The 57,671-nt window shown below is 58.7% G+C and carries 38 protein-coding genes (1 of these 38 running past the window's edge); 16 read left to right on the top strand and 22 right to left on the bottom strand.

The window, feature by feature from the left end; genetic code table 11:
* The 5 genes from H8F23_RS21050 to H8F23_RS21030 form a co-directional block, all read left to right on the top strand.
* Window positions 1–178, top strand: the 3' portion of a protein-coding gene (locus H8F23_RS21050; protein WP_194935656.1) for a Tc toxin subunit A. Its footprint begins 3,407 nt before the window's first position; the window shows 178 of its 3,585 coding nt (coding positions 3,408–3,585); the start codon falls outside the window, past its left edge; its stop codon occupies window positions 176–178.
* 9 nt (window positions 179–187) lie between these two features.
* On the top strand, window positions 188–5,032 hold the full coding sequence (locus H8F23_RS21045) for a Tc toxin subunit A-related protein (RefSeq protein ID WP_194935655.1): 4,845 nt from the start codon (window positions 188–190) through the stop codon (window positions 5,030–5,032).
* Window positions 5,029–9,651 carry a SpvB/TcaC N-terminal domain-containing protein gene (locus tag H8F23_RS21040; RefSeq protein WP_194935654.1) on the top strand — a complete coding sequence of 1,541 codons (4,623 nt, stop codon included), beginning with the start codon at window positions 5,029–5,031 and terminating at the stop codon, window positions 9,649–9,651. Before H8F23_RS21045 ends, H8F23_RS21040 begins: the two co-directional genes overlap by 4 nt.
* Window positions 9,648–12,431, top strand: coding sequence for an RHS repeat domain-containing protein (locus H8F23_RS21035; protein ID WP_228759318.1), 2,784 nt, complete (start codon window positions 9,648–9,650; stop codon window positions 12,429–12,431). Before H8F23_RS21040 ends, H8F23_RS21035 begins: the two co-directional genes overlap by 4 nt.
* A 283-nt stretch (window positions 12,432–12,714) precedes the next feature.
* Window positions 12,715–14,040, top strand: coding sequence for an OprD family porin (locus tag H8F23_RS21030; RefSeq protein ID WP_194935653.1), 1,326 nt, complete (start codon window positions 12,715–12,717; stop codon window positions 14,038–14,040).
* Window positions 14,041–14,252: 212 nt separating this feature from the next.
* Here H8F23_RS21030 and H8F23_RS21025 read toward each other — a convergent pair whose 3' ends face one another.
* The 8 genes from H8F23_RS21025 to H8F23_RS20990 form a co-directional block, all read right to left on the bottom strand.
* Window positions 14,253–14,633, bottom strand: a complete 381-nt coding sequence (locus H8F23_RS21025) for a DUF6124 family protein (RefSeq protein WP_194935652.1) — start codon at window positions 14,631–14,633, stop codon at window positions 14,253–14,255.
* A 471-nt stretch (window positions 14,634–15,104) separates the two neighbouring features.
* On the bottom strand, window positions 15,105–15,437 hold the full coding sequence (locus H8F23_RS21020) for a DUF2790 domain-containing protein (protein ID WP_194935651.1): 333 nt from the start codon (window positions 15,435–15,437) through the stop codon (window positions 15,105–15,107).
* A 78-nt stretch (window positions 15,438–15,515) separates the two neighbouring features.
* Window positions 15,516–15,719 carry a co-regulatory protein PtrA N-terminal domain-containing protein gene (locus H8F23_RS21015; protein WP_194935650.1) on the bottom strand — a complete coding sequence of 68 codons (204 nt, stop codon included), beginning with the start codon at window positions 15,717–15,719 and terminating at the stop codon, window positions 15,516–15,518.
* A 260-nt stretch (window positions 15,720–15,979) separates the two neighbouring features.
* Entirely contained in the window at window positions 15,980–18,718 is a 2,739-nt protein-coding gene (locus H8F23_RS21010; protein WP_194935649.1) for an RHS repeat domain-containing protein, read from the bottom strand.
* Window positions 18,719–18,826: 108 nt separating this feature from the next.
* The gene (locus tag H8F23_RS21005) at window positions 18,827–21,730 is read right to left on the bottom strand and encodes an RHS repeat-associated core domain-containing protein (protein WP_194935648.1); all 2,904 of its coding nucleotides are present in this window, start codon (window positions 21,728–21,730) and stop codon (window positions 18,827–18,829) included.
* 199 nt (window positions 21,731–21,929) lie between these two features.
* Window positions 21,930–25,082 (bottom strand): CusA/CzcA family heavy metal efflux RND transporter, encoded by a 3,153-nt coding sequence (locus H8F23_RS21000; RefSeq protein ID WP_194935647.1) that lies wholly within the window; start codon window positions 25,080–25,082, stop codon window positions 21,930–21,932.
* Window positions 25,083–25,097: 15 nt separating this feature from the next.
* Window positions 25,098–26,285 carry an efflux RND transporter periplasmic adaptor subunit gene (locus tag H8F23_RS20995; RefSeq protein ID WP_194935646.1) on the bottom strand — a complete coding sequence of 396 codons (1,188 nt, stop codon included), beginning with the start codon at window positions 26,283–26,285 and terminating at the stop codon, window positions 25,098–25,100.
* Between the two features lie 49 nt (window positions 26,286–26,334).
* Window positions 26,335–27,582, bottom strand: coding sequence for a TolC family protein (locus tag H8F23_RS20990; protein WP_194935645.1), 1,248 nt, complete (start codon window positions 27,580–27,582; stop codon window positions 26,335–26,337).
* 535 nt (window positions 27,583–28,117) lie between these two features.
* Between H8F23_RS20990 and H8F23_RS20985 the strand changes: the two genes are divergently transcribed.
* The 4 genes from H8F23_RS20985 to H8F23_RS20970 all read left to right on the top strand — a co-directional run bounded on the left by H8F23_RS20985 (window position 28,118) and on the right by H8F23_RS20970 (window position 31,152).
* Window positions 28,118–28,792, top strand: a complete 675-nt coding sequence (locus H8F23_RS20985; RefSeq protein WP_095048087.1) for a heavy metal response regulator transcription factor — start codon at window positions 28,118–28,120, stop codon at window positions 28,790–28,792.
* The gene (locus H8F23_RS20980; RefSeq protein ID WP_194935644.1) at window positions 28,789–30,207 is read left to right on the top strand and encodes a heavy metal sensor histidine kinase; all 1,419 of its coding nucleotides are present in this window, start codon (window positions 28,789–28,791) and stop codon (window positions 30,205–30,207) included. Before H8F23_RS20985 ends, H8F23_RS20980 begins: the two co-directional genes overlap by 4 nt.
* Before the next feature lie 232 nt (window positions 30,208–30,439).
* Window positions 30,440–30,778, top strand: coding sequence for a type II toxin-antitoxin system Phd/YefM family antitoxin (locus tag H8F23_RS20975; protein WP_224790125.1), 339 nt, complete (start codon window positions 30,440–30,442; stop codon window positions 30,776–30,778).
* Window positions 30,775–31,152: a type II toxin-antitoxin system VapC family toxin gene (locus H8F23_RS20970; RefSeq protein ID WP_194935643.1), complete on the top strand. Its 378-nt coding sequence runs from the start codon at window positions 30,775–30,777 to the stop codon at window positions 31,150–31,152. The genes H8F23_RS20975 and H8F23_RS20970 overlap by 4 nt, the downstream gene beginning before the upstream one ends.
* Before the next feature lie 230 nt (window positions 31,153–31,382).
* Here H8F23_RS20970 and H8F23_RS20965 read toward each other — a convergent pair whose 3' ends face one another.
* Genes H8F23_RS20965 through H8F23_RS20940 form a run of 6 tightly spaced genes read right to left on the bottom strand, consistent with a single transcriptional unit; the run spans window position 31,383 to window position 37,332 of the window.
* Window positions 31,383–33,125, bottom strand: a complete 1,743-nt coding sequence (locus tag H8F23_RS20965; protein WP_016986564.1) for an ABC transporter substrate-binding protein — start codon at window positions 33,123–33,125, stop codon at window positions 31,383–31,385.
* Window positions 33,126–33,172: 47 nt separating this feature from the next.
* Window positions 33,173–33,445 carry a DUF2160 domain-containing protein gene (locus H8F23_RS20960; RefSeq protein WP_007912485.1) on the bottom strand — a complete coding sequence of 91 codons (273 nt, stop codon included), beginning with the start codon at window positions 33,443–33,445 and terminating at the stop codon, window positions 33,173–33,175.
* 10 nt (window positions 33,446–33,455) lie between these two features.
* Window positions 33,456–34,256 (bottom strand): carbohydrate ABC transporter permease, encoded by an 801-nt coding sequence (locus H8F23_RS20955; RefSeq protein WP_123450806.1) that lies wholly within the window; start codon window positions 34,254–34,256, stop codon window positions 33,456–33,458.
* 9 nt (window positions 34,257–34,265) lie between these two features.
* A complete protein-coding gene (locus H8F23_RS20950) occupies window positions 34,266–35,132 on the bottom strand; it encodes a carbohydrate ABC transporter permease (protein ID WP_007912484.1) in 867 nt (288 codons plus the stop codon).
* Window positions 35,129–36,238: an ABC transporter ATP-binding protein gene (locus tag H8F23_RS20945; protein WP_194935642.1), complete on the bottom strand. Its 1,110-nt coding sequence runs from the start codon at window positions 36,236–36,238 to the stop codon at window positions 35,129–35,131. The genes H8F23_RS20950 and H8F23_RS20945 overlap by 4 nt, the downstream gene beginning before the upstream one ends.
* Window positions 36,238–37,332 carry an ABC transporter ATP-binding protein gene (locus H8F23_RS20940; RefSeq protein ID WP_194935641.1) on the bottom strand — a complete coding sequence of 365 codons (1,095 nt, stop codon included), beginning with the start codon at window positions 37,330–37,332 and terminating at the stop codon, window positions 36,238–36,240. The genes H8F23_RS20945 and H8F23_RS20940 overlap by 1 nt, the downstream gene beginning before the upstream one ends.
* Before the next feature lie 382 nt (window positions 37,333–37,714).
* Here H8F23_RS20940 and H8F23_RS20935 point away from each other — a divergent pair, with 382 nt between their 5' ends.
* A complete protein-coding gene (locus H8F23_RS20935) occupies window positions 37,715–39,553 on the top strand; it encodes a sigma-54-dependent Fis family transcriptional regulator (protein WP_194935640.1) in 1,839 nt (612 codons plus the stop codon).
* Between the two features lie 174 nt (window positions 39,554–39,727).
* Here H8F23_RS20935 and H8F23_RS20930 read toward each other — a convergent pair whose 3' ends face one another.
* From H8F23_RS20930 to H8F23_RS20920, 3 genes are all read right to left on the bottom strand, one after another.
* A complete protein-coding gene (locus tag H8F23_RS20930; protein ID WP_194935639.1) occupies window positions 39,728–40,945 on the bottom strand; it encodes an MFS transporter in 1,218 nt (405 codons plus the stop codon).
* Between the two features lie 320 nt (window positions 40,946–41,265).
* Window positions 41,266–42,648 (bottom strand): cysteine--tRNA ligase, encoded by a 1,383-nt coding sequence (gene cysS, locus H8F23_RS20925; RefSeq protein WP_194935638.1) that lies wholly within the window; start codon window positions 42,646–42,648, stop codon window positions 41,266–41,268.
* Between the two features lie 22 nt (window positions 42,649–42,670).
* On the bottom strand, window positions 42,671–44,368 hold the full coding sequence (locus H8F23_RS20920; RefSeq protein ID WP_194935637.1) for a glutamine--tRNA ligase/YqeY domain fusion protein: 1,698 nt from the start codon (window positions 44,366–44,368) through the stop codon (window positions 42,671–42,673).
* Between the two features lie 250 nt (window positions 44,369–44,618).
* On the opposite strand from H8F23_RS20920, the gene H8F23_RS20915 reads away from it, so the two are divergent.
* Together H8F23_RS20915 and lpxH are read left to right on the top strand one after the other, a co-directional pair.
* Window positions 44,619–45,125: a peptidylprolyl isomerase gene (locus H8F23_RS20915; RefSeq protein ID WP_093434208.1), complete on the top strand. Its 507-nt coding sequence runs from the start codon at window positions 44,619–44,621 to the stop codon at window positions 45,123–45,125.
* Window positions 45,122–45,868, top strand: a complete 747-nt coding sequence (gene lpxH, locus H8F23_RS20910; RefSeq protein ID WP_194935636.1) for a UDP-2,3-diacylglucosamine diphosphatase — start codon at window positions 45,122–45,124, stop codon at window positions 45,866–45,868. Before H8F23_RS20915 ends, lpxH begins: the two co-directional genes overlap by 4 nt.
* A 178-nt stretch (window positions 45,869–46,046) precedes the next feature.
* Here lpxH and H8F23_RS20905 read toward each other — a convergent pair whose 3' ends face one another.
* The 5 genes from H8F23_RS20905 to H8F23_RS20885 form a co-directional block, all read right to left on the bottom strand.
* Window positions 46,047–47,576, bottom strand: coding sequence for a DHA2 family efflux MFS transporter permease subunit (locus tag H8F23_RS20905; RefSeq protein ID WP_016986555.1), 1,530 nt, complete (start codon window positions 47,574–47,576; stop codon window positions 46,047–46,049).
* 140 nt (window positions 47,577–47,716) lie between these two features.
* Window positions 47,717–48,919, bottom strand: coding sequence for an HlyD family secretion protein (locus H8F23_RS20900; RefSeq protein ID WP_008082123.1), 1,203 nt, complete (start codon window positions 48,917–48,919; stop codon window positions 47,717–47,719).
* Between the two features lie 15 nt (window positions 48,920–48,934).
* Window positions 48,935–50,404: an efflux transporter outer membrane subunit gene (locus H8F23_RS20895; protein WP_194935635.1), complete on the bottom strand. Its 1,470-nt coding sequence runs from the start codon at window positions 50,402–50,404 to the stop codon at window positions 48,935–48,937.
* A complete protein-coding gene (locus H8F23_RS20890; RefSeq protein ID WP_095189882.1) occupies window positions 50,394–50,876 on the bottom strand; it encodes a MarR family winged helix-turn-helix transcriptional regulator in 483 nt (160 codons plus the stop codon). Before H8F23_RS20890 ends, H8F23_RS20895 begins: the two co-directional genes overlap by 11 nt.
* Window positions 50,877–51,105: 229 nt before the next feature.
* Complete coding sequence (locus tag H8F23_RS20885) at window positions 51,106–52,425, bottom strand: hypothetical protein (RefSeq protein ID WP_194935634.1); 1,320 nt, start codon at window positions 52,423–52,425, stop codon at window positions 51,106–51,108.
* Between the two features lie 178 nt (window positions 52,426–52,603).
* Here H8F23_RS20885 and H8F23_RS28945 point away from each other — a divergent pair, with 178 nt between their 5' ends.
* Genes H8F23_RS28945 through H8F23_RS20870 form a run of 4 tightly spaced genes read left to right on the top strand, consistent with a single transcriptional unit; the run spans window position 52,604 to window position 57,609 of the window.
* Complete coding sequence (locus H8F23_RS28945; RefSeq protein WP_228759316.1) at window positions 52,604–53,206, top strand: hypothetical protein; 603 nt, start codon at window positions 52,604–52,606, stop codon at window positions 53,204–53,206.
* A complete protein-coding gene (locus tag H8F23_RS28940; protein ID WP_228759315.1) occupies window positions 53,196–53,579 on the top strand; it encodes a fimbrial protein in 384 nt (127 codons plus the stop codon). Before H8F23_RS28945 ends, H8F23_RS28940 begins: the two co-directional genes overlap by 11 nt.
* A 54-nt stretch (window positions 53,580–53,633) precedes the next feature.
* Entirely contained in the window at window positions 53,634–56,435 is a 2,802-nt protein-coding gene (locus tag H8F23_RS20875; protein WP_194935633.1) for an ATP-binding protein, read from the top strand.
* Window positions 56,422–57,609 (top strand): EAL domain-containing response regulator, encoded by a 1,188-nt coding sequence (locus tag H8F23_RS20870; protein ID WP_194935632.1) that lies wholly within the window; start codon window positions 56,422–56,424, stop codon window positions 57,607–57,609. Before H8F23_RS20875 ends, H8F23_RS20870 begins: the two co-directional genes overlap by 14 nt.
* Window positions 57,610–57,671: the final 62 nt, after the last annotated feature.

Below are 57,671 nucleotides of genomic sequence, written 5' to 3'. Positions count from 1 at the left end.
ACGCGCCAGCTCGATGGCCGAGGTCGACTGGGTACGTCGTTGCCAGGCCAGCGGACTGTCAGCCAAGGCACTGCTGCAAGCCACAGGGCTGACAGATGCAAGCGCGCTGGACGACTGGAAAACCGTTGGAGACGCGGTGATGGCCGCCAGCTCTGACTCAACGCTGGCAAAGGGTTAAGGAACGATCATGACGACTGCCTTCGACGCCCCCCTCAATGAAGCATTTCGTGACGCGATGCTCGCCCTGTATCTGCATGAGGCCGTGCCCAACGATCCGTACCTGATCAAGCAGGGGCTGACTCAACATATCAAGACCGCCAACGACCTCTACGAGTTCTGGTTGCTGGACGTGCTGGTCAGCCAGGATGTGCCGACCAGCCCGGTGGCCTGTGCCATTGCCAGTTACCAACAACAGATCAACAGCATGATGCTGAACATGGAGCCGGGGTACAGCGACGACAGCTTCACCCCCCAGCAGATCAAGACCTGGCGCGACGGTCTGAATCGCTTCCCGATCTGGTCCGCCATCCAGCAATTGCATTACTTCCCGGATATCTACCTCGACCGCAAGCTGCGTTTGACCAAGACCGACAGTTTCGAACAACTGGAAAACGACCTCAATCAGGCACAGATTCAGCCCGAAACCGTACAGACTGCGGTGCTCTCTTACCTGGCCAGGTTCGAAGAAATCGCCAATCTGAAGATCTGCAACGGTTACATCGATGGCGAAGATTTCGCCAACAGCACCTACTACTTCATCGGCAAATCCCCCGCCGAAAATGCCTACTACTGGCGCTCACTGGACATGCGCCAACGCCCGGTCAAAGAACCCGCCGCCGGCCCCGGCATTGTTCCATACAAATTCGACAAGCCTCTGCCCAATGCCTGGTCGGACTGGCAAAGAGCCAATGTGCCGATTTCGGAAAAAGCCCTGGAACACACGATTCGGCCATGCTGGTTCAACAACCGTTTGTTTGTGATCTGGGCCGAGCTGGAACTTCAGGATGCCGACGCCACGCAGCTCCCTGTAGAAGGGAGAGCCGATGACAGCGTCAAGGTCAATCCGCGGTTCCGCTTGTATGCCAGCTACAAGAAATACGACGACAGCTGGAGCACGCCCCGGATCTACATCGAGAATTACTGCCAGACCAAGGCGCTGATCGAAAAGCCCCTGGAACAGATTGCAGAGGAAACCCAGACCATTGCGGTGTATGACCATTCGACGTCGCCGGAGTCGATGGTGATCATGTTGTATTCGAACTATGAGGCGAGAACATCCGAAATTCCCGGCAATAGCGACAAATACGACTTTCTGCGAACGGTGCGGATCGACAAGAACTTCAATGTCACGCCGCTGTTTCCATCACATGGAGTAGTGCCCAATGACAAACCAGGCACGCCTCCATCCGCCACAGCGTTTCAGGATGACTCGGGGCATGTGCTGCTGATCGGCCACATCTTCGCTAACAGAAACGCTGGCCGTTTTCAGTACTGGTTACCCGCCAGCACTCCAGTGTTTGGCGCTCTCGAACACGAAACACCAAAAACGGAAGAGAACACATGGAACTTCAACAATTGGCAGTCGCGCATCAAAACCTGGGAAGAACGTTCCGAGCTTGTCTACCATCCCGGCAGCTCAGGTATCGAATTGATCTTGAGGCTGGATGAAGGCTTCGCGGACGTCACCACGATCAAATTTTCTGTTAGTACTGCAACAGGAGTCGAACTCTTCAACTTGACACTCGTGTTCAGTCATACAGACAAAAGTGAATGGCTCACGCTGCTCGAAGGCTCGGAGATCAAGTCCTTCACCGGGTTCATGGATAACCCTGATACGGTGTATTGCTTCAGAGGCTTCCCAGACAGTATCAGAAGTCTGATTTCCGATCCTGACAGCAACAACCGAACTGAATTCTCCGTTCCTCGCCTGGCACCGAGTGAAACCGCCTCTCTCAAGGGGAAATTGGCGGGTTCGCACATACTCGACCTGTTGCGGGATCACCCCGATCAAATTGCGATATTTGATTTCTGGCGTTTTCCCAGAGGCGGAGAGAGTTCTTCGATGATTGTCTTTCCGGGTATTAAACATCATGTCGTCGAGTCTTATGGTTACCAGCTTTTCATAGGCCACCCTCTGGACGTTATGGCCACTGAGTTTCCTGCAACTCTTGAAGATATACGTCCCCTGTATCGCTCCGGAATCGTCGAAAAACTGCCCGAATACTCAGGCGGTGGCGGAATTACAGTCCCCGTCGACAAGATTAGCTACCAACCCGTTGGCTGGCCGGTTGAGTGGCCCGACAATCCGGCCGAAATGAAAATTCCACTCGTGTATGGCGTCTTGATCCACAACAAGAATCGCTTCGGCTATTCACTGGTGGGCGGTGCCCTGAAAGCGATATCCATCACTTGGGGGGAGGCGCTGGCAACAGAACAACAAATAGCGGCGCGCATCAACGACCATGACAGCCCCTCTCTTGGCAACGCCCAGTACATCGACTTTGCTGGATCAAGCATCGAGTTCAGTGACGGATGTAAACCTGATGGAGATTCTCGAGCGCCCATCCGCATGAACACCACCTTCGCCCGGGAGTTGATCCAGCTCGCCGAGAGCGGTATGGATCCGCTACTGAGTTGGGAAACCCAGACACAACAAACGGAGCCGCCTATCCCCAACGGTCTCGGCGCGCAAGCCATGGACTTCTCCGGCGCGTACTACCTGTATTTCCTCGAACTGTTCCTGTACTTGCCGTGGCTTGTTGCCGATGTCTTGAACGAGCAACAGCAATACGAGGAAGCCAAACACTGGCTGGCTTACCTCTTCGCCCCTTCACGGCAAAGCGCCGATCCGGGACATCCCGGCTATTGGCAGGCTGTGCCTCTGGAAACACCCGTCTGGCCCGGTGCGCCAGACCCCAGCCAGGCCATTGTGTACCCGGACGATCCGCATCAGATTGCACTCAGTTTTCCCGTGCACTTTCGCAAGGCGTTGTACGGACTTTATCTCGATATCGAGAGCAATCAGGCTGATCAGGCCTACCGAGAACTGACACCGGACGGTTTGGCAGAAGCCAAGTTGCGCTATGTCCATATTCTCGCTTTGCTCGGGCCGCCCCCTCATGCGCGGCAAGTAGACGTTTGGTCACCGATCACGCTGGATAAGTTGAGTGCTGCGAGCAACAAAGACCTGCGTGCCTTCGAACAACAACTGATTGCCACTCAACGCCAACTGCAGGACAAGCCGCCGCTACGCATCGGCAAGGCCCCGCAATCGCAGGACGCGCCATTGCTGTGTCTGCGGCCGTACCGCGAGGACTCATCGTTAGCCACCGTGGACAATCCGTATTTGCGCCGGCCGTTCAATCCGGAATTGATCAAGCGCTGGGACCGGGCCGAAAGCCGCTTGTACAACCTGCGCCACAACCTCGACATGGCGGGCAATCCCTTGAACCTGCCGTTGTTCGCAGCACCGCTGGATCCGCGCGCCCTGCTCGCTGCCTGGGGCCAGGGCCTGTCCGGGGCGGCGCTGAGTCGGTTGTTGAGTCCGCAGATTCCCCATTACCGCTTCAGCTTCATGTTCGCTCTGGCGCAGAACGCGGTGGACAGCGTGATCCAGTTCGGCTCGACGCTGTTGTCGCTGATCGAGCGCAAGGAACAGGCGCAGTACCTTGAATTGCAGCAGCAACAGGCGTGGAATCTGGCGAAAATGGCGGTGGATATTCAAACGCAAGCCATGGAGATTGATGAGAAAAACAGAGAGGCGTTGCAGGCCAGTCAGGCAGTGGTCGCATCAAGGATCAGCCATTACGCAAAACTCATCAACGATGGCGTCAGTCCGCTGGAAATCGCAGCGGGGGCTGTACATTATCTGAGTGGCGCAGCCCAGGTCGGGGCCTCGCTCATCCAGATTCCCGGCGAAATGGCAAAAATAGTTCCTAACATCTTCGGCCTGGCAGCAGGAGGTCAACGTTATGAAGGTACTTTTTTTGCGGCCACGGGGTTGCTACAAGCCACTGCGACAGGGTTGAGCACAGATGGCCAACTCATGGACCGCATCGAACAATACCGTCGCCGCGCCCAAGAATGGACTCTGGCCCACAACCAGGCAACACTCGAAGCCGAACAAATCAAAGCCCAGCTCGCCGTCCAGGAAGCGCAACACCACGCCACCCAACTACAACTGCGTCAGGCGCAAACCGCACTCAATCAAGCCAAGGCCACCCACGATTTCCTGCTGAGCAGCAATCGCTTCAGCCGATCGCAGACCTACGACTGGCTCAACAGCAAGTTCGCCGGTTTCTACCACACCGCCTACACCACCGCGCAATCCCTGTGTCAGGCCGCCGAAGCCTGCTGGCAATACGAGATGGGCGACTTCACCCGGACCTTCATCCGCCCCGGTGGGTGGAACGCCAGCTACCGTGGCCTCGGTGCCGGCGAAGAACTGAAAATGAGCCTGCAACAGATGCACAGCCAGTATCTGCAGAACAACCGGCGCGATCTGGAAATCAGGAAAACCGTGTCGCTGAAGGATTTGAAAGACCAGGATCCAGGCCCAAGCCTCAATAAAACATGGGCTGAGATCAAAAAATCGCTGGTCAACAACGGCACCTGTGAATTCGAACTGACCCAGGCCATGTTCGACGATGATTACGCCGCTGAAAATCACTACCTGCGTCGAATCAAGACCATCAGCGTGACCCTGCCGGCCTGCCTTGGCCCCTATCAGGATATTCGTGCCATCCTCAGACAGACCTACAGCAAGGTGGAAATGGCCGCCACGGCCGGTAACGTCAAGGAAAACCTGCGCGCCAGTCAGCAGATTGCGCTTTCCACCTCGCTGGAAGACAACGGTATGTTTCAGCTCAACTTTCAGGACGATCGTTACCTGCCCTTCGAGTACACCGGCGCCGTCTCACGCTGGAACCTGATCTTTCCCAACCACGAAAAACAGAGGGCCATGCTCCAATCCCTCCCGAATATCATCGTGCACGTCAGCTACACGGCCAGACGCGAAGGCGGTTCGCAATGAGCGAACAACAGCAATCGCAGCAACAGTCGACGATGCAGATCAACACCCCCGCCCTGCCGAAAATGGGCGGCGCCATCCAGAGCATCGGCAAGGGCTGGGGCGGCATCGGCACCAAAGGAACGGCGTCGCTGACAGTGCCCCTGCCGATTTCTCCCGGACGCGGCTTTGCCCCATCCGTGGCGTTGAATTACAGCAACGACACCGGCAACAGCCCCTGCGGGATCGGCTGGCAGTTCACCGTCAATGCCATCACCCTGCGCACCGCCAAAGGCGTGCCGGCCTATGACGGCACCGACCAGGTTGTCGGGCCGAGTGGCGATGTATGGATGCCCCAGCGCGATGACAATGGTGAGCTGATCTCTCGCAAAACGAGTACCTACAACGGTCTGCCGCTGGGCAGTGAATACCAGGTGGTGCGTCACTGGCCACGGGCCGAGGGTGAATTTGCCCTGATCGAACATTGGTCAAACGGTGCCGACAAACCCGGTTTCTGGCTGATCCATGGTGCCGACGGTAGCCTGCATGTGTACGGCACCAGCATTGATTCGCGCCGCGCCGACCCAGGCGACCCGCAACGCGTCGGCGTGTGGATGATCGACGAAAGCCTCAACACCCGGGGCGAGCATATTGTCTACCGATACAAAGCTGATACAGGTGTCCCCGTTGCGCCGCAGTTTCGCGACTACAGTGCTCAGCGTTATCTCGAACGCATCTGCTACGGCAACGAAAAGGCCCATCCACACTTGTACACGTGGGTTCCCGGCAGCTGGAAAAACCAGTTGTGGCACTTTCAACTGGTGTTCGATTATGGCGAACGCAGCACTGATCTGACTAAAGTACCGACCTTCGCAGAACAACAGCCGTGGCCCCCACGCAGTGACCCGTTCTGGACCTACGCCTACGGTTTCGAACTGGGCACCCGGCGCCTGTGTCGGCAGGTGTTGATGTTTCATCATTTCCCCAAGGAACCGGAAGATGACCCCGTACTGGTCCAGCGCCTGCTGCTGGACCATCGAACCAGCCCATTGGGCTACAAACAGCTGACGGCCGTACACTCGCAGGCTTACGACAGCCTGAGGCAGACAGAAAACCGGCCGCCGATGGAGTTCAGTTACAACGCCTTTGAGCTGGACGCCAAATCTCAGGGCTGGGTCCGCTTTCCCGACATGCCCGGCCTCAACGACGGCCAGCGCTATCAATTCGTGGACCTGTACGGTGAAGGCATGGCAGGTGTGCTGTGTCGGTATGACCAAGCCTGGTATTACCGCGAGCCATTACGTGCGGCGGCCGGCGGTGACGACGTCAGCTACAGCGACTGGAAACGCCTTGACCACCAGCCAACGGCCGACAGCAGCAAACCGGTTCATCAGTCCCTCACCGACCTGACCGGCGATGGCAAGCTCGACTGGGTGGTCGCCACGCCGGGCCTGTGTGGCTTCTTTACCCTCGACCCGGATCGCAACTGGTCCGGGTTCGTCACCTTCGACGCGTTCCCCGGCGAATTTTTCCACCCGATGGCGAAGATGACCGATCTGGTGGGAAATGGACTGAGCGATCTGGCCCTGATCGGCCCTCGCAGCGTGCGCCTGTACGCCAACCAGCGCACGGCGGGATTTGCCGACGCCGTCGACGTATCTCACTCGTGTAAAACCGACGAGGGGGATGACGATGAGTTACCTGTGCTGAGCAATACTCCGGCAGAACTGGTGGTGTTCGCGGATGTGCTCGGCAGCGGCCAGCAACATCTGGTGCGTATCCGTCATTACGAAGTCAAATGCTGGCCGAATCTGGGGCGTGGACGTTTCGGCAAAGGCTTTGTGCTGTGCGCCCTGCCCTTTGCCTACCACCAATTCAATGCCGCACAGGTTTTGCTGGCTGACCTTGACGGCTCGGGGGCGGTGGATCTGATTTATCTGCAGCCCGATAACCTGCAGGTGTTCATGAACCACTGCGGCCAAGGTTATGAGCAGACTCCAATCCCCCTGCCATGGCCGGAAGGTGTGACTTACGATCCACTTTGCCAGGTCAGCGCCGCCGACCTGCAAGGGCTGGGATGCTCCAGCCTGATCCTCACCGTGCCGCACATGACGCCACAGCACTGGCGCTGTGATTTCGTCAAGGCCAAGCCTTACCTGATGAACCGCACCTGCAACAACATGGGCGCTATCAGCAGCGTGAGCTACCGCAGTTCCGCACAGGAATGGCTGGACGAGAAACACGAGCAGCACGCCGCCGGCATCGAGAACCCGGTGTGCAAGCTGCCACTGGCCCTGCATCTGGTAAGCCGGCAGACCCAGTGCGATGAAATCAGCGGCAACCTGCTGACGCAAACCTTCAGTTACCGAGGCGGTTATTACAACCGCTTCGAGCGCGAATTCAGCGGTTTTCGCCTGCTCCTGCAAAGCGATACCGAAGCGTCGGCCGCCGAGCGCGCGCGTGCCGGTTTTACTGCGCCGATTCTGAGTAAAACCTGGTTCCACACCGGCGAGTCCATCGACCCGCCAAGAGACGGTTATTACACTCGCGACAAGGAAGCTGCAGACCTGCTACCCACGCTGCTGCAGGACTACCACCTCAACGACCGCGCGACACAGCCGCTCGGCACATTCGACGAAGACACCGCCCGAGAAATAGCCCGCGTCTTGAGCGGGACCACGCTGCGCTCGGAAATCTACGCAGCGGATGATGCTCCAGCGACCGCCGTGCCTTACACCGTTCAGGAAAACCGTTACGCGGTGCGCAGGCTGCGCCCGAAAAGCAAACACCAGCCTTACCCGGTGCTTCAGGTCCTGGATCTGGAGTCCATCAGCTACCAGTACGAGACCGCTGTCGCGGACGATCCGTTGTGCCAGCATCACCTCAACCTTGAGTGGGACGAATACGGTACGAGTCTGCATGGGTTTACCGTGCACTACGCGCGACGCCGAACCGTCGATGATCCGCCGCCGTTCACTGATGAGCACCATCAGAAATGGTGGAAAGATGCCCATGACCTTGCGCAACAGAAGTGGTACCTGACGCAAAGCCGAGCGCAGCCCATTCACCTGGCGAATGAAGAGGCCTGGCGCCTTGGGCTGCCATATCAGCAACGCAGCAATGCCCTGGTGCTGGAAAAGCCTGAACTGACCGCCACCCAGATCCATCATGATTACTTTCTGCAAATGAGCGCGGATGACGGGCCATGGGCGAAACAAGCGGTGTTGTCCGGCCTGTCCTTGCAGCGCTACATAAACCCCGAGAACGGCCAGACGCTCGCACCCGGCGAAGCGACCTTCGAAGGCTTGCCCGCTTATGTGGAAACGGCGGAACTGGACGCCATCGCCCTCGCCGCCTACGACAAACTCAAAAACGAGCAGGGCAACATGCCCTTCAACCTCAAGGAAAAACTGCAGTCGGCCGAAGTCGGCTACCACATCATGGATCTGTTTTTACCCGACGTTGAAAAGACGCCGCCGGCAGATCCCGAAGACGCGAAAAATTACCTGTGGTCGGTGCACCGGGGCTTCCCCACGTATCACAAGCTGGACGGTTTCTATAACGTGCAGAAATACCGCGAGACGCAAAGTCACGGTGAAACCCTCATCACCTACGACACCTACTGGTGCCTGACCACTGCGGTGACCTTGCCCGACGGTTGCACCACCCGCAGCCTCGATGTCGATTACCGTACCTTCCTGCCAGCGGCAATCGAAGACGCCAACCGCAATATCCAGGAGTCACGTTACAACGCCTTCGGTGAACCGCTGGTGACTGGTTTCCGCGGTACCGAACTGGGCGAACCGGTAGGGTTCGACGCACTGGAGACCTATGAGCCGCCTCCAGACCGCGACCCGGCCATCGCCATCGCCGATCCGAAAAAAGCCATCGGCAATTTCGCCAGCGTCAGTTTCTGGGACACCTTCAGCTGGATGGGACGTATCAGCCGCACGTCCGCACCCTCCCCTGACTGGTTGGCGTGGGCCAAGGCTGAAGGCTTCATCTTGCCCAGCGGGCACCTGTGCGACCGCGCCCGCCAGCGTGTGGCGGGCCTGAAAGATCCCGACGCAAACGAAACCGAGTTGAAGAAGCAAATCGACGCTTCACAACGTGAGCCCGTGTACGCCGTCGCCCTGTTGGCCGATCGCTATCCCGGCGACCCCGAAATGCAAGTACGGGTCAGCATCACTTGTCTGGATGGCTTTGGCCGCACCTTGCAGACCAAACAGGAAGTCGAGCCGGGCAGATCCTGGCAGGTCGATGAGAACGGCGAGCTGCGCCTCGACGCCGAAGGTCGTCCGCTGGAAGCCGACGTGCCCCGCCGCTGGCGCGTCAGTGAACCGGTGGAATACAACAACAAAGGCGAAAAAGTGCGGATCTACCGGCCCTACTTCGCCGATCAACCGCGCTACATCAACGACCGCTCGATGCGCCAGTACGCCTTCCACGACCAGCAGTTCTATGACGCGGCGGGCCGCCCGACCGAAACCGTACTGGCGAAAAAAATGCCGCAAGGCCCCTCGGCGGAACCGAAACCCTTGCGCCGGGAAATCTGGTACTGGATCTGGTGCAACGTGGCCTTCGATGAGAACGACCTGTTTGAACCGCCGCCGGAACAACGGCGGCGGAACTGGTGGTCATGAATATGGGCATCCATGCACAGACGCCGAACCTGAGCGTCATCGATAACCGTGGCTTAGCGGTGCGGCAGATAGCGTATTGGCGCGAGGACGCTGGCACACCTGAGGCACGCATCACTGCCCGTTGCCATGACGCTGCCGGGCGGTTGGTGGCGCAGCGAGATCCACGCTTGTTCGCTGACGCTTCCGCGCCCGCCAACCTCGCCACGGTGTACTCACTGAGCGGTCAGGTGCTTTCTACGCTTAGCGTCGACGCCGGATGGCGCGTCAATCTGTGTGGCGAAACGCGTCAACCGCTGCACGGTTGGGATGGTCGGTACAGCCAACGCAGGATCGAATACGACCAACAGCTACGACCACTGGCAGTGTTCGAACACGCCCGCGACGGCGAGCCTTTGTGTACGGAGCGATATGGTTATGGCGGCAGCGATCCGACGTTCGCCACGCGCAACCAGTGCGGGCAACTCATCCGCCACGACGATCCGGCCGGCACGCAGTTGTTCGAACAGTTCGGATTGACGGGTGGGGTTGTGCAGCAGACTCGGCATTTTCTGCATTCTCTCGATGTTCCCGACTGGCCCGGACCGCTGCCCGACCGCGACGCGTTGCTCGAACCCGGCGCCGGGGCTACGAGCCGTTCGGTTTTCAATACCTTGGGCGAAACCATCGAACAGACTGACGCCAAAGGACACCGCCAGTTCTTCGCACAGAACCTCGCCGGACAGCTGCGCGAAGTACGCCTGCAACTGGATAAACAACCCCAGTCGAAAACTCTGGTCAATGCCATCCAGTACAACGCCCAAGGCCAGGCCGAGCAGGAAACCGCCGGCAACGACGTGATCACCGCGTTGCACTATGCGCCCGAGGATGGTCGCCTGACCCGACTGCACGCCAGACGCAACAACGATATCTTGCAAGACCTGCGCTATGCCTATGACCCGGTCGGCAATGTAATCAGCATCGAAGACGCCGCCCTGCCGATTCGCTATTTCGCCAACCAGCGCATCGAGCCGATCAACCGTTATGGGTATGACAGCCTCTATCAGTTGGTCAAAGCAACGGGATGGGAGGCCGGCAGCACCAGTCAAGGCCCGCTATGGTCTTCTTTTAACGATCCGGCCGCAGTCACCCGATACACCCAGACCTACCACTATGATCGCGGTGGCAATCTCCTGGAACTGAGTCACGAAGGCGCGCAACAACACGGCCATCGCCTGCTCGCTGCCGCCCGAAGCAACCGCTGTCTGCCCGTGTTGAATGGCGTGGAGCCGGACGAAGAAGATTTTCGCAACGGCTTCGATGCCAACGGCAATCTGCTCGCTCTGCAGCCGGGGCAATCTTTGCATTGGGATCTGCGCAACCAGTTGCGCGAAGTCCGGCCGGTTGAACGTGACGACGCGGCTGACGATAACGAGCGCTATGTTTACGGCGCCGACGACATGCGCCTGCGCAAACTTTGCCAGACGCAGGCCAACGCCCGGATGCTGATCGCTGAAGTGCGTTACCTGCCGAACCTGCAAATCCGCACCCACATCGGCACGGGCGAAACGTTGCAGGTCATCAGTGTTCAGGCCGGACGCAGCAGCGTGCAAGTGTTGCACTGGGAATCCGAGCCGCCCAACGACATCGACAACGATCAACTGCGTTACAGCCTCAGCGACCATTTGGGTTCCTGCACGCTGGAGCTCGACAGCGCGGGCCAGGTGATCAGTCATGAGCGTTATCACCCTTTCGGCACCACCGCTTGGTTCGCCGGGCGCGGGGAAGTCGAAGCGAGTTATAAAACGCTGCGCTATTCGGGCAAAGAGCGCGATGCCACGGGGCTTTATTACTATGGGTTCAGGTATTACGTGGCGTGGTTGCAGCGGTGGTTGAATCCGGATCCAGCGAAGGACATTGATGGCCTGAACCATTATCGGTTTGTCCGCAATAACCCGATCCTGTGGGTAGATGCCGAAGGCTTGGCGCCGGTGACGCTCTTATATGGGTTTGAACATGTCAGGTCACGAGTCCTGAATGGCCTTGCCACAGCGTCGCCACAGCAAAGCTTCGTTCGTATCGATGAAATCAATGACGCTCTCCAAATCAATATGGAAAACGCTTCTTCAGACTTTGAAGGGTTCAATGAAATGATCCGCGAAGGCATTGAAGTAGAGGACGACAATGTCGATTACTTTATGCAGGCCACCCCCAGTTACCAAGGGACGCCTGCCCAGGCCCGCAACTTGCTGCAAGGGTGGTCAGATTATTTAAAGAGTCACTCCGCGGCATTTGATATCACCCGAAAAATCCAGAGTTATGAAAAAACATCGACCAAAGAGGTCGAGCAATTCTGGAAAAAAAATCTGCGCGAGCCGCTGTCCGAGCACGAGGTCCAGAATGCTACGTTGGCATTACAAGACAGTAGTGAGGCGTTGTTTTCCCTGCGAACTGCAAGTTCGATAAAAGCGGGAGATGCCGTGATCAATTGGCAGTTCCGTCAATTTTCAAAACTGGCATTGGACTGGATGGCAGGCACTTCCGAAACAGGGGACGACTCGGGCGTGGTGTTTTTGGATGTCATTGCCCGATCCCCCGATTTCGTATTCAAGGAATTTGCACAAGAAACGTTTACAACCAAACCTTACAAGGAGGCTGGGGCGGTCTATGGAAAATCCTATAACCCGATTACGCATTCCGAGCGCCGGCATCTACAGACCCATATGGCAGTATCCGACTCAAGCTATGTCAAGAGAGTGCATATGATCGGTCTTGATCAGGCCAGGCACTTGTCGAACGCATAGCCGTCTACGAGCCAGATAAAACATCCGACCGCTAGCAGCCCCTTCGCTGTTCCAGCACAGTTCCAGGCAAAACACGAACATCGCCAAGGCCATCTTACGATCGCGAACACCTCTGCCGCAGGATTCCTGTTACGTGACGAAATTGTAATTCCCCCATCACCCTGGCGTTATCCGCAGCTTGCAACGATGTCACCCGGCGACCATGCCGGCGGGCCCTGCCCCGCCGAACAATAAAACCCACGCCGATGCACGTTCCCGTTCTGCCGAACCCAAGGAGTGTTTGATGGTTAACAATTCAAAAATATCGATGGCCGCTTTAGCGGTGGTGGTCGGCGCCGGGCCGTCCGTGGTGTCTGCAGAGGACAAGCCCGAAGGCTTTGTCGAAGGCAGCAGCCTGACGGTGCTCAACCGTAACTTCTACTTCAATCGTGATCATCGCAACGGCCAGTCCAGCCCGACCGGCAACGGTTATTCCGAGGCTTGGGCGCATGCCGTGATCAGCAAGTTCGAATCCGGTTTTACCCAAGGTACCGTCGGCCTTGGTGTCGATGCGTTTGCCATGATTGGTCTGAAACTCGACAGTGGTGACGGCCGTAATGGCGGGCGCAGTTCGTTTGATGTGTTGCCGGTCAACAGTGATGGCGAGGCGCGGGACGAATACACCAAGGTCGGTGGCGCCGCGAAAATTCGGGCGTTCGATACGGTGGTCAGGGTCGGTGATGTGTTCCCGGCCAACCCGGTGGTCGCGGCGGGTGACTCGCGCTTGTTGCCGGAAAGCTTTCGCGGCGTGACGGCGAGCAACACCAGCATTGAAGGTCTATCGGTTCAGGGTGGTCGGTTGCATGCGATGAGCCAACCGGTGTCCAGCGACATGCGCGAGAACTTCGCCACTTTCTACGCTGGCCCGGTCAATTCGCCGTGGATTGCTTACGGTGGCGGCGATTACGCGTTGAACAAGAACCTCAGTTTCAGTCTGTATTCCAGCCGTCTCAAGGATGCGTGGAATCAGTATTACGCCGGTACGGCCTGGACGTATCCGCTGTCCGATGACCTCTCACTGTTCGGTGGCCTGAACTATTACAAGGCCGTCGACGAGGGCAAACAACTGCTCGGCGAATTCGACAACAACATCTGGAGTGGCCGCGTTGGCGTCAAGCTTGGTGCCCACTCCGTCGCCCTCTCCCACCAGCGCAACAACGGCAATGACGACTTCGATTACCTGCGCCAGTCCGACTCGATCTTCCTCGACAACTCGATCCAGTACAGCGACTTCAACTCGCCGAAAGAACGTTCGTGGATGGTGCGTTATGACCTCGACATGAGCACTTACGGCGTGCCGGGTTTGTCGTTCATGACCCGTTACGCGCGCGGCACCGACGCTGATTATTCCAACGCCAACGCCGTGTACATGCGCCGCGATGCCGAGGGCAATCCGCTGACCGATCAGAAGCGATGGGAGCGCGATATCGAAGTCAAATACGTGGTGCAAAGCGGTTCGATGAAAGACCTGTCACTGCGCTTGCGCCAAGCCACCACCCGCGCCACGGCGTTTGAGTCGGATCTGGATGAAGTGCGGGTGATTGTCGAGTATCCGCTGGCAATTCTCTGATTACGCGGTTGATGCAAATTCACCTTTAGAAGCTCCTTGCTCCTTTGGTAAGAGGTGAATCTTTTGGCGTCCTTCGGGGCGCTTTTTTTATGTCCGGACTTCAATTCACCCCGAACACCTGTGGGAGCGAGCTTGCTCGCGAAGGCGTCGGCACAGACAACATCATCATCGACTGATCCACCGCTTTCGCGAGCAAGCTCGCTCCCACAAGGTCAAGCGTCTGGTTCGACGTTATCCAGTGCCTTGTTCACCGCCAGTTCGCCGAGCATGACGACCTGCGCGATACCCAGCAGGGTCTTGCGATGGGTGCCGCCCAGCAGCGCGGCGAAGTCGCCGAGCATCACCGTGGCCGAGGCCAGGGATTCGCTGGCGTTGGCCAGTAATGATTCGGTATCGGCTTTGGGATTGACGAGGAACATCTGGTTGGGGATGTACGGTGCGGACATGATCGCGGCTGAGGGTTTGAGGTAGAAATCGAGGGCGCGGTCGGCGGCTTCGTGGAGTTTTCGGGTGTCGACGGAGGCGTACGGGGATGTTGAGTTGGCGTCGGGGATGGCGTCTGTTTCGGGGGGATTGGGTGTTGGCTTTTTCATAAGGTTCATCTTCTGTTCTGATAGTGGAGCTGGCCCATTCGGTTCCAATCGAAAGGGTGGCAGCTGTACGCAGGTTGGAACCCGGGGAACAGAAAACCCGACAGACTCGAAGTCTCCCGCGCACAGCTGCCATAACGAACTGCATACCATCAAAGGTGTGCAAGCATACGTCATGAAAAGTGCTTTCGCTTTCTGTAAAGCCACGGGGTTCCAATCCCGATCGCTGAATTGGCAGCGACCCACACAGGCTAGAGCGCGGTCGTCCGACGGACAACCTGAAAACATTGTGGGAAGGTTCCGCGATTCCCACACAACCTTTAAACATCACGAATTGAAATACGCAGCGTGATATTGCAATTTGGCCCCTGTAGGAGCTGCCGAAGGCTGCGATCTTTTGATTTTAAAGATCAAGATCAAAAGATCGCAGCCTTCGGCAGCTCCTACACGGGACCGCGATTAGACGTTACAGATTCAGCTCCCGCCGTTTCGACACACTCCCATCACGTTGTACTTGATGGTGTTGAGCTGACCTGTGGAATCCTCATAAGTCATGGCCGTCGGCACCACTTTGCACGCAGCCTGCGGCTTCACCACGCTCACCACTTTGGCCACATCCAGCTTCATTCCGTATTGGTAATCCTTCACCACCGGCGGCGCTTTGCCCTGGTTGGCGGCGTACTGTTCCATGGCTTTGCTGTTGGCGCTGAGCGCACGTTCAAAGGTGCGGTCACCACCGCCTTCAGCCAGCACATTCACAGACATCGCCATGACTGCTGTGAATGCAATCAACTTGAGTACTTTCATATCGTTTTCCTTCACATCCGGGCGTAAAAAAAGCCCGGCATCGATGCGCGATAACGGGCTTGTTCAGGTGCAGCAGACTTACAGATCGCGGGTTTTGTCGTCTTTCTTGTCAGTGACGACAACCGGGTTGCCGGCGGTCTTTTCCTTGGCGACGAACAGCTCCATGGAACGGTCGTTGTTGGTCATCATCCGCTCGAATGTGCGGTCACCACCGCCTTCGGCCAACGCCACGGAAGAGATCGTCAAAGCGGCTGCGAAAGCACTGAGTCGGGCAAGTTTCATCGTTGATTCCTCGTTTAAGTAGCTGACGGGATCAAGGTAACAATCCGAACCTTGCGTGACGGTGGCGGGGAAATTACATATCCGTTATGTGCCGGGCACTCTTTCGAAGCCGGACATGAAACCAACTGTGGGAGCCAGTCTGCTGGCGATGAGCGGGAGCGCTCGCTTTTATTGAGCATCCTTTTTCGGCCCGCGAATCTTGTAACAGGCCTCGTACAACGCCGACAGGAACAGCGGCGTCAACTTGTTTACCTGCAGCGCTACCCAAATTTCTTAGCTCGGCTGTCTACCAGTCGATCGCTGAGTTCGGAAGCTGCCCCCCTGATACTGTCCGCATTTTCAGATGCCATTCGCGTCCTGATGCCAGGGTTGCGGTTGAATAAAGAGGCCGCAGTGTCGTAATTCAAATTCGACGGATCCACACCTGAATGCGTTGCGACCCCAAATGCAAACTCCTGTCGAGCGCTCGGAAACTTGGCAGCGACAATTATGTGTTCTGGAACCATGCCCTTCATGAAAAAATCCGACCAAGGCCGCTGCTTTGCCTTCGGTAAATAAAAATTATCCATGGCCTGAGTCCCGGCAACCCCATCCACTTCCTTTAAATGAGTGAGTTCATGACTAAGCACGTAAGCCAGTTTAGTTGGATCGAGAGTATTTACATTCAAAAAAATCCGCCCCTGCTTATCGTCTTTAAATACAGAAGCAGCCACACCTTGAACATTAACCCCGACGATTCTGTCCGAGCCCCATGGCTGTTGGTACTTCTTTGCCCATTCCGCTCCCTTGGTAAAAGCATCTAAGACGCTGGGTTTTACAGACTCATACCCGGCACCGAAGAAATCTGTCAATATTGCTGCGTGATCCACCAAGTCCGAACTGATAGCAACTTGAGCATTTGTATAAATAAGCTCGACTTGGGCGAAAGCCTCTAGAATTATAGTTTGTTTATCCGCTGGAAACTCCACCAAGCCTCGAGCAACAATAGAGCCTGGCGGTAGCGCACGCTCAAATTGATCGTTCCTGGCCTCATAAACTCGCCCATCCTCATCACTGAACACTATCGGATTATTTGAAACAAAAATAAAAATATTCAACCCATTAACAGGACCCGCTGGATCAGCACTTATCCAGCGTTGCAACCACGATGCGTAATACCGATAACCATAATAATAGAGCCCGGTAGCATCGCGTTCCTTACCCGAATAACGGATGGTTTTGTACTTCGCCACCAGAACACTTTTACCCGCCCAGCACGCCGTACCACCAAACGGATAATAGTGCTCCTGACTCAAAATCCCCGCCCCCTCATCCAATTCCAGAGTGCTGGAACCGAGATGATCACTCAGGCTGTAACGCAATTGATCGCTTTCACCTCCATCAGGCCAATGCAGCATTCGCACCTGATTACGCCCGGCTTCGACACTGATAACATGCCGCTCTTTTCCGTTCGCTTCGCGATGCACCTCAAGACCCGGCAGATAACGCACTTCTGTTTTCAGGGTTTGCCCGGATGTCTGGCTGAGGCGTGCTTTACGCAACCGATGGCCGGGTCGATCGTAAACATAACCTTCGTCGTCATTCGGCTCGTCCTGGCGTTGCACCAGCGTCACTCGTCTCAATTGATTGCGCACATCCCAGCTCATGGCCTGTCCGCGCTGCAATTGCAGCTGATTGCCAGCGCGATCAAATCCTTCCGAAATCTGCGGTTCTCCCGGCAGAGAGCCATCGTCGCGCTGGGCCAGACTTCGATTGCTGCAAGCCGAGGTAAACATCGAAAAACCCGCCGCACTGCTGTGATGACGGGTGAGCAGATTGCCCGCCGCGTCGTGATCGAATGTCTGGGTGTAGTTGCGCCGCTGATTCGGGTCCAGCGGTGTGGGCAGCAGATCCGGTAATGCCGGGCCATGGCTCGGCTGGCTGACTTCCCAGCCCTTGGCTTCGACCAGTTGATACAGGCTGTCATAGCGATAGCGGCTGACCGGTTCGATGCGCTGCTGGTTAAAGTAGGTCAGGGCCTGGGTTTTGTCTTCGAGGCTGACGATATTGCCCACCGGGTCGTAGACGTAATGCAAATTCTGCAAGGGTGTTTGTTCGCCGACGGCTGCGCTGAGCTTCAGCAGCCGACCATCCTCAGGGCTGTACTCTGCGCGGGTCATGACACCATTACCGGCGGTCTCCTGTTCGATCTGCTCCTGCGCGTTGTAACGGATAGCACTGACCAGGCACTTGGGCTGCTTATCCGCGCCGGCCGGGTGAAGCCACACCGCAGAAAGTTTGCCCGCCACGTCGTGATGGAAGGTTTGGGCATTGTTCATGGCATCGGTCTGCCGCTGGAGTTCACCGGTCGGACAGAAAACGTAGCGGGTGACGTAGGACTGCTTCTCCAGCAACCCATCACGGTGTTCAGGGTCGCTGGGCCAGTCGGGCAGATCGAGGTCCGTCAGCATGCGCCGCGATTCGACCAGCTCGGCACCGGCCAGACCATAGTCGTGGATGAGCCGGGTCCCCGCCGGGTCATTATGGCGGATCAGGCGACCGCACTGATTGTGCTGGGCGAAGGCATCACCCGTATCGGCATAACTTAATCGCTCAACCACACGAGGCAGTTCGCCACGGGCCTGCTCCGTCACAACAATCGGGCGCTGCAGGTCGTCATAGTCGCGATGGCATTCGCTACCTCGGGCGTCCCAGGAACAATGCAATGAGCCAGCCTGATCCGGCAGACTCAACTGCCAACCGGCATCGACGCTGTCCGTCAGCAATGCCTGCCCGCTCAATCCGTACGTGGTGGCCAGGTTCGGCTGCGGCGCCGTTCCCCACAATCGCGGATCCCACGAGGCCACCTGACGCCCCGCTGCATCAAAGATCTGCCGGGTAATACGCGATTCGATGTCGGTTTGGTCCGGATGCCGACAATAGCCAACGCTGCGAATCGCCAATGCTCGCGGGTCCATGACCGACAAGGTCGGAGTGGCGGTGTCATGGTGAGTCTTCATGGCTACGCGAGTCCTTGGCATCAGAGGACCAAGACTGCACCTGTTTTCTTTCGCCCGATACTGTAAGAACTAACAGGTGCGATGGAAAAAAGGCTCATCCGCCAATACTCATGAAAACCATTTTTTGAAAAAACCCTGATTCTGGGGCTTTTGATAGTAGGCAAAGAAGTTGCCGATGGATCTGACTGGCGCGCCCTCCTGAGGTCGCCTGTAGAGCACATCACCCTGCGCGCCAACCACACCAATCCCGGCGGAATATCCGCCATCAAGGTTCACTGACCATCCTCCAGCCCCACTCATACCTTCAAGCCTGGCCATCACTCTGGACCATTCAGGCATGGTATAGCCCGTAGCCGTTTCGTTACGTCCGGTGCTGTTGCCCCATGCCAGACGCGTACGCTGCCCGGTTTCTGATCCGCCGGGCAAAGTGATTCCCGAACGAATGTTAGGTGAACCTGCATGACCCAACTTTCCAGGTTGATTGTTCTTGGGGTCAAAGAGAAACTTGGTATGACCTAACATGCTTTCCGGAAAAGCAGCTTCGCCACCCTGCGACAGAAGAGGCCCGGCTTCAATCCTCGAGCCGTCTCTCATTCGGACTGTCACAAAATGTCTTCGATAGTCAGAAGGTACAGGCGCATAAATCTGCTTTTGACCTCCGATCTTGCTGGGGCCGATCGACGCAAAAGGCGAGACGTACTTGCTAGCCTGATTTTTCAGGTTGAAAAAACCACCATTTACATAGGCTACGACAGCTGCGTTCTGAAGACCTGCTTGCAACTTTATGTTTTCTCCCGACACTGTATTCAGACGAATACCCAGTTCGGCCCCGGCCACTTTGCCTCGCATTGACGGATCAAGAGACAAATAGGCAAGACTCCTGTCACCTTTGACGGAGCGTTCCATATCCATTCCCATGCGGTTGAAAAGCTCATTACCGCCAGTGATGTCGACTGCAATTATTCCCGGGCCAACAGAGCGTACCCATACACCATCTTTTGATGCCACGACTCCAGCGTACGCCCTACGCCATCTGTTCTGCGCATCGCTCCCCTCCAAACCGTCGGAGTCAACAATGCTTATCGGGTTGTTGCCGACCATTGCAAACAGGTTAAGTCCATCAAAGGCCGGATCCGGGCTCATCCAACGCTGTAACCAAGGCGCGCAGTATCGAAAACCGTAGTAATAAAGCCCCGTTGCGTCCCGTTCCTTACCTGAATACCGATTGGTTTTGTATGTCGCCACCTCCCCACTTTTTCCGGCCCAGCATGCTGTACCACCGAAAGGGTAATAGTGTTCCAGTGTCAGAATGCCGGCTTGCGCATCCAGCTCCAACGTAGAGGAACCAACAAGATCACCATAGCTGTAGCGAACTTGATCGGCATGAGCACCGTCAGGCCAATGGAGTATCTGTACAGAAGTTCGACCGAGCTCGACATTGATGACCTGATACTCGCCATCACCGGCGCTGTAACGTAATTCAAGACCATCGAGATAGCGAACCTCGCTGCGAAGGGTTCGACCGGAAGCCTGCTTGATGGACACTTTGCGCAAACGATGCCCATGTCGGTCGTAGCGAAAACATTCGCAGTCATCAGTGCTGTTTTCACGCGAAACCAAAGTGACCTGATCCAGCTGATTGCGTATATCCCAAACCATTTTCTGCCCGCGTAACAGCTCCAACTGATTGCCGCAGTTATCGAATCCGTTAACGATATCGCTTTCTTCTGGCAGGGAACCGTCATCACGCTGCCCCAGACTTCGATTGTTGCCAGCAGAGGTAAACATCGAAAAACCCGGGGTGCCACTGTGGTGACGAGTGATCAGATTACCCGCCGCATCGTAATCAAATGTCTGGGTGTAATTGCGTCGTTGATTGGGGTCCAGCGGAGTCGGCAACAGATCCGGCAATGCCGGGCCGTGACTTGGGTTACTGACTTCCCAGCCCTTGGCTTCAATCAGTTGGTACAGGCTGTCGTAGCGATATCGGCTGACCGGTTCGACACGTTGATTGTTGAAGTAACTTACCGCCACGGCTTTGTCTTCCAGACCGACGATGTTGCCCACCGGGTCATAGCTGTAGTTCAGATCCTGCAAGGGTGTTTGTACGCCGGCAACTGCCACTAATCTAAGTAACCGGCCGTCTTCACTGCGGTACTCGGCACGGGCAATAACACCGTTACCAGCCGCTTCACTTTCGACCTGATCCTGAGCGTTGTAACAGATTTCGCTGACCAGGCATTTCGGCGTCTTGCCCCCGCCGGCCTGCAGAAGCCAGGTCGCGCGAGGCTTTCCAGCCACGTCGTAATGCACCGTTTTGATGTTACCCACCGCATCGGTATGACGCTGAAGCTCACCTGTCGGGATGAATGTCTGGCGGGTGACGTACACTTTTTCTTCGAGATACTCTTCCCGGTCGGCGGGTTCGGGTGGCCAGTCGGGCGGCGCAAGCTCAATCAAAAAGCGCCGCGACTCCACCAGCACTGCGCCGCCAAGGCCATAATCATTGAAGTGCCGGTTGCCGGCAGGATCGTCATGGCGAATCAGTTGGCCACACTGATTGTGCAGCGCGCATTCATCCGTGGCATCCCCATAAACCCGACGCTCAACCACCTGAGATGGCCCACCGTGCGCTTGCTCGATGAGCGCTATCGGCCGTTGGAGCGCATCGTATTGATGATGGCTCTGGTTGCCCCGCGCATCCCAGCCAGAACACATCGAACCAGCTTCACTCAACAGGCTCAACCGCCAACCGGCGTCAACGCTGTCTGTCAGTACCGTTTGTCCGCTCAACGTGTAGCGGGTGGCCAGATTCGGATTCGGCGCAGCGCCCCACAAGCGTGGATCCCACGACGCCACTTGCCGCCTTGCGGCATCAAAGATCTGCCGGGTAATGCGCGATTCGATGTCGGATTGGTCCGGATGCCGACAATAGGCAACATTGCGAATCGCCAATGCTCGCGGGTCCATGACCGACAAGGTCGGAGTGGCTGTGTCATGGTGTGTATTCATGGTGACGTGAATCTTGGCATCAGTGAACCAATACTGAACCTGTTTTCCCGGGCCAGATACTGTAAGAACTAACAGGTGCCTCCAGCCATTTGTCGCCATCGTTTCCAGCGCTGCGGCATATTCAGGGTTCAGCGCCCGTCCCGATTCTGGCCTTGGCTGTAGGACGCCATCGCTAGCAGACTAGCTTCCACAGGGGCGATCACTTAGTCATGAGTTCGGTGTCCTCATCCCGGCGATGGGCGAGTTGGTAGAGCGCCGGCAAGATCAGCAACGTCAGGATCGTGGAAGACAAAATCCCGCCGATCACCACGGTCGCCAGTGGTCGCTGCACCTCTGCACCGGTGCCGGTCGCAAGCGCCATGGGAATAAAGCCCAGCGACGCCACCAACGCCGTCATCAGCACCGGCCGCAAACGCGTCAACGCACCTTCGTTGATAGCATCGGACAGCGACCGCCCCTCCTCACGCAAATTACGAATAAACGCAATCATCACCAAGCCGTTCAACACCGCCACCCCGGACAACGCGATAAACCCGACGCCAGCGGAAATCGACAACGGAATATCCCGCAGCCACAGCGCCATGACCCCACCGGTCAAGGCAAACGGAATCCCGGTAAACACCAGCAAGCCGTCCTTGAGGTTGTTGAACATCATGAACAACAACCCGAACACCAACAGCAACGCCACCGGCACCACGATCTGCAAGCGCTTGGCCGCCGATTGCAGTTGCTCGAACTGGCCGCCCCAACTGGTCCAGTAACCGGCCGGGACCTGCACGTCACGTTCGATCACCTCACCGGCCTCGCTGACAAATGAGCCGATATCACGCCCGCGCACGTTGGCACTGACGATCACCAGCCGCTTGCCGTTCTCGCGGCTGACCTGATTCGGCCCAAGCACCAGGTCGAGGCTAGCGACGTCTTGCAGTGCGATGAAACCGATCTGATTCGCAGCGCCGCTCAGCGCGGGCACCGGAATCAGCAGCGCCGACAGCCCGTCGATGTCCTTGCGCATGGCATCGGACAGGCGCACGACCATATCGAAACGCCGGTCACCCTCATACAACGTCCCGGCCTGCCGCCCGCCCACCGCGACGGCGATGGTGTCCTGCACGTCACCCACGTTGAGTCCGTAGCGCGCGGCTTTATCGCGATCGATGTTGATGGTCAGCACCGGCAACCCGGTAGTCTGCTCAACCTTGACCTCGGATGCGCCGTTGACCTTCTGCATCGCTACGGCAATCTTCGCCGCCGTGGCATTGAGCACGTCCATGTCATCGCCAAACACCTTCACCGCGACATCGCTGCGCACGCCGGAAATCAGTTCGTTGAAGCGCAATTGAATCGGCTGCGACAGCTCGTAGTTGCTGCCCGGCAACGTCGCGGCGGCAGCCTGCAGCTCGGCCGTCAGGGTTTCGCGGGATTTGTCCGGGTCCGGCCATTGCTCTTTCGGTTTGAGCATCACATAGCTGTCCGAGATATTCGGCGGCATCGGATCCGAGGCGATTTCGGCGGTACCGGTGCGGGCAAACACACGCTCGACTTCCGGCACCTTCGCCAGAATCAACGTCTCCAGTCGCTGCTGCATATCCACCGATTGCGTCAGGCTGGTGCCCGGCACACGCAATGCTTGCAGAGCAAAATCGCCTTCGCTGAGGCTCGGTACAAACTCGCTGCCCATACGACTGGTGAGCACTCCGCTGAGCACGATCACGCCCAACGCCGCGCCCACTGCGATTGCGCGATGGGACATGACCCAGGCCAGCGCCGGCGCGTAAACGCGACGTGCGCCGCGCATCACCGCGCCCTCTTCTTCCTTGACCTTGCCAGTCACGAACAGCGCAATCGCCGCTGGCACAAAGGTCACGGAAAGCAGCATCGCACCGAGCAACGCAATCACCACGGTGAACGCCATCGGGTGGAACATTTTCCCCTCGACACCGCTCAGCGCGAAGATCGGCAGGTACACGACCATGATGATCAACTGCCCGAAAATCAGCGGTCGCCGAGCCTCTTTCGCTGCGGCAAAGACTTCCTTGAAACGCTCAGCACGGGTCAGCAAACGGCCGTGATGCTGCTGCGCATGGGCCAGGCGGCGCAGGGTGTTCTCAACGATCACCACCGCGCCGTCGACAATAATCCCGAAGTCCAGCGCACCGAGGCTCATCAGGTTGGCGCTGACCTTGTTGCTGAACATGCCGGTGAAGGTGAACAGCATCGACAGCGGAATCACCATCGCCGTAATCAGCGCCGCGCGGATGTTGCCGAGGAACAGGAACAGAATCGCGATCACCAGAATCGCGCCTTCGATGAGGTTCTTTTTCACCGTGGCGATGGCTTTGTCGACCAGGTGCGTGCGGTCGTAAACCGGCACGGCGATCACGCCTTGCGGCAGGGATTTGTTGATCTGTTCGAGCTTGCTGGCGACCGCTTGCGAGACCGTGCGGCTGTTCTCGCCGATCAACATGAACACCGTGCCAAGCACCACTTCACGACCGTTTTCCGTGGCCGCACCGCTGCGCAATTCGCGGCCGATTTCCACGGTGGCGACGTTCTTCACCCGGATCGGCGTGCCGTCAACATTGGCCATGACAATGTTGGCGATGTCCTCGGTGCTCGCCACTTGCCCCGGCGCGCGGATCAGCAACTGCTCGCCGCTGCGCTCGATATAACCGGCGCCGACGTTGGCGTTGTTGCGCTCGAGCGCAGTGACCAGATCGGTGAGAGTCAGCTTGTACGCCGCCAGGCGTTTCGGGTCCGGCGCGATCTGGTATTCCTTGGCGAAACCGCCGATGGTGTTGATCTCGGCGACACCGGGCACGTTGCGCAGTTGCGGCTTGATGATCCAGTCCTGAATCACCCGCAGATCGGTCGGCGTGTAGCTTGTGCCGTCGTCCTTCAACGCGCCCTCCTTCGCCTCAACCGTCCACAGAAAAATCTCGCCGAGCCCAGTAGAGATCGGCCCCATGACCGCCTCTGCGCCTTCAGGCAATTGCTCCTTGGCGATCTGCAAACGCTCGTTGACCAATTGACGGGCGAAGAACAGGTCAGTGCCGTCCTTGAAGATCACCGTGACTTGCGACAGGCCCGAGCGCGACAGCGAACGGGTCTGTTCGAGTGCCGGCAGACCGGCCATGGCGGTTTCAATCGGGAAAGTGATGCGCTGCTCGGTTTCCAGCGGCGAAAACCCGGCGGCGCCGGTGTTGATTTGCACCTGGACGTTGGTGATGTCGGGCACGGCGTCGATCGGCAGCTTTTGATAACTGGCAATGCCGAGGCCGGCCATAAGCAGAACGGCGAGCAGGACGATGATGCGCTGCTCGATGGCAAACTGGATCAGGCGTTCGAACATGAGGACCTTCCAGAATTAATGACTATGCTCGGCTGAGGCTTTGCCCAGTTCCGATTTGAGGACGAAGCTGCCGGCGCTGGCGACTTGCACGCCCGCTTCCAGGCCTTGGGTGACCTCGACGTGGCCGGCGGCGCGGCTGCCCAGCTCTACTGCGCGCGCTTCGAAACCGTCGTCGGTGCGAACGAATACCGTGGGCTTGTCCTCGACGGTCTGGATCGCGGTTTCCGGTACGGCGACTTGCGCTTCGCGGCTGTCGGTCGCCACCAGCGCGGTGACGAACAGACCGGGGCGCCACGAGCCTTGCGGATTTTCCAGGGTGACGCGGACGGTCGCGGTGCGGGTTTGTTCGCCGAGCAAACTGCCGACGTAAGCCACACTGCCAACCACTTCGGCGTTCAGTTCGGACGCGCTGACAGTGACCGACTCGCCCACTTGCACCTTGTTCAAGTCCTTCGGCGACACCCCGAACGTCACCCACACTCGCGACAAGTCCGAGAGGGTGAAAGCCGCCGTGGCCTCATCGACCACCTCGCCCGGCGTCAGGTGTTTTTCTACCACCACGCCATCGAACGGCGCGCGTAGTTCGTAGCGGTTGCCGCCAGTGGCGACCACGCTGCCGCTGAGTACGCTGATCTTCTGCTGCGCATTGCTCAGGGCAATTTCAGCTTCTTGCAACGCTTGGCGCGCCTGGAGGAAATCCTGCTCGGCAGAGATCTTGTCCTGCCAGAGTTTTTTCTCGCGCTCATAAGTGGTGCGCGCCAAAGCCAGGCGACGTTGCGCGGCCGCCTGTTCGCTGCGTTGATCGGAGATCTGCTGACTGGCGATCACTGCCAGCAACTGGCCCTTCTTCACCGTCTGCCCGAGATTCACCGCCACCGATTCGACCACGCCCGGCACACGTGGCACGACGTGGGCGGTGCGGTCTTCGTCAAAGCGCACTTCACCGGGGAACGGCAGGCCGCGGCTGATGTTTTGCGGTTTTGCCTCGGCCAGTTGAATGCCGGCAGCGCTGATCTGCTCCGCGCTCAATTCGATGTGCCCTTCTTCGGCATGTTCAGCCGCTGCATCTTCCTGCGCATGATCGGCGTGTTCAGCGGCCTCATCGGCATGCGCGTCGATACTTGCGTGACCTGACCACTGCGAGCCGATGCCAATGCCCAGCGCCAACGTCGCCACCGCGACCACCATCAATTTTTTGTCCATGGAAACTCCTCTGCGCCGTGCCTGCGCGCAGTTGTCTGAAAAATGAAATTCAACGGCTGACGCTGAGGTCGCCAAAGATCCGTTCGATGCGTACGCGGGCGTCAGTGGCTTCGCTGACGGCCTGGATGTATTGGCTGCGAGCGCTGATCAACGTGCGTTGCGCGTCGAGCACATCGAGAAAGCCGAACTTGCCCATTTCGAACCCGCGCGTGGCGCTGTCGACCGCACTTTGCGCGGCGGGCAGGATGGTCTGGTTGAACGCAGTGACTTCGCCGTTGGCGGTCTGCCATTGCTCAAGGCTGGTCTGGATTTCCGTGCGCAAACGCAGCTCGGTGGCGTTGCGCAGATCCCGCGCCTGATCGGTGCGGCGCGCGGCCGCGAGCACGTTGCCTTGATTGCGATTGAACAGCGGAATCGGCATAGACAGCCCGACCACGTTGACCCGCTCGCGCTCGGTTTCGCTGTATTGGCTGCCGATACTGACGGTGAGATCGGGGATGCGCTGGGACTTTTCCAGGCCCAACGATGCTTCGCGCTGATCGATCTGCAACTTGGCCAGACGCAGTTCGGCAGTCTCGTTCAAACGCTCGAGCAATCTTGTCGGTGGTGGTACGGCCGGCATGCTTTGCGTGGGCGCCTGCACCTGGGTCGACGTCGGCAACGGCGCGCCCATGACTTGCGCCAATTGTTGGTACGCGGCGGCCTGATCGCGTTCGGCGCGGCTCAGTTCAAGGCGCACTTGCGAGAGCTGCACTTGCGCCCGCGTGCCTTCGACCGGGGATGATTTGCCTGCTTCGATGCGCCCTTGCGCCACGCGCACACCGTGCTCGGCCAATTGCAGGGATTGCCGGGACAGCTGCAAGCGTTGCTGCGCGGTTTGCGCGCTGTTGAATGCCTGAATCACATCGGCGCGCAAGGCATTGCGCTTGCGCTCCAGTTCGATGCCGGCAGCGTCTTGCGCACGGCTGGCGACATCGATGCGTGCACCGCGTTTGCCGCCAAGTTCAATCGGTTGACTGAGCATCACCGTGGTCGTGCGCGACTCGCGGCGAGTGTCTTCGGCTTCCCACGACACTTCGGGATTGGGGATCAGCCCGGCTTGCTGACGATCGCCTTGGGCGATGCCAATTTCCCACTGCGCAGCGGCCAGTTCCGGGTTGCCGGCGAAAGCACTTTGCAGGGCTTGGTCCAGCGTCAGCGTCGATGCGTTTGCAAGGCCGGCGCTGGCCAGCAACACCAGGCCGCTGACTGTTTTTTTTAGGCGTGATTGCGCCATCAGTTCTATTAAACCGGGCAATGGAAGACTTCCTTTATTCAAGAATCTCGGATGCCGCCACGGTAGGGTTTTGAACTTATCGACAAGGTGACTGGAACATTACAAATCCGTTATCCACGGTTTGGGGAAGTTGTTTTGTTCTAGGATGCGAAGTGCTAGCAGCGTTATCGAAATACATCGAAACAAAAACACGGTAGTTATCTGCTGAACTGCACTTGCTGGAATCAAACTTGCGAGATTCCCGTGGCCCACGCTGCGACCGACTGTCGCAGAACCCCGGTTTAAAGCACCGGGTTGTTGACCCTGTAGCGGCTACAACCTTTATCTTTGCGGACATCCCCTCACCCCAGCCCTCTCCTAGGGGGAGAGGGAGCCGACCGAAGTATCTGGCGTTAGTTGTCGACCTGTTAAATCAAGTCGATTATGGATTCAGCAAATTTGTTTCACGTCGGCGTAGTTCTGAAATATCCCGCATTCAGTCCCCTCTCCCTCCGGGAGAGGGTTAGGGTGAGGGTTTTTAAATTAAATACCCATTAAATAAAAGTGGTGAAAGATCATGCGAATCCTTGTCGTCGAGGACGAGCTTAAAGCTGCCGAATACTTGCATCAGGGTTTGACCGAAAGTGGTTATGTCGTTGACCACGCCGCCACCGGTGCCGATGGCCTGCATCTGGCGCAACAACAAGCGTATGACCTGATAATTCTCGACGTGAACCTGCCGGAACTCGACGGCTGGGGTGTGCTGGAACAGTTGCGTCGCACCCATTCGACGCGGGTGATGATGCTGACGGCGCGCGGGCGTCTGGCCGACAAGATTCGCGGCCTCGATCTGGGTGCCGACGATTATCTGGTCAAGCCGTTCGAGTTTCCCGAACTGCTGGCGCGGGTGCGCACCTTGATGCGTCGTAGCGAAAATATCCCGGTGCCGCAGGTGCTGAAAGTTGCTGATCTGGAACTCGATCCGGGCCGCCATCGCGCGTTTCGCGGGCAACAGCGTATTGACCTGACCACCAAGGAATTCGCCCTGCTGCATCTGCTGATGCGCCAGTCCGGCGAAGTGCTGACGCGCACACAAATCATCTCGCTGGTGTGGGACATGAATTTCGACTGCGACACCAACGTGGTCGAAGTGTCGATCCGCCGTTTGCGGGCAAAGATCGACGACCCGTTCGACAGCAAACTGATTCACACCCTGCGCGGTGTCGGTTATGTGCTGGAGGCACGGGAATGAAGCCCTCCAGCCTGTCGATGCGCCTCGGTTTGACGGTGAGTATTCTCGGCGCGCTGCTGGTGGTGTTTCTGGCGATCCTTGCCTATTTCGCGTTGACCCATGAGCTGAATTCGCTTGCCAGAGACAGCCTGGAAAAGAAGATGGCGCAGGTCGAACACAGCCTGTCGTTGTACGTCGATGCCAATGAAATCACCGGCAAGCCGCATATTCTGCTCGATCAGGTGATGGGGCATGACAACCTCACGCTGACCATTTATGACCGCCTCAATCAGCGCTCGCCGCTGCTCAAATCCGGCTCGGGATTGAGCGATCCGCGCGTCGAATTGAAAGCGGTGCGCGCCACCACCGATCAATTGACTTACAGCGACAGCACCGACGCGGAAGGCAAGAAATTCCTCACCGCCTCGAAACTGATTCGCCTCAAGGACAGCAGCAGCGTGCCGGTGCTGCTGTCAGTGGATAACGCCCACGATGAGGCGCTGCTCAGCGCCTATCTGCGCTCAACGCTGATTGCCTTGCCGTTGTTGCTGGTGTTTATCGGTCTGACCGCTTGGGGCGCGGTGCAGCGTGGCTTGGCGCCGTTGCGCGAGTTTCGCAAGGTCGCGGCGATGGTCTCGACCCAGGATTTGGAACACCGGCTGTCCGTGGTGAACATGCCGCAGGAGTTGAGTGAACTGGCACAGGGCATCAACTTCATGCTGCATCGGCTCGATGCCGGGGTGCAGCAGTTGTCGCAATTCTCCGATGACTTGGCGCATGAGTTGCGCACGCCGATCAATAACCTGATGGGCAAGGCGCAGGTGACCTTGTCCCGCGAGCGCACGACCGAGGAATACAAGGACGTGCTGGTGTCGTGCACTGAGGAACTGGAGCGCGTCGCGCGGATTGTCTCGGACATGTTGTTTCTGGCGCAGGTCAGTCATCCGTCGGCGCTGGCGCCGTTTGAAGCGGTGGCGCTGGAGGTTGAAGTCGCGAAAGTGGCCGAGATGTTTTCGTTGTCGGCGCAGGATAAGAACATTCATTTGAATGTGCTTGGCAGTGCGACCGTGATGGGCGATCGGCTGATGATTCAGCGGGCGATTTCCAACCTATTGTCGAATGCGCTGCGCCACTGTCCTGCCGGGAAAACCGTGACGTTGCTGATCGAACAAGGTGCGACCCAGGCCTCCCTGTTGGTCAGCAACCCCGGCGCCGGGATTGAGGCGCAACACCTGCCTCATCTGTTCGACCGCTTCTACCGCGTCGACAGCAGCCGCTCGCGTTCGCAGGGCAGCACCGGGTTGGGGCTGGCAATTGTGCGCTCGATCATGAGCCTGCATCAGGGTGTAGCGGAGGTTAAGAGCTTGCCGGGGGCGATGACGGTGTTCAGGCTTGGATTTCCGGCCCCTTCGCTTGCAGGCAAGCTCCCACAGTGATTTGCGGGGTATTCAGGTTTTGTGAACACCGCTAAAACCTGTAGGCCTTCGCCCGCTCGCGATGGCGGTGGGTCAGTCGATATTTTTGTACGATTTTTTACCGATTTGCTCCCGTCCCCACACAAACGCCGAAAGCTCTCGCCGCAACCTCCGTTTTGTCCTACAGCCAGTTTTGAGTAGATAGCTCTATGGTGGAGGCCTTGGCAGATGGAATACCGACGAGAGGCTAAAAATGAACAGGGATATCGTTTGCGAATGGGCTGAAGAAGTCTATGGTTTGGCAGCGTTGAAATATTCTGGCTATATTTGTCCAGAATACAGGGGTGAGCTGATGATCATCGTTCCGCTGGCTGAAGCCAAAAACAATTTATCCAAACTCGTCGATGATGCCGCTGCTGGCCAAGTCATCACGATTGCCAAGCATGGCCGGGCGATGGCTCGCCTCGTTCCCGTAGGAAAACCCAGCGCTCAGCGTATTGGCGCAATGAAAGGCAAACTGGTGTTGCCCGACGATTTCGACTCACCACTGCCCGATGACATGCTTGATACATTTGAGGGCACTCAAGCATGAGGCTTCTGCTCGACACGCACATTTTGCTCTGGACGCTCAGTGATGACGCCAGATTGTCCGGCAAAGCCAGAAAATTGATTGAGAACGCCGCCGAAATCTACATCAGCGCCGCCACTTTCTGGGAAATGGCAATCAAGGTCGGGCTCGGCAAGCTGAATGTTGATCTGGAAGAAATCCGCCAATATTGTCTCGACAGTGGCTTTATTGAACTGCCAGTGACTGCAGAGCACGCCATCGCCGTGAAGGATCTTGAGCACCATCATCGCGATCCGTTTGACCGCATTATCATCGCCACAGCGATGACCGAGCCGATGAAGTTGCTCACGGCTGATGCTTTGGTTGCTCGTTACACAGATCTGGCTGTTCTGGTCTGATCAAGACACATCCAGTACCGGCACACATCAATGCTGGCGGCGGATCAGTCGATATCTTTTTCGTCTGACACACCGCTATCGCGAGCAGGCTCACTCCTACAGGTTTTTGTGTCGTTCACAGATGCGGTGTACGCCGCATCTGTGGGAGTGAGCCTGCTCGCGATTACGGTAGATCAGGCGCGAAAGAAAACGGCACCTTGCGGTGCCGTTCGCCTTTCACACTTCCCCTATCACTTACGCGCATCCGCCCAGGATTTCAGCAGTTCGTTGTAGCTCACGGTCTCGCCCTTCGGCTTCTCGTTCGCCAGTTTCGGTTTCGGTGCGCCCGGCTGATCAAACCAGTACTGAGCATCGCGCTCCGGATTCATCTTCGGTGCGCAAACGGCTTGGGCCTTGGAGCGTTCGAGGCGCGTCATGATCGCGTCCTGATCCTTGGCCAAACCATCCAGCGCCTGTTGCGGGGTTTTCTCGCCGCTGGCCGCTTCGGCGATGTGGCTCCACCACAGTTGCGCCAGACGCGGATAGTCCGGCACGTTGGTGCCGGTCGGGGTCCATTGCACGCGGGCCGGGCTGCGGTAGAACTCGACCAGGCCCCCGAGTTTCGGCGCCAGATCGGTCATCGCCTGCGAGTTGATGTCCGACTCGCGAATCGGCGTCAGGCCGACGATGGTTTTCTTCAGCGACACGGTTTTCGAGGTCACAAACTGCGCATACAGCCACGCCGCGAGCTTCTGTTTCTCAGGCGTGGATTTCATAAACGTCCACGAACCCACATCCTGATAACCGAGCTTCATGCCCTCCTCCCAATACGGCCCGCGCGGCGACGGTGCCATGCGCCATTTCGGCGTACCGTCGGCGTTGACCACCGGCAGGCCCGGCTTGGTCATGTCGGCGGTGAACGCGGTGTACCAGAAGATCTGCTGGGCGATGTTGCCCTGCGATGGCACCGGTCCCGACTCGGAGAAGGTCATGCCCGCCGCTTCCGGTGGCGCGTACTTCTTCAGCCAGTCGACATACTTGGTGGTGGCGAACACCGCCGCCGGGCCGTTGGTGTCGCCGCCGCGAGTCACACTGGAACCGACCGGATGGCAGTCTTCGACGCGAATCCCCCACTCGTCCACCGGCAAACCGTTGGGCAAACCTTTGTCGCCGCCACCGGCCATGGAGAACCAGGCATCGGTGAAGCGCCAGCCCAGCGACGGATCTTTCTTGCCGTAGTCCATGTGCCCGTAGACGCGCTTGCCGTCGATTTCCTTGACGTCTTCGCTGAAGAATTTGGCGATGTCTTCATAGGCCGACCAGTTCACCGGCACGCCCAATTCATAGCCGTACTTTTCCTTGAACTTGGCTTTCAGATCCGCACGTTCAAACCAGTCAGCACGGAACCAGTACAGGTTGGCGAATTGCTGGTCGGGCAGTTGATAGATCTTGCCGTCCGGCGCGGTGGTAAAGGAGATGCCGATGAAGTCCTTGATGTCGAGGGTTGGCGAGGTGAAGTTCTTGCCTTCGTTGGCCATCAGGTCAGTGATCGATTCGGTCTTGCCGTAGCGAAAGTGCGTACCGATCAGGTCCGAGTCGTTGACCCAGCCGTCATAAATATTCTTGTCCGACTGCATCACCGTCTGCATTTTCTCGACCACGTCGCCTTCTTGCAGCAGGTCGTGGGTGAGCTTGATCCCGGTGATTTCGCTGAAGGCCTTGGCGAGCACTTTCGACTCGTATTCGTGGGTGGTCAGGGTCTCGGAAACGACCTTGATGTCCATGCCGCGAAACGGCTCGGCCGCTTTGATGAACCACTTCAGTTCTTCCAGTTGCTGCTCGGCCGTCAGGGTCGACGGTTTGAATTCACTGCCGATCCATTTTTTCGCCGCGTCTTCGTAGGCATCCGCCCACGCGGCGGCGCTCAAACCGCTGAGTGCCAGCATGGCTGCCAATGAAATGCTATGTCGCAGCTTATTGTTTTTGTCGAACATAGAGACCTCCTGTTTAAGTTGTGGAGCCGCGTTGCCGAACGACTCGACTAGCCCCAACGCATCACAGCCAACAGCCACACCAGGGACAACGCGGACGCTACCCAGATGCTCCAGTCGGTGGCGCCGATCACCAGCAAATGCAGGTAGGCGCTGCCGAGAAGACCGATAAACAAGCGATCGCCACGGGTGGTGGCAATCGGCAGAAAACCTCGCCGCAAGATGCTCGGCGAACGCAATTCCCAAGTGGTCATGCCGACCAGAATCAGGCCGATGACAATAAAGAAAGCTGCGGTAGGCGTGGTCCAACTCATCCATTCCATCATCAGCTCCTCAGACCCGACCGAGGGCAAAGCCCTTGGCCACGTGGTTGCGAACAAACCAGATCACCAGCATGCCCGGCAGAATGGTCAACACCCCCGCCGCTGCCAGCACGCCCCAATCGATACCCGAGGCCGACACAGTGCGCGTCATCACCGCCGCAATCGGCTTGGCGTTGACCGAGGTCAGCGTGCGCGCGAGCAGCAGTTCGACCCAGGAAAACATGAAGCAGAAAAACGCCGTGACGCCGATGCCGGAACCGATCAGCGGGATGAAAATCTTCACGAAGAACTTGGGGAAACTGTAGCCGTCGATGTAGGCGGTTTCGTCGATTTCCTTCGGCACGCCGGACATGAAGCCCTCCAGAATCCACACTGCCAACGGCACGTTAAACAGGCAATGCGCCAACGCCACGGCGATATGCGTATCGAACAGGCCAATCGACGAATACAACTGGAAGAACGGCAGCAAAAACACCGCCGGTGGCGCCATGCGGTTGGTCAGCAGCCAGAAAAACAGGTGCTTGTCGCCGAGAAAACGGTAGCGCGAAAACGCATACGCCGCTGGCAGCGCCACGCTCAGCGAGATCACCGTGTTCAGGCTGACGTAATACAGCGAGTTGATGTAGCCGCTGTACCAGCTCGGATCAGTGAAGATCACCTTGTAGTTCGCCAGCGTGAAGTCCTGTGGGAAAAGGGTCAGGCCGCCGAGGATTTCGGTGTTGCTCTTGAACGACATGTTCAGCAGCCAGTAGATCGGCACCAGCAGGAACAGGATGTACACCAGCAGCGGAATAAGCTTTCTTTTGCTCATGGCCGGGCCTCAGCGGTTGGCGTCGGAGTGCGTCATGGCGGTGTAGAACAGCCAGGACACCAACAGGATGATCAGGAAGTACACCAGCGAAAACGCCGCTGCCGGACCAAGGTCGAATTGCCCTACGGCCATCTGGGTCAACGTCTGACTCAAGAAGGTCGTGGCGTTGCCCGGCCCGCCGCCGGTGAGCACGAACGGCTCGGTGTAGATCATGAAACTGTCCATGAAGCGCAGCATCACCGCGATCAGCAGCACGCTCTTCAGCTTGGGCAACTGAATATGCCGGAACACCGCCCAGGCCGAGGCGCGGTCGATGCGCGCGGCCTGGTAATACACGTCGGGAATCGCGCGCAAACCGGAGAAACACAGCAGCGCTACCAGTGAAGTCCAGTGCCAGACGTCCATCACCAGCACCGTCACCCAGGCGTCCATGGTGTTAGCGGCGTAGTTGTAGCTGATGCCCATGGCATTGAGGCTAGAACCGAGCAGGCCGATATCCGCGCGGCCAAAGATCTGCCAAATGGTGCCAACCACGTTCCACGGGATCAGCAACGGAATCGCCAGAATGATCAGCACCACCGACGACCAGCGGCCCTTGGTTGGCATCGTCAGCGCAACGGCAATACCCAGCGGAATTTCAATCAGCAACACGCACGCCGAATAGATGAACTGGCGCAGCAATGAGTCGTGCAAACGCGGATCAAGCAGCACTTGCTTGTACCAGTCGGCGCCGACGAAGTAGCGGCTGGACTGGTCGAAGATGTCCTGCACCGAATAGTTGACCACGGTCATCATCGGGATCACCGCACTGAATGCCACCAGCAGGAACACCGGCAATACCAGCCACCAGGCCTTGTTGTTTTGCACCTTGTTCATGGCTGCACCTCATCGTCGGCTTCGAGCAAAAACTCATCGGCATAGACCATCAGCCACTGCGCCGGAAAACTGATGTACGCCGTGCCCTGCGGCACCGGTTTGTCTTCGGCCAGGCGCACTTTCAACGGCGCGCCGTCGAGGTCGAGGGTCAAGATCTTGTAGGTGCCGAGGTCTTCGACGTGTACGACCCTGGCCCGCATCGCGTCATCAAACGGCTCGTCCCAGACATGAATGAACTCGGGACGGATGCCAACCTTCAGATTTTTCCACTGGCCGTGTTCGATATGTCGCTGCATCGCGTCAGACAGCGGCAGATGCGTCGAGGCGAAACCGACGCCGCCGGGTTGCGGCTGCACGTCGATCAGGTTCATGCCGGGGCTGCCGATGAAATAGCCGACAAAGGTGTGGCTCGGCCGCTCGAACAATTCCCGTGGCGTGCCGAACTGGACGATCTGGCCGCCGTACATCACCGCAATCTTGTCGGCGAAGGTCGATGCTTCCAGTTGATCGTGGGTGACGTAGACCATGGTGATGTTGAACTGCTCGTGGATCTGCTTGAGCTTGCGCCGCAGTTTCCACTTCAGGTGCGGGTCGATCACCGTCAGCGGTTCGTCGAAGAGGATCGCCGAAACGTCGTCGCGGACCAGACCACGGCCCATCGAGACTTTCTGTTTTTCGTCGGCGGTGAGGTTGCGCGCCTTCTTGCTCAGCAGGTTTTGCAGGTCGAGGACTTCGGCAATTTCCTGCACCTTGCTGTGCACTTTCGCCTCGGCCATGCCCTGATTGCGCAAGGGGAAAGCCAGGTTATCGAACACGGTCATGGTGTCGTAGACCACCGGAAACTGGAAAACCTGAGCGATGTTGCGCTTCTCCGGCGTCAGGTCATTCACCGCTTTGCCATCGAACAACACGTGGCCCTGTGAGGGGCTGAGCAGCCCGGAAATGATGTTGAGCAAGGTCGACTTGCCGCAACCCGATGGCCCAAGCAAAGCGTAAGCGCCGCCCTGCTCCCAGACGTGATCCATCTCGCGGATTGCATAATCCTCCGCGCCGCTCGGGGTTTTACTGTAGCTGTGGGCGAGGTGCTGCAAACGGATTTCGGCCATCAGGCAACCCTCGCGACACGTTGACCCGGTGCCTGCACCAGACGGCCCTGCGCATCGAACACGAACAGTTTATGGGTCGGGATGTAGATGCGGATCGGCGCATCGACGTCGTATTCGTGAACGCCGGGCAGGTGCAGCACCAGCAGGAAATGCTCGTTGCGCACGTGCAGGAAGGTTTCCGAACCGCTGATCTCCGCCACTTCGACGGTGACCGCCAGTTCCAGATCGTCATCGTTGCTCGGCACCAGCGAGATATGGCTGGGGCGCACGCCAAAACGGAACTCGCCCTCACCCACCGGGCGCAGATCGACGTTCAACGGGAAGTGCACAAAATTGGCGAAGCTGACTTCGTTGCCGGCGATGCGCCCGGGCATCAGGTTGATCGGTGGCTCGGAGAACAATTCAGCCGCCAGCACGGTTTGCGGCTGGTGATACACCGAAGTCGACGGGCCACTCTGAATCACCCGGCCTTCGTGAAGAATCGTCGTGGTGCCGCCGAGTGCCAGCGCTTCGTTGGGCTCGGTGGTGGCGTAGATCGCGATGGTGTGGCGCGCCTTGAACAGCTCGCGCATTTCCTGACGCAGTTCTTCGCGCAGTTTGTAATCGAGGTTGACCAGCGGCTCATCGAAGAGGATCAGTTCGGCGTCTTTGACCAAGGCGCGAGCCATGGCGGTGCGCTGCTGTTGACCACCGGACAGCTCCAGCGGATAGCGCTGCAGAAACTTCTCGATGCGCAGCATCTTCGCGGTTTCCTGCACTTTGCTGTGGATGATCTCTTTCGACACACCGGCCTGACGCAGCGGCGAGGCGATGTTTTCGAACACGGTCATGGTCGGGTAGTTGATGAACTGCTGATAGACCATCGACACGTTGCGCAGGCGCACCGGACGTTGGGTAACGTCGACGCCGTTCATCAGGATGCGGCCGCTGTCGGGTTTGTCCAGACCGGCCATTAAACGCATGAGGCTGGTTTTGCCGGACAGCGTGCGGCCGAGCAAAACGTTGAACGAACCGGGTTCGAATTTCAGGCACGCATCGTCGATCCAGGTCTGGCCCTCGACGGTACGGCTGACGTGCTCCAGGGTGAGTGACATGGCTCGGCCTTTTTATTATTGGAGTCAAGCGACCTGTGCACGGGAGCGAGTTCCGTGCCAGAAATGGCAAGTGTTTGATTTGTCGTGAAAATCGTTGAAAGCGGCGGGATTGGGCGTTCATTGCTGAACACATTTGAACAGTCGGGCGATTGACAATGAACAATAGTGAACAACACTCTATGAACGCTTTTTGCCCAACTCTGTGAACGCCAAAGATCCATTGTAGGCCTTCGCCTGCTCGCGATAGCGGTGTGTCAGTCGATGCAATTTTGTCTGATAGACCGCTATCGCGAGCAGGCTCACTCCTACAGGGGATCTGTGCAGGTTCCAAAGATCGGGTTCATAACAACAATAAAAATCGCTGCATCAGAGGCTGACTGCCATGGCCGCACCTGCCCCGCCGCTGTCCCACGACGCGATCGTCCAGACGTCCTGGCAACGTTGCCGCGCGTTCGGTCTCGACCACCAAAGCACGCCGGCCTTCGATCAACTGCCCGCCGCCAGCATCGCGCAGTTGCTCGACAGCCATCATTCGCTGGTGCAGACCACGCATCAGGAAGTCCTGCCCTATTACGAAAACATCCTCAGCAATTCCAACTGCCTGATCATGCTCGCCGACAATCAAGGCCAGGTGCTGACTTCGTGGGGCACGCAACGGTTTATCGAACCGAATCTGGCCCGGGGGTTTCAGGCTGGTGCAAGTTGGGTCGAGCGCACCAGCGGCACCAATGCGATCGGCACGGCGCTGGCCTGCGAGCAGGCGGTGCATATCGAACACGATGAACACTTTCTCAAAGCCAACCGCTTCATGACCGGTTCCGCTGCGCCGATTTTCGACGCCGAGCGCAAGGTCATAGCGGTGCTCGACGTGTCCAGCGACAGCTATCTGCCGCCCTCGCACACCTTGGGCATGGTCAAGATGATGAGCCAGACCGTGGAAAACCGGCTGATCCTCAACCTGTTCCATGGCCAGCATTTTCAACTGACCTTCAACACCGGGTTGAACAACCTCGACAGCCAGTGGGCCGGGTTGTTGATCTTTGATGAGAGTGGTCAAGTGCTATCGGCCAATCGTCGCGCCGACAATCTGCTCGGTGTGCGCTTGTCGCGGGTGAGCGTTGAAAGTCTGTTCAAGGTCTCGCTGCTGGAACTGATCAATCAGCCGGACGGGTTGCCGTTTGCTTTGCAGACGTCCGGGCGTAACAGGTTTCAGTGTTTGTTGAAGCGGCCGAAGCAAGCGTCGATTCAACCGCGCGTTTTTGCTGCTGAACCGAAAACCGCCGCGCCCACCGCCATCAGCCTCAACACCCTGCACTTCGGCGACAGCCGTGTGGAAAAAGCCGTACGACAGGCTGAGCGATTGCTGGAGAAAGACATTCCCCTGTTGATCCATGGCGAAACCGGGGTCGGCAAAGAGGTTTTTGTAAAAGCCTTGCACCAGGCCAGCTCTCGCAGCAAACAGGCGTTTATTGCCGTCAACTGCGCAGCGATCCCCGCCGAACTGGTCGAATCCGAGTTATTTGGCTACGAGAAAGGCGCGTTCACCGGCGCCAACCAGAAAGGCAGCATTGGGCTGATTCGCAAGGCTGACAGAGGCACACTGTTTCTCGACGAGATTGGTGATATGCCGTTGCCGACCCAAGCGCGGTTGCTGCGCGTGCTGCAAGAACGTTGCGTGCAACCGGTAGGCAGCAGCGAGTTGTTCCCGGTGGATTTGCGGATTATCTCGGCGACTAACCGCTCTTTGCGCGAACAAGTGCAATTGGGCCGGTTTCGTGAGGATTTGTATTACCGCATTGGTGGGCTGACGCTGGAACTGCCGCCGCTGCGCGAGCGCAGTGATAAGGAGGCGCTGTTTAAACGGTTGTGGGAGCAGCATCGTGAGCCGACGCAGTGGGCGGGGTTGAGCCAGGAGGTGCTGGAGCTGTTCAGCCGTCATCCGTGGCCGGGGAATTTACGTCAGGTCAGCAGCGTGATGCAGGTGGCACTGGCGATGGCCGAGGAGCAACCGGTCAGGCCGGAGCATTTGCCGGATGATTTTTTTGTCGATCTGGAGATGGAACCGGTGGAGAGCACGCCACCGCTGGGGGTTGATTTGAATGATGTGGAGGCGTTGAACCGGGAGCTGAAAGCGGCTGGGGGGAATATTTCGCATCTGGCGCGACGGTTGGGTGTTAGCCGCAACACCCTTTACAAGCGGTTGCGTCAGATTGAAGGTTGAGTGACCCCCTTCCCCTCACCCCAGCCCTCTCCCAAAGGAGAGGGAGCCGACCGAGGCGTCTGGCGCTGGACATCGACCTGAAAAAACCAGTCGATTATGGATTCAAAGCAGCACGTTCAGGTCGGTGTATCTCTCGAACATCCCCCAGTCAGTCCCCTCTCCAGGGGGAGAGGGTTAGGGTGAGGGCGAAAATTCCGGCTCAACATGCTCAGCCGAAGCCGCCTCCAATGTGCGCAACCCCATCAGTACAACCACCACCATCATCAAACCTGCACCAATAGCCACCGCAAATCCCGCGCGCGCGCCAAAGGCATCAATAACCAATCCCGCCAGCATGCCGCCGAGTGCAACACCTACGCTGATACCAGTAGTCATCCAGGTCAGCCCTTCCGTGATCCGTGACGGAGGAATAATGATCGTCCCCATTTTCATGACCACGACCATCGTCGGCGCAAACGAGATGCCGGCAATAAACAACGTCGCTGACAGGACATAAACGTCCGCTGCAAAAATCGGCAATACGCCGGTGAACGCCGTGACCAGTATTCCGATCAGGAACTGTTTTTCGATCGCCAGCGAAACCCTCATCGCACCAAACGTCAGGCCCGCCACCAGTGAGCCGAACGCATAGGCAGCGAGGATGAAGGTCGCTGCCCCCGGCCAGCCTTGCGCATTGGCGAAGGCGACGACGGCAACATCGATTGCTCCACCAATGACCCCCATCGCCAACAGCGCCAGAACAATGGTGCGCACGCCGGGAATCAGCAAGGTTGAGCCGCTATGGCTAGCGTGACCGACGACAACCTTGGGTTCAGTCTGGCGTTGCAGGAGAAACGCCGTCACCCCGACAGCCAACAGCCCGACCGCAACAAGGGGTCCGGCTTCGGCGAAAAAGCTCACGCTCAAACCAATCGCCAGTGGCGGGCCGATGATGTAAGCGAGTTCGGTCAGGACCGTGTCCAGCGAGAACGCCGTGTGCAACTGCGGCTTGCCGCGGAACAACTGCGACCATCGCGCGCGGATCATCGATGGCATGCTCGGCATCGTCCCCGCCAAGGCCGACAGCACAAAAAGCAGTGCGGCTGGAGCGCGTAAGTAGACGGCGGTGATCAGTGCCAACAACATCACGATACTGAAAGCCGTGACGACCGGCAGCACGCGACTCTGGCCACGCTGATCAACCAGTCTGGAGATGTGCGGACCGAGCAGCGCATTGGCCAGGGTGAACGTACCTGCGACTGTGCCGGCCAGCCAGTAAACGCCGGTTTGCTGCACCAGCATGGTGATGATGCCAATGCCGATCATTGCCTGCGGCAACCGCGCGATAGAGCTCGCGAGCACTAGCCCGGTGGCACCGGGGGTCGTTAGCAGCTCGCGATAGTGATTAGCCATGGTTTTTCCCTTACATGATCGTCGCCGCTCAGCATCCGGCTGAACGCGTTGCCGACATCAAGACCTACGCGAACGTCAAAAGCAACCCCAGCCCTCTCCCGGGGGGAGAGGGCGCTGACCGAGGTGTCTGGCGTTATACATCGACCTGAAAAACCTAGCTGATTATGGATTCAGCAAAAATCGCTCAGGTCGGCGTATTTCCTGAACATCCCCCAATCAGTCCCCTCTCCCTCTGGGAGAGGGCTAGGGTGAGGGGGTTTTCTTGCGCCCAAACAAAAACCCGCACTAGGCGGGTTTTGTTTTGAAGCCAAACACAGCAATCAGTCAGCCAGGCGCCAGGTAGTCCCACCCTTGCCGTCTTCCAACACAACGCCCATCGCCGTCAGCTGGTCACGGATACGATCGGACTCAGCCCAATCCTTCCCGGCCCGAGCCGCCAGACGCGCCGCAATCAGTGCATCAACCTCTGCCGCATCGACACGCCCTTCAGCGCCCGCCTGCAAGAAGTCATCGGCTTCGAGCTGCAACACACCCAACACGCTCGCCAGTTCTTTCAGTCGTGCCGCTAGGCCCGCCGCCGCATCAAGATCGCTCTCACGCAGACGGTTGATCTCACGCACCATCTCAAACAACACAGCGCAGGCTTCCGGCGTGCCGAAGTCGTCGTTCATCACCGAGGTGAAACGCTCGACGAAGGCTTCGCCGCCGGCCGGCGCCACTGTCGGCAGACCTTTCAACGCGTGGTAGAAACGCTCGAGTGCGCCTTTGGCGTCCTTGAGGTTGTCTTCCGAGTAGTTGATCGCGCTGCGGTAGTGGCTCGACACCAGCAGGTAACGCACGACTTCCGGGTGGTACTTTTCCAGCACGTCGCGAATGGTGAAGAAGTTGTTCAAGGACTTGGACATCTTCTCGCCATTGATGCGAATCATGCCGCAATGCATCCACGCGTTGGCGTAGGTCTTGCCGGTGGCCGCTTCGCTCTGGGCGATTTCGTTTTCGTGGTGCGGGAACTCGAGGTCGCTGCCGCCGCCATGAATGTCGAAGGTCTCACCGAGGCAGCAGGTGGACATCACCGAGCACTCGATGTGCCAACCCGGACGCCCGGCACCCCACGGCGATTCCCAGCTTGGCTCGCCCGGCTTGGCGGCTTTCCACAGCACGAAGTCCAGCGGGTCCTGTTTCGACTCGTCGACTTCGATGCGCGCGCCGATGCGCAGGTCTTCGATCTTCTTGCGCGACAGCTTGCCGTAGCCCATGAACTTGGCGACGCGGTAGTACACGTCACCGTTACCCGGGGCGTAGGCGTAACCCTTGTCGATCAAGGTCTGGATCATCGCGTGCATGCCCGGAATGTGATCCGTGGCGCGCGGTTCCATGTCCGGCTTCTTGATGTTCAGGCGCGCTTCGTCTTCGTGCATCGCGGCGATCATGCGCTCGGTCAACGCTTCGAACGATTCACCGTTCTCGTTGGCGCGGTTGATGATCTTGTCGTCGATGTCGGTGATGTTGCGCACGTAGGTCAGGTCGTAGCCGCTGAACCGCAACCAGCGGGTCACCAGGTCGAAAGCGACCATGCTGCGGCCGTGGCCAAGGTGGCAGTAGTCGTACACGGTCATCCCGCAGACGTACATGCGCACCTTGTTGCCATCCAGCGGCTTGAAGACTTCTTTGCTCTTGGTGAGCGTGTTGTAGATCGTCAGCACTTTATATTTCCTTGACGCTGAATCACTGGCCCCACGAATCACGCAGGGTCACGGTACGGTTGAATACCGGCTGACCTGGTTTCGAGTCCTTCATATCAGCAACGAAGTAGCCTTCGCGCTCGAACTGGAAACGGTCTTCCGGCTGTGCGTTGCCAAGCGATGGCTCCGCACGACAACCGGTCAGTACCTGCAGCGAATCAGGGTTGATGTTGTCGAGGAAACTCGCGCTGTCTTCAGCCTTCTCAGGGTTGGCCGAACGGAACAGGCGATCGTACAGACGCACTTCGCACTCGACGCTGGCGGCAGCCGGCACCCAGTGGATCACGCCTTTGACCTTGCGGCCTTCAGGGTTCTTGCCGAGGGTTTCCGGGTCGTACGAGCAACGCAGTTCGACGATGTTGCCATCGGCGTCCTTGATCGCTTCGTCGGCACGGATCACGTAGCTGCCGCGCAGACGCACTTCACCGGCCGGTTCCAGGCGCTTGTAGCCCTTCGGCGGCTCTTCCATGAAGTCATCACGGTCGATGTAGATTTCCCGGGCGAATGGCAGCGCGCGTACGCCCATGTCTTCTTTCGGGTGGCGCGGCAGTTCGAGGTTCTCGACCTGGCCTTCCGGGTAGTTGGTGATGACGACTTTCAGCGGACGCAGCACGCACATGGCGCGCGGCGCGGTCTGATCGAGGTCGTCACGGATGCTGAATTCGAGCATGCCGAAGTCAACCACGCCGTCGGAACGGTTGGTGCCGACCATTTCGCAGAAGTTGCGGATCGATTTCGGCGTGTAGCCACGGCGGCGGAAGCCCGACAGCGTGGACATGCGCGGATCGTCCCAGCCATGCACGTGCTTTTCATCGACCAGTTGCTTGAGCTTGCGCTTGCTGGTGATGGTGTAGTTGAGGTTCAGGCGGCTGAACTCGTACTGACGCGGGTGCGCCGGCACTGGCAAGGCATCGAGGAACCACTCGTACAGCGGACGATGGCTTTCGAACTCCAGGGTGCAGATCGAGTGGGTGATGCCTTCGATGGCGTCCGACTGACCGTGGGTGAAGTCGTAGTTCGGGTAGATGCACCACTTGTCGCCGGTCTGGTGGTGATGGGCGTGGCGGATGCGGTACATGATCGGGTCGCGCAGGTTCATGTTCGGCGAGGCCATGTCGATCTTCGCGCGCAGCACGCGGGCGCCGTCCGGGAACTCACCGGCACGCATGCGGGCGAACCAGTCGAGGTTCTCTTCCACCGAACGGTCGCGGAACGGGCTGTTCTTGCCCGGCTCGGTCAGGCTGCCACGGTATTCCTTGGCTTGCTCTGGGGTCAGGTCGTCGACGTAGGCCTTGCCGGCCTTGATCAGCTCCACCGCCCAGTCATGCAACTGGTCGAAATACTGCGAGGCGTAGCGCACTTCGCCGGACCACTCGAAACCCAGCCATTTGACGTCGGCTTCGATTGCGTCGATGTATTCCTGGTCTTCCTTGGCCGGGTTGGTGTCGTCGAAACGCAGGTGCGTGACGCCGCCGAACTCCTGGGCCAGGCCGAAGTTCACGCAGATCGACTTGGCGTGGCCGATGTGCAGGTAGCCGTTGGGCTCAGGCGGAAAACGGGTGACGATCTGGGTGTGCTTGCCCGAGTCCAGGTCTGCCTGGATGATCGGCCGCAGGAAATTGACCGGCACGGCAGGGCCGGACTTGGCATTCGAGGTAGGGTCGACAGTGGGCTTGCTCATAGGATCCTTGACTTACATGTGCGCGGCCGCAGAGGGGGCCAGACAAAACAAAGCCGCTATCATAGCCGATGCTGTCAAGGGGCTGACAGAGCACGGCCTATAAAGGAGCGCATTTAATCGCAGGGATTTGGAAAAACTGCCTCGAAATTCGCGCCTGTCACGCTAAACTGCGCACCTTGGCCCACGGGCTGAACCGGTAGCGGGCGCAAATGTCCCATTGCCCACGAATTCCTTATAAAGAGTAGCGATCATGACTCAAGTTAAATTGACCACCAATCATGGCGACATCGTCATCGAACTGAACGCTGAAAAGGCGCCGATCACCGTCGCCAACTTCATCGAATACGTCAACGCCGGTCACTACGAAAACACCGTTTTCCACCGTGTCATCGGTAACTTCATGATCCAGGGCGGCGGTTTCGAGCCAGGCATGAAGGAAAAGAAAGACAAGCGTCCAAGCATCCAGAACGAAGCTGACAACGGTCTTTCCAACGACAAATACACCGTTGCCATGGCCCGTACCATGGAGCCGCATTCGGCTTCCGCGCAATTCTTCATCAACGTCGCCGACAACACCTTCCTCAACCACAGCGGCAAGAACGTGCAGGGCTGGGGCTACGCAGTATTCGGTAAAGTGACCGCAGGTACTGACGTTGTCGACAAGATCAAAGGTGTTTCGACCACTTCCAAGGCCGGCCACCAGGACGTACCAGCAGACGACGTGATCATCGAGAAAGCCGAGATCATCGAAGCGTGATATTGCTGATTTCAGACTTGCATCTGGAAGAGGAGCGCCCGGACATTACCCGGGCGTTTCTGGATTTGCTCGCCGGACGCGCCCGCTCGGCGAGTGCGTTGTACATTCTCGGCGACTTCTTCGAAGCGTGGATTGGCGACGACGCCATGACGCCCTTCCAGCGCTCCATCTGCCAGGCCCTGCGCGAACTCAGCGACAGCGGCACGGCCATATTTCTGATGCACGGCAATCGCGACTTCATGCTCGGCAAGGCCTTCTGCAAGCAGGCCGGCTGTACGTTGTTGAAGGACCCGAGTGTCGTGCAGTTTTACGGCGAGCCGGTGCTGTTGATGCACGGCGACAGCCTGTGCACCCGCGACGTCGGCTATATGAAGCTGCGGCGTTACCTGCGCAACCCGATCACCCGGTTTATCCTGCGCAACCTGCCGCTGAGTACACGCCACAAACTGGCGCGCAAGCTGCGCAGCGAAAGCCGTGCACAGACGCGGATGAAGGCCAACGACATTGTCGATGTCACGCCGGAGGAAATTCCGCGGATCATGCAGGAATTTGGCGTGAAAACCCTGATTCACGGGCATACGCACCGCCCGGCGATCCACAAGTTGCAGCTTGGTGAACAAGCGGCGAAGCGGATTGTGTTGGGGGATTGGGATAGCCAGGGTTGGGCGTTGCAGGTGGATGAGAGCGGGTACGCCTTGGCGCCGTTCGACTTCGCCCCGCCGCTGGCTTTGCCGCACGGCTAAAAGCTTTACCCCCTCACCCCAGCCCTCTCCCCCAGGGGGGCGAGGGGGAAAGGGAGCTGACCGCATGCAGTTCAAAACCTGAGTTCGGCTCGGTATTGCAAGTCGGTGTACCTCGAACATCCACCACGGTCAGTCCCCTCTCCCTCCGGGAGAGGGTTAGGGTGAGGGGCTTTTGACCTTAATGCCCAGAAGCAGCCGGCCCTGCCTTGGCAGCAAACGGCGGTTTCGCCAGCCACACAATCAGAATCAACCCCATAAACCCCCAGCCCAGCAGCGTGAAGTAATCCACGGTAGAGAGCATGTAAGCCTGACTGGTCAAAATCTGATCCATCTGCGCATAAGCCGATTGGCTCGCCCCGCCCAAATGATTCAAGGTCTCGCGAGTCGCCGGCTCGAAGGTGCTGATGCTCTCACTCATATACGCATGATGCTGATCGGCCCGACGAATCCAGATCCACGTGGTCAGCGACGCCGCAAAGCTACCGCCCAACGTCCGCAGGAAAGTCGCCAGACCCGCGCCATCGGCAATCTGACTCGGCGGCAGGTCCGACATCAGAATGCTCAACGTCGGCATGAAGAACAGCGCCACGCCAATGCCCATGAACAACTGCACCAAAGCAATGTGCTGGAAATCCACCTCGTTGGTGAATCCCGCCCGCATAAAGCAGCTCAAGCCAATCGCCAGAAACGCCAGCCCGGCCAGTAAACGCAGGTCGAACTTGTTCGCGTACTTGCCGACAAACGGCGACAGCAGCACCGGCAGAATGCCGATCGGCGCTACGGCCAGACCGGCCCAGGTCGCGGTGTAGCCCATTTGCGTCTGCAACCACTGCGGCAGGATCAGGTTGATGCCGAAGAACCCGGCGTAACCCAGCACCAACACCAGCGTGCCGATGCGGAAGTTGCGGTAGGCGAACAGCCGCAGGTTGACCACCGGGTGCTGGTCGGTCATTTCCCAGATAACAAACACCGCCAGCGCAATCACCGAAATCGCCGCGCCGATGATGATGAAGTTCGACTCGAACCAGTCCAGATCATTGCCCTTATCGAGGATCACCTGTAACGCGCCGACGCCGATGATCAGCGTGATCAGTCCGACGTAATCCATCGGCTGACGGCTGGTCTCCACCGGGCGTTTGGCCAATTGCGAGCGCACCACCATCACCGCAAAAATCCCGATCGGCACGTTGATGAAGAAGATCCACGGCCAGCTGTAACTGTCGGTAATCCAGCCGCCAAGAATCGGCCCGGCAATCGGCGCAACCACCGTGACCATCGCCAGTAACGCCAGGGCCATGCCTCGCCTCGCGGGCGGATAGACCGCGATCAACAGGGTTTGCGTCATCGGGTACAGCGGCCCGGCGACCAGACCTTGCAGGACACGGAAGCCGATCAGTTCCGGCATCGACGTCGAGATACCGCAGAGGAACGAGGCCAGCACAAACAGAATGGTGGCCCAGAGAAACAGCTTCACCTCACCGAAGCGGCGGCTGAGCCAACCGGTCAGCGGCAGCGCAATCGCGTTGCTCACGGCGAACGAGGTGATCACCCAGGTGCCCTGCTCCGAACTCACCCCGAGGTTGCCGGAAATCGTTGGCAGCGCCACGTTGGCAATGGTGGTGTCGAGCACTTGCATGAACGTCGCCAGCGACAGGCCGATGGTGCTGAGCAACAGGCTGGGCGGCGTGAAAGAGGCGTTATTGCTCATTGTGAATCCTATGAAACCAGGTTGACGCCGCCCTCTTGTGGGAGCGAGCTTGCTCGCGAAGGCGGCCTGTCAGACAAATCAATGCTGAATGACACACCGCTTTCGCGAGCAAGCTCGCTCCCACAGGGTCAGGGTCGATATCAGCGTTGCGCGGTTTTGCTCACCGCGGCGCTGTTGTCGTGGATCAGCTGCGCAATCATCGCGTCGGCTTCGGCCAGTTGGCGGTCGTAGACGTTGGTGCTGAACGACGCTTTCTGCGGTGGCTGCTGCGCCAGTACCGGGCCGCTCTGGTCGTGCAGATTCACTTCAACATTGGTCGACAGACCGACACGCAGCGGGTGCTTGGCCAGCTCTTCGGCGTTGATGTGAATCCGCACCGGTACACGCTGCACGATCTTGATCCAGTTACCGGTGGCGTTCTGCGCCGGTAGCAGGGCAAACGCGCTGCCGGTGCCGGCACCGAGGCTGTCGACGGTGCCGCTGTATTTCACGTCGCTGCCGTAGATATCGGATTCGATATCGACCGGCTGACCGATGCGCATGTCACGCAGTTGGGTTTCCTTGAAGTTGGCGTCGATCCATAGCTGATCCAGCGGAATCACCGCCATCAACGCCGTGCCCGGCTGCACGCGCTGACCGAGTTGCACAGTGCGCTTGGCGACGTAACCGGTGACCGGCGCGATCAAAGTGCTGCGGGCATTGGTCAGGTAAGCCTGACGCAGATCTGCAGCCGCCGACATCACGTCCGGATGCGACGACACCACGGTGTCATCGACCAGAGCGCTGGTGGTTTTCAGTTGCTGCTTGGCGTTGGCCAGGGCGTTTTGCGCCGAGGTCAGGTCGTCGCGAGCGTGGGACAGTTCTTCCTGGGAAATCGCCCCGCCCTGCGCCAGGTTTTTCCGCCGGTTGTAGTTGTCCTGCGCCTTCTGCACTTCGGCCTGTTGCGCGTTGACCTGGGCTTTCATGCCGTCAACGTTGCTGTACAGACCACGCACCTGACGCACGGTGCGCGCCAGTTTTGCTTGCGCACTTTGGAGGCCGACTTCGGCATCGTTGGGGTCGAAGTTGATCAGCACCTGACCTTCGTGAACCAGATCACCATCGTCAGCACCGATGCTGACCACGGTGCCGGTCACCAGCGGGGTGATTTCGACGACGTTGCCGTTGACGTAGGCGTCGTCGGTGCTTTCGTTGAAGCGCCCGATGAATTCGTGATACGCCCAGACGCCGGCGCAGGCGAGTGCAACCACAACGGCCAGCACCAGCAGCATGACTTTGCGTTTGCGCGGGTTGCCGGTGTCCGGGGTGTTGCCTTGAGCTTGGGTGTTTTCGGCAGTGGCCATGACAAGTACCTTGAATTAGTTGTGCGGCGTGGCTGGGCTGGCGTTGGCTGCGGTCAGGGTTTGCCCCTGGAAGCCGCCGCCCAGCGCTTGCATCAGTTGAATCGACAGGTCGATCTGCTCGGCATTGAGGGTGGCCAGTTGACGCTGGGCCTGCAGCAATTGCTGCTCGATGCTGAGCACGTCCAGGTAGTTGCCGATGCCGGAACCGTAACGCTGGACGACGGTGTTGTAAGAATCCTGGGCAATGTCAGTGGCGTGTTGCTGCGCGCCGATCTGCCGGCCGATGTCACGCAACTGGTTGATCGTGTCGCTGACATCGCCCAGTGCTTTCACCAGACTTTTGTTGTACTGCGCCACCGCCAGATCGTAATCGGCGTCGCGCGCATCGAGGTTGGCGCGCAGGCGTCCGCCGTCGAAGATCGGCACCGAAATGGTCGGGGCAATGTTGAAGAAGCGACTGGCCGAACCGAACATCGCGTCACCCAACAAAGACTCGGCACCGGCCGAGGCCGACAGGTTCAAGTTGGGATAGAAGCGGGTTTTCGCCGAGTCGATATCCTTGCTCGCCGCTTCAACGCGCCAGCGCGCAGCGACCAGATCCGGGCGACGACCGAGCAGTTCCGCCGGCAGCACCGACGGCACGGCGACCGCGCTGGCTTGCAGGACTTTCGGTCGGGCAATTTCGTTGCCGCGATCCGGGCCTTTGCCGAGCAGCACGGCCAGGGCGATCTTGGCGCTGTTCAAGCGTTTTTCTGCGTCGATCAGGCTGGCTTCGGAACTGGCTTCCAGACTTTGTGTTTGCTGGAACTGGTACTGACTGTCGATCCCGGAACTCAGGCGACGCTGGCTCAAATCGAGCATCTGTTTGGTGCGCTTGAGGTCTTCGTTCGCCAGGTCATAAACGATGTGCGCCTGACCGAGATCGCTGTAGGCACGAGCGACATCGGCGGCAAGCGTCAACTGCGCAGCCTGACGATCAACTTCAGCGGCGCGGGCCTGACCGAGTGCAGCTTCCCAGGCATCACGCTGGCCGCCCCAGAGGTCGAAGTTGTAATTGAACCCGGCGCTGACGTTACGCACGGTGGCGTAGGCATCGCCCTGCCCTCGCGGGTCCTGATCCTTGGCCAGACGCGAACGGCTAATGCCGGCGCTGGCGTCGAGGGTCGGATAGCGCTCGGCATCGGCGGCGTACGCAGCGGCGTTGGCCTGATGCGCGCGGGCTTCGGCGATTTGCATGTCCGGGCTGTCGTGCAGGGCTTCGCGGATCAAGCCGTCGAGTTGCGGATCGCCGAGGCTGGTCCACCAGTCGCTTTTCGGCCACGCGGCCGGCGACAGGGTCACGCCGTTGAGGGATTGGCTGACGTTGAGGCTTTTCGCATCAAGGCTTTTGCCTTGAGTGTCGAGGCCGCTGTAGTTGGCGCAGCCGGCGAGGATCATCGCCGACAGCAACAGCGTCAGGCTGCTGCGCAAGGTTTTACCGCTCATTGTGTTCACCTAACCGCTGAATGGTGATCGGGTCACCGGCTGCCAGCAGGATTTTCTTGAGGATGTATTCCAGGGTCTTCAACTCGTCCGGAGTGACGGCACCGGCCAGTTCATTCATTGCATCGGCGCCGATGTGCGGCAGGCGATCGGCCAATTGCTGGCCTTGCTCGGTCAGCTTCAGTTGCACCTGACGGCGATCGCCTTCGCTGCGGTGGCGAGCCAGAAAGCCCTTCTGCTCCAGACGATCGAGCATGCGTGTCATCGAACCGCTGTCGAGCGACAGATGCCGGCACAGCTCGGCCGGGGTATCGACGCCGAACTGGGCCATGATGATCAACACCTTGAACTGCGCGGCGGTGATGCCGTGGGGTTCCATGTGGGTATCGATGATCCGGTCCTTGAGCAGCGCCGCACGGCCAAGCAACAGGCCGAGATGGCAATGTTTGAATTCGTCCGGGGTGAAATGCTTCATTTGCTCACCTAATAACTGCCTAGGCAGTGAATGTATGTCGAGATGTTACTGCCTAGGCAGCGAATGTCAACGTAATAGTTAGCAGGCTTGGTAATTAATTGATCAGTGGAGTGGGTTTTTGTGGCGCTCAGGCGGACGCCATCGCGAGCAGGCTCACTCCTACAAGGGAACGAATTTCAAATGTAGGAGTGAGCCTGCTCGCGATTGGAGCGACTCGGTGTGAAGTCGGTCAGGATTCGTCAGAAGGATGCACAGGTGGCGGCTGCACCGGATGCACCGCACGCCCCCGCAACGCAGTGGCCACATACCCAAACGCCCGCTTGCTCACCGCATAAATGCTGTGCCAGCCCGGCGGTGCCGGCTCGATGGCAGCATGCAACGCTCGCGCATAATCGAGCACCAGTCCGGGCGTCCAGGCCATCACTTCGGCGCGCTTGCGCACTTGCGCGGCAACCCAGAACTCGGGGCTGAAAATGACCCGGGCGAAATCCAGCATGCTCGAATGCCCCCGGTTCATCGCCCCTTCCAAGGCCGCTTCGAGGCTATGGGCGACAGCACTGGAACAATTGCGACTGGTCAGGTTGTACGTGCTGTTCTGCCGATACTCCGTCCAGAACGCATGCAGGCGCCGGGCGTCGTAATGGGCAAAACTGACCTGCACCGAAGACGGACACCAGTCCGCCACCTCGCCGACATAGTCCGGCAGAAACCGGCCGGCGACGTCGTTGTTCGGCGTCGCCCGCAGCAAGCGCACGAAATCCCCCGCCGAACGATCGATGTCGTCCTGCGGGTAATGGCTGATGTAAATGTCCGGCCCGCATTCCAGCGCCGCATGGCCGGCGGAAATCACGCCGTTGATATCGACCGCCGCGATGTAGCGGTTGAGCAGGCGATTGCGCACCAGGGTGTCGTCGACGGTGCCGCTGGGGGTCCAGACGTGAATCACCATCGCGTCGCTGCTGGTCGGCGCACTCACTGCAGCAGGACTCGTCAGCGGCAGCTGGTTTTTGAAGCGCACCGCTTGGCGCAACAAGGCACAGCCCGAGAGAAACAGGCTCATGCCAATGCAAAACGGCACCGTGCCCTTGTACAGCGTCGGATACGGTTCGAGGATAAACACGCCAAAGCCGATTTCGAACAGCCCCGCCAGCAGCGACACTCGCCAACCGACAAAGCGCACCACCAGCGCAGCCGCCAGCCTGAAGCCCCCATCAATGATGAAAGCCCCGCCAAACAGCACCGCCAGAATCAGCCCGGCGGCGTGTTGCCGGTCGACGATCAGCAGCCCCAGCAAGAGAAACGCCAGTCCTCGCGCTCTGCGCAGGGCCGCAGCGGTCCCGGCTTGCGGTGCCGGCACCAGCAGCAGGATCAGCGCTTCGAGCAGCAACAGATAGCCGAAGAGATGCAGCGGAAAATACAGAACGCCGTCCAGCGCATCAATGAAGATGCCCACACCGGCCGCGCCCCAGACAATGCCCGTCAGCGCCAGCGCGGACCAACGTTTGCGGACAAAGTCGTGACCGAGCAAGACCATACTCAAGCGGACCATATGACCTCTCTGGTGAATCGGGGACCGCACAACCTGCAAGGTTTTCAGGCTTCGGTGAGTCTAATACATCGCCGCGTTTACGCAGGCGCGGGAGCGTGTTCTAAGAATCGCCTGATGTCCATCGGCAAACGGCGTGTTTAACGTACGCCGCTCTTTGGCCAATTACGTAAACCCCTTCATGAAGCGTTTCAAACTCCAGCGCCCGCTCCTGTTTTGTATCGCAGCCAGCTTGCTTGCCTGCGCCTCGAGCGTGATGGCCGGCAGCTGTGTTGCAGTCAACTCAAAGACTGAAACCCTCAATTTTGGCGCCAGTCTCGCCAGTTCCACTCTGACCATTCCTGCCGATACACCCAATGGCACCGTTGTCTATCAGGACACCTTGCAGTCAACCGCCCATATCTGGAGCTGCTCGAAGATTTCCCTGTTTGGCATTCAGATGAATCCGAAACTGGGCACTGCTACCGGTAAGGACAGTATTTTTCCGCTGGGCAAGAGCGGACTGTCTTACCGCGTCTGGTTCGAAGCCCTGAGCCGTTACGAAACAGCTTTGCAAGCCATCGCCGCCAACTCCGCCTATGGCTTCGGCGCGAACTCTGTGCGCCTGGAAATCATCAAGACCGGCGAGCTGACGTCGAAAGTCAACATCGACGCGGGGTATCTGGGCAGCCTGCAGAGCGATGATCTGATCCTGAAGAAACTTAACCTGATGAACCCAATCGTGCTGAACACCGCCTCCTGCCAGACCCCTTCCGTCCCGGTCGCGATGGGCGATGGGCGATGACTATCAACTCCAGGACTTTAGCGACGCGGGCGCCAAACCCCGCACCGTGCGCTTCGACATTGCCCTGAACCAGTGCCAGACCGGCATCAAGAAAGTCACCTATTCACTCAAAGCCACCACGCCCGTCATCGACGCGACCAAGGGCATCGTCGCGCTCAACAGCACCTCCACCGCCAGCGGCATCGGCCTGCAATTGATGAACGACGTCGGGCAACCGATCGCATTCGATACCACCTACCCGTTCAACGCCTTCACCACCACCGGCACCGATTTCAAGATCCCGTTAACCGCCGCGTACTACCGTCTGCCCACGGGCGAACTCAAGGCCGGCAGCGCCAACACCGAAGTCACCTTCATCGTCAACTACCTCTAGCATTCTAAGGATCGTCTGATTTTCCCCGCTCCCTGCCCTCCCTAGAGTGCCGGGATGAGATTGAAGAACTACCTCCATCAGATCAGCCCGCTCCTGTCCTCGCCCGATGCGGCGCGGCGTCTGCTGCGCATTTTTGCCCTGGTGCTGCTGGTGGGTATTCTCGGCGGCGTCTACAGCTTCCTGCTGTTTACCTTCAACAATGAGATTTCCCAACGGCGCAGCTACATGAGCAGCGCCATCGCCGAAGCGCATACCTTTTTCACCACCCGCGAAGCACTGCTGGAAAGCCTGAGCCTGTCGGCCACACGCAAGGCGAAATTAAACGTGCCGGTGTCCGAAGAAGAAATCCGTTTGCTGCTGGGGCAAACGCCGGGCAAGCAATGGAGCATCTGGCTGACCCAGCGCATGCGCGATTACCTGAAAGCCAAGCAGCTCAATCTGCTGTATGTCAGCAATGGCGGTCATGTATTGCGGCTATACAACGCGACACCGCTGGTCGTCGGTTTGCCACAGGCCACGCTGGATCAGCTGGAAGCGCTCAAGCTCACAGCGACCTTGTCGGAACTGTGGCTGACCCATGCCGCAGACGGCCACTCGCGGCTGTACATCTTCATCCGCCTGGATGAACGCGACGTCCACTCCGGCTGGCTTGGTCTGGAAATGGACGACCGCGAAGTCTCCAGCGCCCTGAACGACCACAGTGCCGGCGAGTTCACCATGTTCAACTCACAAGGCAAACCGCTGTTCAGCAACAGCCACAAACCACCGCCAGAACAGCACCTGCCATTGCTGCGACAACAGGATTTTTTCGGCTTCGTCGGCGATGGCTGGCTGCCCGAGCAATTGGTGTTGCGCAAGCAGCTGAAATCGTCGGACTGGCAGCTCACCTACTCCATCGACTTGCTGGCGGTGCTGCGCGCCCTGTGGCCGCAAATGCTCGGCGCGCTGATGTTCTGTGTGTTGAGTATCAGCCTGGTGTGCCTGTTGGTCCGCCGTCTGGAGCATCGTTTCATCACCCCGGCGATCCAGCGCATTCAGGCGCTGGTGGAGAGCGAACTGTTCAGCCGCGACGTGATTCAGACCGCCCCCGTGGCGCTGTGCGTGTTGCGCCGCAGTGACGGTCAGGTGGTGCTGGATAACACCCTCGCGCGGCAATGGCTGGGCCCGTGCAGCGAGCAACTGGGGGCTGGCTGGATCCGCGATGCGTTTGACGACAACACGCCCTGCCTGACTGACTACTTCGAGACCGCCGACGGTCGTCACCTGTACCTGAGCTGCTCACCCACCCGCTACAAGGGTGAAGACGTCTTGCTCTGCGCGTTCAGCGATATCAGCGCTCGGCGACAGATCGAAGCAGCACTGGAACAGGCACGCCAATCGGCCGATGCCGCCAACGAAGCCAAAACCTTGTTTCTGGCGACCATGAGCCACGAAATCCGCACCCCGCTCTACGGTGTACTGGGCACCCTGGAATTGCTCGCGCGCACGCAGCTGGACACTCAGCAAAAAAGTTACCTACGGGCGATCGAGGGATCATCGGCGACGTTGCTGCAGTTGATTTGCGACGTGCTCGATGTATCGAAGATCGAGGCCGGGCAACTGGCGCTGGAGCTGAGCGAGTTTTCCGTCCCGGAACTGGTGCACGAAGTGGTGCAAGGCTATGCCGCCGCCGCGCAAAGCAAAGGCCTGCAACTCTATGCCTGCCTTGATCCGCAACTGCCCGAGTGCCTGCTGGGCGATGTCAGTCGGGTGCGACAGATCCTCAACAATCTGCTGAGTAACGCGGTCAAGTTCACCGATTCCGGGCGCGTGGTATTGCGGGTCAGACTGCTCGCTCGCGAAGGCGAACGCGTGAGCTTGCAATGGCAGGTTTCCGACACCGGCAAAGGCATCGCCCATGACGATCAGGCGTTTATTTTCGAGCCGTTCTACCAGACCACCGGCAACACCAATGTGGTCGCCGGCACCGGCCTCGGTCTGCCCATTTGCCAACGTCTGACGCACTTGATGAACGGCACTCTGCGCATGGTCAGCGAGCCGGGCCTGGGCAGCAGTTTTTCCCTGAGCGTGCCGCTGGAGCAACGCTGCGGCAACGCACCTTCTACTGCTTTGCCGCCCTTGGCCGCGGACCTCGTCTATGTCGTTTCGCCTGTGCGCGAACTGGCCGACAGCATCAGTGGCTGGTTGCGCCGCTGGGGCGCCCGCGCGCATATCGGCGCACCGGATGGCATTGAGCCGGATGCGACGGCGGTGCTGCTGGAACTCTATCCCGCAGCCTTCGGACAGCGCCCGAACCTGGCATGGCGTGGGCCGCGCGTACTGGCCAGCGGTGACGGCGCTCATGAGCCGCAGTTCAGCGGCGACGGCTGGCAGGTCAATCTGAATGATCTGCTGGCGATTCAACGCGCCGTTCGCCAGGCCCAGAGCGGCCAGATCGTTCACCGCCCGCAAGACAGTGAACCCCACGCGATGCGTCCGTTGCGCCTGCACATTCTGGTGGCCGAAGACAACGTCATCAATCAGTTGATCCTGCGCGATCAGCTCGAAGAACTGGGCTGCACGGTGGCGCTGGCCAGCGATGGCGAAGAGGCTTTGGCGCTCTGGCCCGACGCTGCGTTCGACATCGTCCTGACCGACGTCAACATGCCTCGCCTCAACGGTTACGAACTGGTCAAAGCCCTGCGGCGCCTCGGTTGCAGCATTCCGATCATCGGCGCGACCGCCAACGCCCTGCGTGGCGAGGACGCGCTGTGTCTGGCTGCCGGCATGAATCACTGCCTGGTCAAACCTTTTACGCTTCGAGCCTTGTTCGCTGTCCTGGCTCCCTACGAACGAGTCGCCCATGAAGCCCTGTAGCATTCTGATTGTCGAAGATCACCCCTTCCAGCATCTGTACTTGCAGAACCTGTTCAGCGAGTTGGGCGACTTCGATCTGGCCTGTGCCAAGGACGGCGAAGAAGCACTGGATTGCCTGAAACAACGCGACTTCGATCTGGTGCTCACCGACCTGCTGATGCCGGGCATGGACGGTGTGCAATTTATTCAGGGCCTCGCCGCGCAACGTTCGCGTCCGGCGCTGGCGATCATGAGCGCCGCCTCACGGCGCATGCTGATGGGCGCGAGCCTGGTGGCGAGCAACCTGCAGGTGAAAGTCATCGGGCTGATTTCGAAACCGGTGAATGCTGCCGCCCTGCGTTGCCTGATCGATCAATTGCAGGCGCTGCGCCAGAGCGTCCCGGCGGCGAGCCATCCCGGCATCGATCGCCAGAGTATCTGCAACGCCCTCGACAACGGTGAACTGCAAGCCTGGTTTCAACCGAAGAAGGCTTTGAACAATGGCCGGATCGTCGCCGCCGAAGCGCTGGTACGCTGGAATCATCCTGAACATGGCACGCTGTTGCCCGGGGTATTTTTGCCAGCGTTGATTGCGTTCGGTCTCGAGGAGCCGTTGCTCTGGTGCGTGCTGAAACAGGCGATCGCCGCCCAAGCCATCTGGCGCGAACAGGGCTATGACATTCCGGTCTCGGTCAACCTGCCCACGCATTTGCTCAACAGCCACGACCTGCCCGACCGCATCCTCGCCTTCGTGCTTGCTCATCAAGGCCTGCCCGCGCGAATCTGTTTCGAATTGATGGAGTGCTCGGTGCCCGATGACATCAGCAATTTCTACGCCGGCGCGTGCCGTCTGCGGATCAAGGGTTTTGGCCTGTCGCAGGACGATTTCGGCAAGGGCTACAGCTCGTACATGAACCTGGTGTCGGCGCCGTTCACCGAACTGAAAATCGATCGCGCGCTAGTGCAAGGCTGCAACGCCAACGCCGAACTCGCGCAGGCGCTGACCAGCATTGTCAGCCTCGGTCGCCAATTGGGCCTGACGGTGGTGGCCGAAGGTGTAGAAACCGCACAAGAACTTGCTCTGTTGCGTAAAATCGACTGCACTCAGGTTCAGGGTTTCCTGATCTCCCACGCCGTTTCTGCCGATCAGTTCCAGCACTTGCTGACCCACGACGGGCCGGCGAATGTCTATTGAACGGCACGTGGCTGTTGTTGAACGTCGCTCGCTACCGAGGTCACTGTGTCCCAAGGCTGCCC

This window comes from Pseudomonas neuropathica (assembly GCF_015461835.1).
Taxonomy (GTDB): Bacteria; Pseudomonadota; Gammaproteobacteria; order Pseudomonadales; family Pseudomonadaceae; genus Aquipseudomonas; species Aquipseudomonas neuropathica.
This window is presented reverse-complemented; position numbering and strand designations above follow the sequence as displayed.

Coding starts and splice junctions, on each gene's coding strand:
- H8F23_RS20980 (WP_194935644.1), top strand. CDS start 28,789: ATGAAGCCCTCCAGCCTGTCGATGCGCCTCGGTTTGACGGTGAGTATT.
- H8F23_RS20900 (WP_008082123.1), bottom strand. CDS start 48,919: ATGGCCACTGCCGAAAACACCCAAGCTCAAGGCAACACCCCGGACACC.
- H8F23_RS20885 (WP_194935634.1), bottom strand. CDS start 52,425: ATGGTCCGCTTGAGTATGGTCTTGCTCGGTCACGACTTTGTCCGCAAA.
- H8F23_RS20890 (WP_095189882.1), bottom strand. CDS start 50,876: ATGAAGCATTTCACCCCGGACGAATTCAAACATTGCCATCTCGGCCTG.
- H8F23_RS20995 (WP_194935646.1), bottom strand. CDS start 26,285: ATGGACAAAAAATTGATGGTGGTCGCGGTGGCGACGTTGGCGCTGGGC.
- H8F23_RS20985 (WP_095048087.1), top strand. CDS start 28,118: ATGCGAATCCTTGTCGTCGAGGACGAGCTTAAAGCTGCCGAATACTTG.
- H8F23_RS20970 (WP_194935643.1), top strand. CDS start 30,775: ATGAGGCTTCTGCTCGACACGCACATTTTGCTCTGGACGCTCAGTGAT.
- H8F23_RS20955 (WP_123450806.1), bottom strand. CDS start 34,256: ATGAGCAAAAGAAAGCTTATTCCGCTGCTGGTGTACATCCTGTTCCTG.
- H8F23_RS21035 (WP_228759318.1), top strand. CDS start 9,648: ATGAATATGGGCATCCATGCACAGACGCCGAACCTGAGCGTCATCGAT.
- H8F23_RS20935 (WP_194935640.1), top strand. CDS start 37,715: ATGGCCGCACCTGCCCCGCCGCTGTCCCACGACGCGATCGTCCAGACG.
- H8F23_RS20945 (WP_194935642.1), bottom strand. CDS start 36,238: ATGGCCGAAATCCGTTTGCAGCACCTCGCCCACAGCTACAGTAAAACC.
- H8F23_RS21015 (WP_194935650.1), bottom strand. CDS start 15,719: ATGAAACTTGCCCGACTCAGTGCTTTCGCAGCCGCTTTGACGATCTCT.
- H8F23_RS20920 (WP_194935637.1), bottom strand. CDS start 44,368: ATGAGCAAGCCCACTGTCGACCCTACCTCGAATGCCAAGTCCGGCCCT.
- H8F23_RS20915 (WP_093434208.1), top strand. CDS start 44,619: ATGACTCAAGTTAAATTGACCACCAATCATGGCGACATCGTCATCGAA.
- H8F23_RS21000 (WP_194935647.1), bottom strand. CDS start 25,082: ATGTTCGAACGCCTGATCCAGTTTGCCATCGAGCAGCGCATCATCGTC.
- H8F23_RS20940 (WP_194935641.1), bottom strand. CDS start 37,332: ATGTCACTCACCCTGGAGCACGTCAGCCGTACCGTCGAGGGCCAGACC.
- H8F23_RS20975 (WP_224790125.1), top strand. CDS start 30,440: ATGAACAGGGATATCGTTTGCGAATGGGCTGAAGAAGTCTATGGTTTG.
- H8F23_RS21005 (WP_194935648.1), bottom strand. CDS start 21,730: ATGAATACACACCATGACACAGCCACTCCGACCTTGTCGGTCATGGAC.
- H8F23_RS20905 (WP_016986555.1), bottom strand. CDS start 47,576: ATGAGCAATAACGCCTCTTTCACGCCGCCCAGCCTGTTGCTCAGCACC.
- H8F23_RS21025 (WP_194935652.1), bottom strand. CDS start 14,633: ATGAAAAAGCCAACACCCAATCCCCCCGAAACAGACGCCATCCCCGAC.
- H8F23_RS20875 (WP_194935633.1), top strand. CDS start 53,634: ATGAGATTGAAGAACTACCTCCATCAGATCAGCCCGCTCCTGTCCTCG.
- H8F23_RS21010 (WP_194935649.1), bottom strand. CDS start 18,718: ATGAAGACTCACCATGACACCGCCACTCCGACCTTGTCGGTCATGGAC.
- H8F23_RS28940 (WP_228759315.1), top strand. CDS start 53,196: ATGGGCGATGACTATCAACTCCAGGACTTTAGCGACGCGGGCGCCAAA.
- H8F23_RS20930 (WP_194935639.1), bottom strand. CDS start 40,945: ATGGCTAATCACTATCGCGAGCTGCTAACGACCCCCGGTGCCACCGGG.
- H8F23_RS21040 (WP_194935654.1), top strand. CDS start 5,029: ATGAGCGAACAACAGCAATCGCAGCAACAGTCGACGATGCAGATCAAC.
- H8F23_RS20950 (WP_007912484.1), bottom strand. CDS start 35,132: ATGAACAAGGTGCAAAACAACAAGGCCTGGTGGCTGGTATTGCCGGTG.
- H8F23_RS20895 (WP_194935635.1), bottom strand. CDS start 50,404: ATGAGCGGTAAAACCTTGCGCAGCAGCCTGACGCTGTTGCTGTCGGCG.
- H8F23_RS20965 (WP_016986564.1), bottom strand. CDS start 33,125: ATGTTCGACAAAAACAATAAGCTGCGACATAGCATTTCATTGGCAGCC.
- H8F23_RS21045 (WP_194935655.1), top strand. CDS start 188: ATGACGACTGCCTTCGACGCCCCCCTCAATGAAGCATTTCGTGACGCG.
- H8F23_RS28945 (WP_228759316.1), top strand. CDS start 52,604: ATGAAGCGTTTCAAACTCCAGCGCCCGCTCCTGTTTTGTATCGCAGCC.
- H8F23_RS20870 (WP_194935632.1), top strand. CDS start 56,422: ATGAAGCCCTGTAGCATTCTGATTGTCGAAGATCACCCCTTCCAGCAT.
- H8F23_RS20960 (WP_007912485.1), bottom strand. CDS start 33,445: ATGGAATGGATGAGTTGGACCACGCCTACCGCAGCTTTCTTTATTGTC.
- H8F23_RS21020 (WP_194935651.1), bottom strand. CDS start 15,437: ATGAAAGTACTCAAGTTGATTGCATTCACAGCAGTCATGGCGATGTCT.
- H8F23_RS21030 (WP_194935653.1), top strand. CDS start 12,715: ATGGTTAACAATTCAAAAATATCGATGGCCGCTTTAGCGGTGGTGGTC.